The sequence below is a fragment of the Streptomyces wuyuanensis genome, from assembly GCF_900103455.1.
GTDB lineage: Bacteria > Actinomycetota > Actinomycetes > Streptomycetales > Streptomycetaceae > Streptomyces > Streptomyces wuyuanensis.
In genome coordinates this window covers 56,295-113,965 of record NZ_FNHI01000005.1, presented here as the reverse complement: position 1 = coordinate 113,965, position 57,671 = coordinate 56,295, and the positions used below count along the sequence as shown (strand labels likewise).

Sequence of the window (57,671 nt, the reverse complement as noted above, 5' to 3'; positions counted from 1 at the left end):
CAAGGCGGTCTCCTTCAAGGTCGCGGCCTCGGAGGAGTTCAAGGAGCGCCAGGAGCGCACCCTGGAGGGCGCGAAGATCATCGCCGAGCGCCTGGTGCAGGACGACGTCAAGCAGGCGGGCGTCTCCGTGCTGTCCGGCGGTACGGACGTGCACCTGGTGCTGGTGGACCTTCGGCACTCTGAGCTGGACGGCCAGCAGGCCGAGGACCGGCTCCACGAGGTCGGCATCACCGTCAACCGCAACGCGATCCCGAACGACCCCCGCCCGCCGATGGTCACCTCGGGTCTGCGGATCGGCACGCCGGCGCTCGCCACCCGCGGCTTCCGGGCCGAGGACTTCCGCGAGGTCGCCGACATCATCGCCGAGGTGCTCAAGCCCTCGTACGACGCCGAAGCCCTCGGGGGCCGCGTCTCGGCACTCGCCGCGAAGCACCCCCTTTACCCTGGTCTGTAAGCAGACCTGAGCACGACCGACGGGGCACCGCGCACACCGGACGGTGAGTGCGGTGCCCCGCACCGTGCACCCGGCGCACACCCGCGCCTTCCTGCCCCGGCCCGACGGCCGGGGGTCCGGCCCGCGGCACAGCCGCACAGGGACACCGCGTCCCCCGGGAAAGCACAGCCATCCCACAAGGAGTACCCCCGTGGCCATCTCGGTCTTCGACCTGTTCTCGATCGGCATCGGGCCGTCCAGCTCCCACACGGTCGGCCCCATGAGGGCGGCCGCCATGTTCGCCCGCCGGCTGAAGAACGAGGGCATGCTGGTCCACACCGACGCGATACGCGCGGAGCTGTACGGCTCGCTCGGCGCGACCGGCCACGGTCACGGCACCCCCAAGGCCGTCCTGCTGGGGCTGGAGGGCAGCTCGCCCCGGACGGTCGACGTCGAGACCGCCGACGACGAGGTCGAGCGGATCAAGAGCGACAAGCGGATCAGGCTCCTCGGGGTGCACGAGATCGGCTTCGACTTCGACGAGGACCTCGTCCTGCACCGCCGCAAGGCGCTCCCCTACCACGCGAACGGCATGACCCTGTGGGCGTACGACGCCGAGGGCGGGACGCTGCTGGAGAAGACGTACTACTCGGTGGGCGGCGGCTTCGTCGTCGACGAGGACGCGGTGGCCGGCGAGAACCCGATCGTGCCGGACGACACCGTGCTGAAGTACCCCTTCCGCACCGGTGACGAGCTGCTGCGGCTCTCCCGCGAGACGGGACTGTCGATCTCCTCGCTGATGCTGGAGAACGAGAAGGCCTGGCGCACCGAGGACGAGATCCGCGAGGGGCTGCTGGACATCTGGCGGGTCATGCAGGCCTGCGTCTCGCGCGGCATGTCCCGCGAGGGCATCCTCCCGGGCGGGCTGAAGGTCCGCCGCCGCGCCGCCACCACCGCGCGCAAGCTGCGCTCCGAGGGCGACCCGCAGGCGCTGGCGATGGAGTGGATCACGCTCTACGCGATGGCCGTGAACGAGGAGAACGCGGCGGGCGGCCGTGTCGTGACGGCCCCGACGAACGGCGCGGCGGGGATCATCCCGGCGGTCCTGCACTACTACATGAACTTCGTGCCGGGAGCCGACGAGGAGGGTGTGGTCCGCTTCCTGCTCGCGGCCGGTGCGATCGGCATGCTCTTCAAGGAGAACGCCTCGATCTCCGGCGCCGAGGTCGGCTGCCAGGGCGAGGTCGGCTCGGCCTGCTCGATGGCGGCGGGCGCGCTCGCCGAGGTGATGGGCGGCTCCCCGGAACAGGTGGAGAACGCCGCGGAGATCGGTATGGAGCACAACCTGGGCCTCACCTGCGACCCGGTCGGCGGTCTCGTCCAGATCCCGTGCATCGAGCGCAACGGCATGGCCGCGGTGAAGGCCGTCACCGCCGCCCGGATGGCCCTGCGCGGCGACGGCAGCCACAAGGTCTCCCTCGACAAGGTCATCAAGACCATGAAGGACACCGGTGCGGACATGTCGGTCAAGTACAAGGAGACGGCGCGCGGCGGTCTCGCGGTGAACATCATCGAGTGCTGAGCACGCCGCGACCGCGCGCCGCCGGCACCTGTCGGCTCCGGGCCCGGGGGGAGCCGCCGTCGGCTCCGTCGCGCCGGTCGAAGCCCGCGCCCCGGGACCTCCCCGGACACGGGGACGGCCCCCGGCTCGTGCCGGGGGCCGTCGCCGTCCCGGTGCGCCGTCGGCGCTCCGCGGACCGCCGCTGTCAGGCCTGGTTCAGCGCGGCCCAGAACTCGTCGAAGGTCAGCAGACCGTCGCCATTGCCGTCCTTGGTCTTGATGACGGCCTCGGCGACCGTCTCGGTCACGTGGAAGTCGCCCAGCTGCGCCATGGCGCTCTTGTACTCGGCGGCCGAGATCAGCCCGTCGCCGTTCAGGTCGAATCGATCGAAGGCCTTGCGTGCCGACTCGATGTCCGCCACAGGTCCACCCCTTCTTGGTGCATTACTGACGCAGGCCAGATTATCGGCGGGGGTGGCGATCCGGGTGCCGGGGGCCGTCGGGGACGATGGGGGGATGAGCGACGCGGTGGCACGGATCCTGGAGGCGGCGGCGCGGGGCGAGTTCCCGCCGCCGGACGGCGGCACCACGGTGGTTCCCCAGCCCAGCGCCCGGGACGCGGGGGTACTGGCCTTCACCGCGCACTCGGTGGTGTTCACGGACGAGGACCCGGCGTGGGTGCGCGAGGCGCTGACCGCGGCCGCGAGCGACCCGCTCGCCGCGAGCATGAACCCCGGCTTCCTCCACACGCTGATGACGAGGACCGGCCGCTCGATGAACACCGTCGACCTGCTCACGGTCGCCGCCGCCCGGCCCGGCGAACCCGAACTGGAGCTGCGGGAGATCGCCGATCCGGACCATCCCCGGGTGGCACGGGCGCTGAAGTTCCGTGACGACGTGCGGGTGTGGGCCGCGGAGGGCGGTGTGCTGGTCCTGGGCCGGGGCGTGGCCGGGCGTTGGGAGGCCGCGATCGAGGTCGACCTGGAGGCGCGCGGTGCCGGACTGGGGGTGCGGCTCGCCGTCGCGGCACGCCATCTGGTGCCCGGCACGCACGTCTGGGCCCAGCAGTCGCCCGGGAACGCCCGCAGCGTACGGACGTTCCAGCAGGCGGGCTACCGGCCGGTGGGCTCGGAGGCCCTGCTCGTGGCCGGGTGACCGCGGCGCACCGGGTCAGCGGAAGACGCCCGTGTGCCCCAGGGAGTAGCGACCGGGCTGGGGGTAGACGGCGAGGCCGTGCGGGCCGCTGCCGACGGGGATGCGGGCCAGCTGTTCACCGGTCACGGTGTCGATCGCGTACACCTCGGAGTGGTAGCGCCCCGACAGCCACAGCACCCTGCCGTCCGCGGAGACACCGCCCATGTCCGGGGAACCGCCGTTCGGCAGCCGCCACTTCTTCGTCAGCCGGTCCTGTGCGAAGTCGAAGACGGAGACCGAACCCTCGCCGCGGTTGGTCACGTACATCTCCCGGGAGTCGCGGCTGACGTACAGGCCGTGGCAGCCCTTGCCGGTGGGCAGCAGGTTCGGCGTGGTGAACCGGTCGCCGTCGAGCACCCACATGCCGTCGGCGACCATGTCGGCGATGTAGAAGGTCCTGCCGTCCGGCGAGAGCTTCACGTCCTGGGGCATGGCTCCGCCCAGCGGCAGTTTCTGCCGTCCGATCACCTCCATGCTCTCGGTGTCGACCTTGAGCAGTTCGCCGGAGAACTCGCAGGAGACGATGAAGTACCGGCCGTCCGCGGAGAAGTCCGCGTGGTTGACGCCGTAGCAGGTGACCGGCGTGGTCTTGAGCGTGCGCATGGTGTGCGGGTCGCGGAAGACCAGTTCCCGGTCCATGGAGGCCATGACGACGGCGTAGCGGCCGTTGGGCGTGAAGTAGAGGTTGTACGGGTCGTGGACGTCCACCGGCCGGCCGGCGACCCCGGTGGCCGGGTCGATGGGGGTGAGGGTGTGCCCCCGGTTGTTGTTCACCCACAGGGTCTTGAGGTCCCAGGAGGGGACCACGTGCTGCGGCTGGACGCCCACCGGGATCGTCTCGACGACCTTGTAGGTGGCCGGGTCGATGACGGACACGGTGTTGGAGTTGGTGTTGGGCACGTAGACCCGGGACGGGAAGTCCCGTACGACGGGCGAGAGCCGACCGGGGCGGTCGGCTGCGTAGACGTCCCTGGGGTCGAGGAGCGGCGGCATCCCGGGCAGCCCCACCGGTGCGACGGCTTCCCGCGTCCGGACCGGCGGCGAGGTCCGTGCCCCCTCCTTCTCGGCGGGCGCCCCACAGGCGGCGCCGAGGGCCGCGAACAGGGCGGCCGCGAGGAGCGGCATGGATCGCTTGGTGAGACGCGGCATCAGTCGGCAGCTCCGTGGTCGGCACCGCGGCAGTCCGTGCCCGCGGTGGGTGCGATGCCGACGAAAAATAACGACGGGCCTGCTTCACGCCCACTGTCCGACACACACCAGGCCATTCCCAGTCCGAAGATTCACTCGGTCGGGTCTATATTTATTCATTGTTTACCAGGCTTGCAATTCGATTCACCTTTGATTCAATATCGAATTGCTGAAGTATGAACGAGTTCGCCCGAATTGCCTCTTTGGCGGATGGCCGGATCTCTGCCATAGTCGGTCGTACGACCCCCTTGACCCGGGCCAGGTCGTCCAGAAGAGCGGCAGCGTGGATACACCCCACCCCGTCCACGCCCGCACCCACACGAAGCCCCCTCGGCGCCGCGAAGGCGAAGGGGGCTTTCGTGCACCCCGACCCTGTGAGGCCGCACGCGCACCCCGGCGCGGCCGGCAGGAAGCGAGGCGTCAGCGGTCGGCGATCCGCATCTCGAACCAGGTGGTCTTGCCGCGCGGCAGCAGATCCACTCCCCACCGGTCGGAGAGCTTGTCGACCAGGAAGAGCCCGCGGCCGCTGGTGTCGAGTTCGTGGACCGGCAGCAGACAGGGCAGCCCGCGCGAGGGGTCGCGCACCTCGATGCGGATCCAGCCGCGCCGGCGCAGCATCCGGAGCCCGAACACGCGCGCTCCGGTGTGCCGCACCGCGTTGCCCACGAGCTCGGACACCAGCAGGATCGCGTGCTCGGCGGTCTGCGGCGAGAGTGCCCACTGACGCAGCACCACACACTGCGTCAGTCTGCGCGCGGTGGCCGCGGACTCGGGGCGCGAGGGCAGTTCGACCTCGCCCTCCGTCGGATTGCCGAACAGCTCGACCGCCTCGAGCGCACGCTCGTCGTCGACGGCCGGCGTCCACCGCGCGGCGGTCGCGCCGCCGCGCGCCCGCGGTTGCTCCACACCTTCCAGCCCCGCCATGCCCCCATCATGGCCGCCCGACGGGCGTCCCGTGACCGTTCCGGAGGAATCGGCACCCCGGGGAGCAGCGCCCCGGGGTGCCAATTTGGCATATGCCTACGGCATTCAGAGGGTCTTCGTAGCCCAACTGACCAGCGATGACGCACCGCTTACGAATGATCGCCAACAGCAGCGGCGGACCACGCCTTAAGGTTCCTTTAAGGTTCGATTAAGGCGGTCGCCAAGTTGACGCAAGGGGTACCGGTGCCCAGCCCCGGGTCCCGCTGGGCGGTTCAGACGAACTTGGCCTTGCCCGGGCCCTCCTCGACGAAGCTGCGCATGCCCCGCTCGCGGTCCTCGGTCGCGAACAGGCCCGCGAACCAGTTCCGTTCGATCGAGAGACCGGTGTCGATGTCCGTCTCGAGTCCGGCGTCGACGGACTCCTTGGCGGCCCGCAGGGCCAGCGCCGGCCCCTGGGCCAGCTTCGCGGCCCAGGCGTGCGCCTGCTCGTAGACCTCGGCGGCCGGTACGACGCGGTCGACCAGACCGATGGCCAGCGCCTCCTCCGCCTTCACATGGCGGCCGGTGAAGATGAGGTCCTTGGCCTTGGACGGACCCACCAGCCGGGCCAGCCGCTGGGTGCCGCCCGCTCCCGGGATCAGGCCGAGCAGGATCTCCGGCTGGCCCAGCCTGGCGTTGTCCGCCGCGATCCGGTAGTCGGCGCACAGCGCCAGCTCACAGCCGCCGCCCAGGGCGTAGCCGGTCACGGCCGCGACGACGGGCTTGGGAATCCGGGCGACGGCGGTGAACGAGTCCTGCAGGGCCTTCGACCGCTTCACCATCGCGGTGTGGTCCATCACCTGCATCTCCTTGATGTCCGCGCCCGCCGCGAACACCTTCTCCCCGCCGTAGAGGATCACGGCCCGCACGTCGTCGCGGTCGGTCGCCTCGGCGGCGAGTTCGCGCAGCCGGTCCTGGGTGGCGATGTCCAGGGCGTTCATCGGGGGGCGGTCCAGGCGGATGGTGCCGACGCCTTCGGAGACTTCGAGAGTGACTGTCATACGGGGAGGTTAGCCCCCGTTAACGCCGAGGGGCCCGGTGCTGTCCGTCACAGCGCCGGGCCCTCTTCGTGTCGTCGCGTGACTACTTGGTCCACTCCGCCCAGGACATGTTCCAGCCGTTCAGGCCGTTGTCCGGGGCGATCTGCTTGTCCTTGGAGTTCTTCACGACCACCACGTCGCCGATGATCGAGTTGTTGAACATCCAGGCCGCGGGCGTACCGCTGTCGTAGGCGCCGCGCACGTCACGCAGGCCGACGCAGCCGTGGCTGACGTTCGCCGAGCCGAAGGTGCCGCGGGAGGCCCAGTAGTTGCCGTGCATGAACGTGCCGGACGTCGACAGGCGCATCGCGTGCGGCACGTCCTTGATGTCGTACTCGCCGCCGAAGCCCACGGTGGCGCCGTTCATCCGCGTCACCTTGTACTTCTCGCTGATGACCATCTGACCGTTGTACGTCGTGGTCGACGGGGCGCCCGCGGTGATCGGGATCGTCTTCACGAGCTTGCCGTCGCGCACGACCTTCATGGTGTGGGCCTTGGCGTCGACCGTGGAGACCTGGCTGCGGCCGATGGTGAAGGAGACCGTCTTCGCCTGCTTGCCGTACACACCGGGCCGGCCCTCGACGCCGTCCAGGTTGAGCCGGACCGTCACCTTGGTGCCCGCCGCCCAGTACTTCTCGGGGCGGAAGTCCAGGCGGTCGTTGCCGAACCAGTGGCCCTCGATCGGCACCGACGGCTCGGCGGTCACCTTGATGGCCTTCTCGACGGCCTCGGGGTTGGTGATACCGCGGGTGAAGTTGATGGAGACGGGCATGCCGACGCCGACCGTGGAGCCGTTCTCGGGGGTGTAGTGGCCCACGAAGGTGTTCTTGGGGACGAGCGTGGTGAAGGTCGTGTCCTTCGCGGACTCACGGCCCTCGGAGTCCTTGGCGACCGCGTGCACCTTGTACTTGGTCGCCGAGGCGAGGTGCTGCACCGGCTCCCAGCTCGCGCCGCCGGCGGCGATCTTCCCCTCGACGGCGTTGCCCTTGTCGTCCTTGACGGCGACCTCGGTCAGCTTGCCCTTGTCGGCCGTCACCTTGAGCGCACCGCTCGTGGCGACCGATTTCGCCCCGTCCTTGGGCGCGATGGTCACGACCGCCTGCGATGCGGCCGTGCCGACCTTGCCGCCGTCCTTGGCGCCCTTGTCGCCACCGCTCGCACCGTCGGAGTCGCCGCCACCGCAGGCGGACACCAGCAGCAGCAGCGCGCCCATGGCGAGGGCCGGCAGCGCGGTGCGCCCGCGTCGCCGGCCCGTCCGGACCGATGCCCCCGATATCGGCTGCCCGTTCACGATCAGTTGTCTCCCCTCGCACGGCCTGGCCCCGCCAAGGCCCGCACCCCCACGCGCTCGAACGGCGCGCACTGCGATAGATAATCACACCGCAGGTCGCTGGGGCTTCTCGCAAATGTCACCGTTCAGTCGCAAATCTGCCCGGTGGACGTGCAGGTCATGCGGGAGGGGCTGCTCAGTGGAGTGCGGAACCGGCCTTCCACTCCTTCCAGCCCATGTTCCAGCCGCTCAGCCCGTTCCACGGGTCGACCGTCCGGTCCGGGGAGTTGACCACTTCCACCACGTCCCCGACGAGCGTCCGGTCGAAGAACCAGCCCGCCGGGGAGTCCTGGCTGCCGCCCTTCTCGTCGCGCAGCCCGATGCAGCCGTGGCTGACGTTGCGCATGCCGAAGACCGCCGGATCGGCCCAGTAGTTGCCGTGCAGGAAGGTTCCCGACGTGGTGAGCCGCATGGCGTGCGGCACGTCCTTGATGTCGTACTCGCTCTTGCCGTCGTCGTCGGTGAAGCCGACCGTGGCGCCGTTCATGCGGGTGACGTCGAGCATCTCGCTGACGACCATCCTGCCGTTGTACGTCCGGGTCTTCCTGCCTCCCGTGGTGACCGGAAGCGTCGTCAGCAGCCGGCCGTCGCGGCGCACCTCCATCGTCCGCTCCCGGGCGTCGACCAGGGAGATCTGGGACCTGCCCACCGTGAAGCGGACGGTCTTGCTCTGGATGCCGTACACCCCGGCCGCGCCCTCGACGTCGCGCAACCGCATGTCGACGGTGACCTTGGTACCCGGCTTCCAGTACTCGCGGGGGCGGAAGTCGAGCCGCTCGGCGTCGAACCAGTGGCCCACGACCTCCACGGGCGGAACGGAGGTGATGCGGATGGCCCGCTCGACGGCCGCACGGTTCCTGATGCCGCGGTTGAAGTCGAATGACACGATCATCCCGATGCCCACCGTGGAGCGGTTCTCCGGGGTGAAGTAGCCGATGAACCGGTGGTCGGGCACGACGGTGGTGAAGGTCGTGTGCCGCGCCGAACGGCGGCCGTGGGCGTCGAGCGCCACCGCGTCGACGCTGTACTTGGCCGCCAGCGCGAGGCGGGTGCCCGGCTTCGGACGCCAGGTCAGACCGTCCGGGGTGACCGTGCCCGGGACGTCGGCGGGCTGCGCGTTCTCGATCCGGGTGACCTTGACCCGCTCCAGCCGCCCGCTCGCCACCGCCACTTCGAGCCTGCCGTCCGCGGGCACGGCCCCGGCCCCGTCCGCGGGCGTGATCCGGATGGTGTCGCCGGGCGCCGCCCGGGGTTTGTCGTCGCCGGCGACCGGATCGCCGCCGGTGCTCCCGGTTCCGCCGGTGCAGCCGGTCAGCCCGGCCAGCAGTCCCGTCCACAGCACGGCGACGGCCAGCGTGGCCCTCGTCCGCCTCACCGCGTTGCTCACAGAGTCCACCTCGTGGGGTCGCAGAGACACAGCACGTCCCGCCCAACGACGGCCACCCTCCTGGGGAAACGTCGGCGCGGGTCATGTTGGGAGCAGCGCGGCGTCGGGCAGAAATGGTGGGAGGACCACGCGCGGGAAGCCACGGCCGGGACGCCGTGAGCGGGAGCCGTGCGGGCCCGACGAGCCGCGGGAGGCCGACAGGTGTCGAGCGCAGCCGAGCAGGAGGCGGTACGGGAAGGGGAGCGGCCTCTTCCCGCCGCGGGGCCGCGCCCGGCCCTGAACGGACGGCCGAGGACAGCGGACGGCTCGGGGCCCCCGGTCTGGCCGGGGGCCCCGACCCCGCTGGGCGCCCGCTACCGGGTGGGTCCCGACGGCGTCGCGGGCACCAACTTCGCCCTGTGGGCGGGCGGCGCCGAGGCCGTGGACCTCTGCCTCTTCGACGAGTCGGGAGCGGAGGTCCGCCTGCCGCTGACCGAGCTCACCCACGAGATCCGGCACGGCTTCGTGCCCGGCGTCGGCCCGGGGCAGCGCTACGGCTTCCGGGTGCACGGCCGCTGGGACCCGTGGACGGGCGCACGCTGGAACCCGGCGAAGCTGCTGCTCGACCCGTACGCCCGGGCGGTCGACGGGGAGTACGCGCTGCCGCCCGAGGTCTACGGGCACGTCCGCGACTGGCCGCAGCAGCACGTCGCGGACACCGTGCGCGACGACCGCGACTCGGCCCCGTACGTCCCGAAGGGCGTCGTCGTCCACGACGACGCCCCGGACGACGAGTGGGCCGACGACCGGCGGCCGAAGACGCCGTGGGCGGACTCCGTCATCTACGAGCTGCACGTGCGCGGCTTCACCAAGCTGCACCCCGGGATCCCGCCGGAACTGCGCGGCACCTACGCGGGCCTCGCGCACCCGGCGGCGATCGGCCACCTCGTACGGCTCGGGGTGACGGCCGTCGAACTGCTGCCGGTGCACCAGTTCGCGCACGAGGACCATCTGCTGCGGCGGGGCCTGCGCAACCACTGGGGCTACAACTCGATCGGCTACTTCGCGCCCCACGCCGGCTACAGCGCCTCCGGCACGGGAGGGCAGCAGGTCGGCGAGTTCAAACGGATGGTGCGCGCCCTGCACGAGGCCGGCATCGAGGTCATCCTCGACGTGGTCTACAACCACACCGCGGAGGCGGGCGAGCTGGGCCCGACGCTCAGCCTCAAGGGCGTCGACAACCGCGGCTACTACCGGCTCCAGCCCGACGCACGCCGGTACGCCGACTACACCGGCTGCGGCAACACGCTGCACGTGGTCCAGCCGCAGGTGCTGCGGCTGATCACCGACTCGCTGCGTTACTGGGTCACGGAGATGGGCGTCGACGGCTTCCGCTTCGATCTGGCGGCGGCCCTCGCCCGCTCGATGCACGACGTCGACATGCTGTCCCCGTTCCTCGCCGTGATCGCCCAGGACCCGGTGCTGCGCCGGGTGAAGCTGATCGCCGAACCGTGGGACGTCGGGAACGGCGGCTACCAGGTCGGCGCGTTCCCACCCCTGTGGACGGAGTGGAACGACCGCTACCGGGACGCGGTGCGGGACTTCTGGCGCGGTGCGCTGCCCGATCTGCGGGACCTGGGCTACCGGGTGTCCGGCTCCAGCGACCTGTACGCCTGGGGCGGCCGGAGGCCGTACGCCTCGGTCAATTTCGTCACCGCCCACGACGGCTTCACGCTGCGCGACCTGGTCAGTTACGAGCGCAAGCACAACGAGGCGAACGGCGAGGGCAACCGGGACGGCACGAACGACAACCGCGCCTGGAACTGCGGCGTCGAGGGCGAGACGGACGACCCCGCGGTCAACGCGCTGCGCCGCCGGCAGATCCGCAATCTGCTCACCACCCTGCTGCTCTCCACGGGCGTCCCGATGCTGGTGGCCGGCGACGAGATGGGCCGGACGCAGGGCGGCAACAACAACGCCTACTGCCAGGACAACGAGATCGGCTGGCTCGACTGGTCGCTGCCGGACCGCCCGGGGCCGCGCGGGCTGCTGGCCCTCACCTCCCGGCTGCTCGCGCTGCGCGGCGCGCACCCGGTGCTGCGGCGCCGGGCGTTCTTCTCCGGCCGGCCGCAGACCGCCGACGGGCTGCGCGACCTGGCCTGGTTCACGACGCGGGGCACGGAGATGACCGAGCAGGACTGGTACGCCCCTTCCTCCACGCTGGCGCTCTTCCTGTCCGGCCGGGACATCCCGGGCCGGGACGCCCGGGGCGCGCAGGTCACCGACGACAGCTTCCTGACGATCCTGCACGCGGCCGGCCGCCCGACGTCCTTCCAGCTACCGGGGCCGCCGTGGGCAGAGGAGTACGAACTGGTCGTCGACACCTCGCTGGAGGACCAGTCGGCGGCGCCGGGGACGGTGTACCGGGGCGGGGAGCGGGTGACGGTGCCGGAGCGGTCGGTGCTGCTGCTGCGGGTGCGCGACGGGGACTGACGCCACCGGGCGGGCACGTCACCGCCCGCCGGGCGCCCGCGCGCCCCGGCGATCCGCGTTCCGTCGCCGGGCGGGCGGCGGTGGCACTCGTCCGGGAGGTCGTACGCCGCGCCTGCGCGGTCAGCCGAGGATGCCGCGGTCGTACGCCGCCGCCACCGCCGACGCCCGGTCCCTGACCGCGAGCTTGCCGTAGATGTGGGTGAGGTGGGTCTTCACCGTGGCCTCGCTGACGAACAGCTCGGCGGCGATCTCCCGGTTCGAGGTGCCCCGGGCGACCAGGACCAGCACCTCGCGCTCACGGGCGCTGAGCGGTTCGTCGCGCGGCGCCGGGTTGCGGACCCGGGAGACCAGCCGGGACGCGACCGCCGGGGACAGCACGGTACGGCCCTCGGCGGCGGCCCGGACCGCCGTGAACAGCTCCTCGCGCGGGGCGTCCTTGAGGAGGTAGCCGGTCGCCCCCGCCTCGATCGCGGGCAGCGTGTCCGCGTCGGTGTCGTAGGTGGTGAGGACGAGGACCTTGGTGCGGGAGCCGCGCCTGGCCAGTTCGGCGATGGCCTCCACCCCGCCGCCGCCCGGCATGCGCAGGTCCATCAGCACGACGTCGGGATCCAGCCGCTCGGCCAGCGCGACCCCCTCGACGCCGTCGGCCGCCTCGCCGAGCACCGAGAAGCCGGCGGCCGACTCGAACATGCCGCGCAGCCCGTCCCGTACGACGGGATGGTCGTCGACGATCAGCACGGAGATGGTGGGCTCAGCCATGGCGCACCAACGGTACGCGAGCCGACACCGCCGTGCCGCCGCCCGGTTCGGACTCGACGGACACCGTGCCGGCGATCCGGGCCGCCCGGTGGCGCATGCCGTCCAGGCCGAAGCCGTTGGTGCGGGTGCGGGCGGACAGGGCCTGGGGGTCGAAGCCCCGCCCGTCGTCGCGGACGTCGAGCGTCACTTCGTCGCCCATGTAGGACAGGGTCACCCCGGCACGTCCGGCGGCGGCGTGCCGGGCGGTGTTGGCGAGGGCCTCCTGGGCTATCCGCAGCAGGGTGGCCGCGACCTCGTCGTGCAGCGGCTCCACGGTCCCGGTGACGGTGAACAGGGCCGTCACGCCGCTGCGCCCGGACCACTCGTCGACGGTCTTCTCCAGCGCCCGGGGCAGCTCGTCGTGGGCGAGGGCGGACGGCGCGAGGTTCTGCACCGATCGCCGCGCCTCGCCCAGGCTGTGGCGCGCGAGAGCGGCTGCCCGCCCCGCGTGGGTGCGTGCCACCTGCGGGTCGTCGGTGCCGGTGACCACCTGGAGCTGGGCGATGATGCCGGTCAGGCCCTGGGCGATGGTGTCGTGGATCTCCGCGGCGAGCCGGCGGCGCTCGTCGGCCACACCGGCCTCCCGCGCCTGGACGACGAGCTGGGCGTGCAGACCCGCGTTCTCCTCCAGGGCCTGTTCCAGACGGGCGTTGGCCCGCTCCAGTTCGGCGATCGTGGCGGCCTTCCGCCTCGCGGCCTCGGCCTCCTCGACGGCGATCCGGGCGAAGACGAGGGCGAGGAACGCGTTGAGGAGGAACAGCGCGCCGAACGCGACCCAGTTCGTGGCCGACGCCGGCGGCAGCCCGCCGGACTGGGAACCGGCCATCGTCACGGCGGTGGCGACCAGCCCGGCGTAGACCCAGCGGCGCGGCAGCAGGACTCCGGCGTCGAAGTAGCCGAGGACGGCGTAGACGGCGAAGAAGGGGTTGAACCAGGTGAGGACCGCGGCGAGGACGGTACGGACCGCGTAGTGGATCCGGCCGGCCGGGGCGAACTCCGGCAGCCCGTCCCGGGTGCGGCTCCACCACACCTCGTGGAGGAGCGCCACCGGCAGCACGGCCGCCGCCGCGTACAGCTCGGTCCGCGTCATCAACGGCCGTGCGGTGGCGGCCGCGAGGGAGGAGGAGAGGCCGAGCAGGATGTAGGGGCCGTACCGGAAGAACTGCTCCCAGCGCTGTTCGGCGGCGGTCATGCGCCCAGTGTGCCCCGCGGGCCGCCGCGGGGTCACTCCCAGCGGAACCAGCGGACCGCGGCGGCGGTCAGCAGAGCCGTCCACAGCGCGGTGACCCCGACGGCGGCCCAGCCCGGCCAGCCGCCCGCCGCGGCACGGTCCAGCGCCTCGGACGCGGCCCCGAAGGGGGTGAGTTCGACGATGCGCCGCAGTGCTTCCGGCATCGCCTGCACCGGCACCCACACCCCGGCGGTGAACATCGCCGGGAAGAACACGGCCGAGCCGATCGCCGTCGCGATCTTCTGGGTACGGGACACCGCGCACACCGTGGCGCCGAGCGCGAGCGCCGCGGCCGTGGTGAGGAGGAGGGCGAGGAGGTAGCCGGCGGGCTGCTCCGGCAGTTCGACCCCGTAGGCGATCCGGCCGACGGCGACGGCGAGCAGCGCCGACACCAGGGCGGCGGCTCCGTGCAGGACGAGCTGGGCGGTGAGCAGCGCGGCGGGGCGTACCGGTGTGGTCGCCATCCGGCGCAGGACGCCCCGTTCCCGGTAGCCGGTGAGGACGGGCGGCATGGCCTGGAGCCCCGCCATGATCAGGCCGAGCAGTACGGCGACGGGCACGTAGAGGTCGACGACGCGGCGGCCGCCGAGCTCGTCGGACACCACGCGGAAGGACGGCACGAGGCCGATGATCAGCAGCAGGACGGAGGGGAAGACGAGGATCCAGAAGAGGCTGCCGGGCTCGCGGGCGAACAGGCGCGACTCGGTCCTCAGAACGGCGGCTGCGGGGGACGGCATGTCAGACCTGCTCTTCCGTGAGGTCGAGGAAGGCGTCGTCGAGGGTGGCCTCGGTGACGCGGAGCTGGTGGGCGGTGATCCGGTGGCGCGCGAGGAGCGTGATGACGGCGTTGACGGTGTCGTCGGTGCCGTGGATGACGACCCGGCCGTCCCGGTCCTCGGCGAGCACGGCTCCGGGAAGCCCGGCCAGTTCGCCCTCGGCGAGCGGCTGTGACGGGGTGAAGGTGATGACGGTGGCACCGCCGGCCCGGCGGATCAGCCCCGAGGGAGTGTCGAGCGCGGCGATCCTGCCCTTGTCGACGACGGCGATGCGGTCGCAGAGCCGCTGGGCCTCCTCCATGAAGTGGGTGACGAGGAGAACGGTCACACCGCGGGCCCGGACGTCCTCGATCAGGCTCCAGGTGTCGCGGCGGGCGCGTGGGTCGAGACCGGTGGTGAGCTCGTCGAGCACGACGACACGGGGGTTGCCGACGAGGGCCAGGGCGATGAAGAGCCGCTGCTTCTGGCCGCCGGACAGCCCGGCGAAGCGGGTGCCGAGCTTCCCGGTGAGACCGAGCCGTTCGGCGAGGGGCCGCCAGTCGGCAGGCCGCGGGTAGAAGGCGGCGTACAGTTCCAGTGCCTCGCGGACCGTCAGCTTCGCCTGGAGCTCGCTCTCCTGGAGCTGGGCCCCGAGGATGCGCGTCACTCCGTCGTGGTCGGCCACCGGGTCGAGCCCGGCGACGCGGACGGTGCCCTCGTCGGGGGTCCGGAGTCCTTCGACGCATTCGACGGCCGTGGTCTTGCCGGCGCCGTTGGGCCCGAGGATCCCGAAGATCTCGCCCTCCTCGACCCGGAAGGTCAGCCCGTCCACGGCCGGCCGGCCGCCGTAGGACTTGCGCAGTCCGTCCACTTCCACGATCGCCATGGGTACGAGGGTGCCGGGCGGCGTCCGGGTGCGGCATCGCCCGACGGGCTCGAAGGCGCATCCGCCGATCGGTTGACGGCCGGCTACGACTTCGCGCGCGGCGGGGGCGGACGGGGAGGGGTGGGCGGCGGGGCGGGAGGGCGGGAAAACTCGGTGGGCCTTGTCAGTGGTGAACCGTAGGCTCGCTCCTGATGTCCACCACAGCTGAAGCCACCCAGCCCGACCGGTCCGCCGTCCGCTCACTGCTGCGGCTGTGGCCGTACGTACGACCGGTCAGGACTCGTCTGTTCACGGCCGCGTTCGTCGCGATCGTCGCCTCCTGTCTGAGCCTCGTGATCCCGCTCGTCCTGAAGTGGATGGTGGACGGCCCGGTCGCCGACCGGGACGTGGGCGGGGTGTGGCTCGGGGCTCTCTACCTGCTGCTGCTCGGGGTCGCGGAGGCGGTGCTGTTCGGCTTCCGGCGCTGGCTGGTGGCCCGTCCGCTGGCCGGGGTGGAGGCGGCGATGCGAGCGGATCTCTTCCGGCACCTCCAGCGGCTGCCCGTGGCCTTCCACGACCGGTGGGCGTCGGGGCAACTGCTGTCCCGCGGGACGACGGACCTGATGCTGGTGCGGATGTTCCTCGCGTTCCCCCTGACGTTCCTGCTCGTCAACGGCGTGACCATCCTCGTCGGCGCGGGCATCCTGCTGGCCCAGCAGTGGACGCTGGGTCTGGTGCTGCTGGCCCCGGTCGTCCCGCTGGTGTTCCTCATCGCCCGGTTCGAGGCGCGGTACTCGTCGGTGGCGCGGACGGCGCAGGACCAGGTGGGCGATCTGACGACCGTCGTCGAGGAGAGCGTCCTCGGCATCCGCATCATCAAGGGCTTCGGACGCCACCGCAGCCAGGCGGCGACCTTCCGGGCACTGTCCGAGCGGCTGCGCGGGACCGAGCTGGTCAAGGCCCGGCTGCTGGCGGGCATCTTCGGCGTCATCATGACCGTCCCGGAGCTGGCCATCGGCGCCGCGCTGGTGCTCGGCACGATGCAGGTCGCCGACGGCACCCTGTCGGCGGGCACGCTCGTCGCCTTCCTCTCCACGGCGCTCGCGCTGCGCTGGCCGGTGGACGCGATGGGCTTCCTGCTCGCCATGAGCCAGGAGGCGGCGACGGCGACGGACCGCTACTTCGAGGTCCTGGACGCCGAGGACGAGCGGGACGTGAGGCGGGAGACCGTGCGCGGGACCGAGCGCCACGAGGGCGGCCCCGTCCCGGCCGCACCCCCGCCGACCACCATCGCCGCGGCCGCGGAGGGGTCGGAACGGGCCGGTGAGCGGCACGGGCTGCGGTTCGAGGCCGTCCGCTTCCGCTACCCCGACGCGTCCGAGGACACGGAACCGGTTCTGAAGGACATCGATCTGCACATCCGGCCCGGGGAGACGATGGCCCTCGTCGGCGGCACGGGCAGCGGCAAGACGACGCTCACCGCGCTCGTACCGCGGCTGTACGAACTGACCGCCGGGCGCATCACGCTGGACGGGCGGGACATCGCCGCCATGCCGCGCGAGGAGCTGCGCACCCTGGTGTCGATGGCGTTCGAGGAGCCGACGCTGTTCTCGGCGAGCGTCGGCGAGAACGTGCGGATGGGCGCGGAGCACGCCGATGACGAGCAGGTACGGCGGGCGCTGGACGTGGCCCAGGCGGGCTTCGTCGACACGCTGCCGCAGGGCTTCGGCACCCAGGTCGGCGAGCAGGGCCTCAGCCTCTCCGGAGGTCAGCGGCAGCGGCTCGCCCTCGCCCGTGCGGTGGTCGGGAAGCCGCGCTTCCTGGTGCTCGACGACCCGCTGTCGGCGCTCGACGTGCACACGGAGGCCCTCGTGGAGGCCGCACTGCGCCGGGTCCTCCAGGACACCACCGCCCTGGTCGTGGCGCATCGGCCGTCCACCGTGCTGCTCGCGGACCGGGTGGCGCTGCTGTCGGACGGCCGGGTCGCGGCCGTCGGCACGCACCACGAACTGCTGCGGGACAACGCCGAGTACGCCTGGCTGATGTCGGGCGCTCATGCCGAGGAGCGACACCGATGACGTCATCGACGGCCACGACGCCACAGCCCGACGCCGGGGACGCCACGTCCGGCGCCGTCCCCGGCGGCCCCGGGGCGCCGGGACCGGACGCGGAAGGCACGGGCCCCGGAGGCAGGGATACCGGCGGCACGGACTCCCGGGGCGCGGACCCGGACGGGCCCGCGCCGTCGGGCGCGGAGCCGAAGGGCACGGACGCGGGCGGCGATCCCTTCGACCGGGACGCCCTGCCCGCGCCCGACGGTGCCACCGGCGCCCTGCTGCGTTCACTGCTGGCGCCTCTGCGGGCACGGGTCGTCGTCGCCGCGGTGCTGCTGCTCCTTCAGCAGGCCGCGGCACAGGCCGGCCCGCTGCTCGTCGCGTTCGCCATCGACAGCGGCGTGCCCGCGCTGCGTGACGGCGACCACGGGCCGCTGGTCGTGGTCGGCGCCGGGTACGCCGTGTGCGCGCTCGGGTCCGGCGCGTTCCAGTACGCCTTCATCCGCGCGTCGGCCCAGGTCAACCAGGCGGCCCTGCTCGATCTGCGGGGCCGGATCTTCCGGCATGCCCAGTCGCTGAGTCTGGACTTCCACGAGCGCTACACCTCGGGCCGGCTGATCTCCCGCTCCACCACCGACGTCGAGTCGCTGCGGGAACTCCTCAGCGAGGGACTCCAGGAGCTCCTCGCGGTGGTCCTGTCGTTCGTCTACATCTCGGCGATGCTGCTCTGGCTGGACCTCGGCATCGGTGGTCTCGCCGTGCTCAGCTTCGTCCCGCTGTACCTGCTCGTACGGCTCTACCGGCGGCGCGCCGCGGTGGTGTTCGCCGAGCGGTCCACCGCGATCGCCTCCGTCATCGTGAAGTTCGCGGAGACGATGAACGGCATCCGGCCGGTACGCGCCTTCCGCCGGGAGCGGGCGAACGACGAGCGCTTCGGCGCCCTGAACGACCGGCACGCCCGCAGCAACGGGGACTCTCTGCTGGAGATGGCCCGCTATGTCGTGGGGTCCCGGCTCGTGGCCAACACCGCGGTGGCGGGAATCGTGCTGTGGGGCGCTTACCGGGTGACGGAGGGGACGCTGGCCCTCGGTGTGCTGGCGGCCGCTGTGCTCTACCTGCGGCGGCTGTACGACCCGATCGACCGGCTCGGCATGTTCCTCAACTCGTACGAGTCGGCGGCCGCGTCGCTGCAGAAGATCGCGGGGCTGCTCGCCCAGACGCCCTCCGTGCCGGAACCCGCACGTCCCGTGGGGCTGCCGGAGCGCTCCGGTGCCTCGGGTCCCGGCCGGGAGGTGGTCTTCGAGGAGGTCCGCTTCGCCTACCGCACGGGCGGCGAGGTCCTTCCGCGCTTCGACCTGACGATCCCCGCAGGCCAGACGGTGGCCGTCGTCGGCTCGACCGGAGCGGGCAAGTCCACGCTCGCGAAGCTGCTGGCCCGGTTCTACGACCCGACGGAGGGGCGGGTCCTGCTCGACGGGACCGACCTGCGCGATCTGCCGGTGCCCGAACTGCGGCGCGGGGTGGTGATGGTGACCCAGGAGGCGTTCCTGTTCTCCGGCACGGTCGCGGAGAACATCGCCATCGGCCGGCCGGACGCGACGCGTGAGGAGATCGAGCGCGCCGCGAAGGCCATCGGTGCGCACGACTTCATCAGCGGTCTGCCGGAGGGCTACGACACGGACGTGCGCAAGCGCGGTGGCCGGATCTCGGCGGGCCAGCGCCAGCTCGTCGCCTTCGCCCGCGCGCTGCTGGCCGACCCTGCGGTGCTGATCCTCGACGAGGCGACCAGCTCGCTGGACATCCCCGGTGAGCGTGCGGTGCAGCGGGCCATGGACACGGTGCTGCGCGGGCGTACGGCGATCGTCATCGCCCACCGCCTGTCGACGGTGGAGATCGCCGACCGGGTCCTGGTGATGGAACACGGCCGGATCGTCGAGGACGGCACGCCGGCCGCCCTCATCGACGGCACGGGCCGCTTCGCGGGGCTGCACCGGGCCTGGCGCGAGAGCCTGGTCTGACGCCGGGGCCGCCGACCGGACGGGCGGCTCCCGTCCGGTCCGCCGGAGCAGCCCCGGCCGCAGGTCGGGCGGAGGACCCGCGACCGCGGGTGCGGTGACGGCAACCTCCGGCCACCGGTCCGGCCGGGCTGCCCCGCGGGACGCGATGGCCTGTTCGGCGGACTCCGCCCGCACCGCGGGGCCGGACGTACGGGTGGAGGACGCGGGACACCGCTTCGCGCCCGGGGTGACCGGGCACTGCCGGCCGCCGCGCCCCGACCGCGGAGGCGACGGCCGGGCGCACCCCTCACCCTGCCCGGAAGGGCACCGTCGAAGCGGGCGCGCAGCCGGTTCGCCGAGGGGTGGAGCGATCGCGTCTCGCGCGCCGGCTCCCGGACGGCGGTCCGCCGGTGCCCGGCCTATGCCGTCCACCGGGCCCCGGAGCCCTGGTCCGCCGGGGCCTCCCGGTCGTCCGCGCCGAGCCGTGTGGTGGACTGGCATCATGACGACGGGTGACACGATCGTGGTGCCGCCGCTGTACACGGGGTATCCCGGGGTGGCCTTCGGCGGCTATGTGGCGGGCGTGCTCGCGGAGCACACCGGAGCCGGGACGGTTCGGGTGGACTTCCGCGGACCGGTGCCACCGGGCGTCCCCGTGCGTATGGCCGGGACCGCGGACGGCGGTGCCGAACTGGGCGAACGGGAGCGGCCGCTGGCCACGGCACGGCCCGCCGAACTGCTGCTCGACGCACCTGCCGCGCCCGGCTGGGACGAGTCCTCGGCCGCGGCCGACGCCGTGCGGGCGGCCCCGCCGTCGGGACTGGTCGACTGCTTCGGCTGCGGGATGGACCGTACGCCGGAGCGCGGGCTGCGTCTGCACTGCGGGCCGGTGCCGGGCCGTGCGCTCGTCGCCGCGGGATGGGTCCCCTCGCCCGCGCTCGCCGGTCCGGACGGCCTGCTCCCGCCCGAGTTGGTGTGGGGCGCCCTGGACTGCCCGGGCAACTGGGCGGGCCGGACGCTCGGGACCCAGCGGGCCGGCGCCGTCACGGCATCCCTCACCGGCAGCCTGCTGCGTCCAGTGCGCACGGGCGAACCGTACGTCTCCTACGCCTGGCTGCTGTCCGAGTCCGGGCGCAAGCACACGATGGGCGTGGCGGTGGCCACGGCGGACGGTGAACTGTGCGCGCTCGCCGAGGCGCTGTGGCTCGACCCCCGGAGTGCCGACTGACCTCCCGGACGGCCGGGGCGGAGCACCCTCCGCCCCCTGGCGCTCGGGCCCGCCGACCGGCGGCTCCCCCTCGCCGCCTCCCGCTCGGCCGTTCAGCTGACGCCTTTTCAGACAATCCCCGAACGGTTCACGCCCCGACCTCGGGGCCCGGGCACGGCCGGAGGCAGTCGTACCGGTTGCCGGCGCGGACGGGCCCCGGATCGCCGCGCGGCGGCCGCACGGTAGGGAACGAGCCATGCCCGGGCGTCCGCGCTACGGGTGGCGCGTACCCTCTGCCCTCCGCCGTCCCCGAACCGGATGTCTTCAGTCCGCATCCCCGCCGTGCCGTCGCATTCCGCCTGGCACGGCCGCCGGACGACGCAGGCGGAACGCCCGGCGAAACGTCCGCTTAACGAACACGGCATTTCACTCAACGAACGCAATCCGGCCATTCTCTTGACGCGCTCCTGACAGGAGCCGTCCACTCCTGCGACTCTTCCACCGATCCACGCACTACATGCTCCTCAGCTCTGCCGGGCGGCCCACCCAGCCGTCTTCGACCCCCCTCGCAGAAGGAGTTCGCGTGAGACCCACGCCCAGCCGTCGCGCGTCCGCGACCGGCGCTCTGCTCGCAGTCGCAGCCCTCCTGGCCGTCGGAGTCCAGTCCGGCTCCGCCGCCGCGGCCCCCGACGCCGCACCGATCGCCCCCAAGCAGCAGTCCGCCTCCGGGGCCGACCCCGGCGCGCTGCCCGCGCAGCTCTCCCCCGCCCAGCGGGCGGAGCTGCTCCGCGAGGCCAACGCCACCAAGGCGGCGACCGCGGCCGAACTCGGCCTCGGCGCCCAGGAGAAGCTCGTCGTGCGCGATGTCGTCCAGGACCGGGACGGCACCACGCACACCCGCTACGAGCGCACCTACGCGGGCCTGCCCGTGCTCGGTGGCGACCTGGTCGTCGCCGAGACGAAGGCCGGACGGACCGAGTCCGTCAGCAAGGCGTCGACGGCCGCGCTGAAGAACATCGACACCAGCGCCGACATCGCCCCGGCCGCCGCCGAGCGGCAGGCGGTGGCCGCCGCACGCTCCGAGGGTTCGAAGGACACCGCCGCCGACCGCGCCCCGCGCAAGGTGGTCTGGATGGCCGAGGGCAAGCCGACGCTCGCGTACGAGACCGTCGTCGGCGGTCTCCAGCACGACGGCACGCCCAACGAGCTGCACGTCGTCACCGACGCCGCCACCGGCGAGAAGCTGTACGAGTGGCAGGCGGTCCACGAGGGCACGGGCAACACGATGTACAGCGGCCAGGTGACGCTGGGCACCGCGCCGTCGTACACCCTGACGGACACCACCCGCGGCAACCACAAGACCAACAACCTCAACCGCGGCACGTCCGGCTCCGGCACCCTCTTCTCCGGACCCGACGACACATGGGGCGACGGCACGCCGCAGAACGCCGAGACCGCCGGCGCCGACGCGCACTACGGCGCGGCGCTGACCTGGGACTACTACAAGAACGTGCACGGCCGCTCGGGCATCAGGGGCGACGGCGTCGGCGCGTACTCCCGGGTCCACTACGGCAACAACTACATCAACGCGTTCTGGCAGGACAGCTGCTTCTGCATGACGTACGGCGACGGCGCCGGCAACGCCAAGCCGCTGACGTCGATCGACGTCGCCGCGCACGAGATGACGCACGGCGTCACCTCCAACACCGCCAAGCTCGTCTACAGCGGCGAGTCCGGCGGCCTCAACGAGGCGACGTCCGACATCTTCGCCGCCGCCGTCGAGTTCCACGCCAACAACGCCCAGGACAAGGGCGACTACCTCGTCGGCGAGAAGATCGACATCAACGGCGACGGCACCCCGCTGCGCTACATGGACAAGCCGAGCAAGGACGGCGCGTCCAAGGACGCCTGGTACTCGGGCATCGGCGGCATCGACGTGCACTACTCGTCCGGCCCGGCGAACCACTGGTACTACCTGCTCTCCGAGGGCAGCGGCGCGAAGACCATCAACGGCGTGAACTACGACTCGCCGACCTCGGACGGCCTCCCGGTCACCGGCATCGGCCGCGACAAGGCGTCGCTGATCTGGTTCAAGGCACTGACCACGAAGTTCAACTCGACGACCAACTACGCGGGCGCCCGTACGGGTACGCTCGCGGTCGCGACGGAGCTGTACGGCGCGAACAGCGCCGAGGTCAAGGCCGTGACCGACGCCTGGGCCGGCATCAACGTCGGCTCCCGGCCCGGCGGCGGCGAGCCCGGCCCCGGCAAGGTCTTCGAGAACACCGGCGACGTGAACATCCCGGACCTCGGCACCGTCAACTCCCCCGTCGCGGTCACCGGCATCGCCGGCAACGCCCCGTCGAACCTCAAGGTCGACGTGGACATCAAGCACACCTGGCGCGGTGACCTGGTCATCGACCTGGTGGCCCCGGACGGCACGGCCTACCGCCTGAAGAACTCGAGCGGCAGCGACTCCGCCGACAACGTCATCGCCACGTACACCGTGAACGCCTCCAGCGAGGTGGCCAACGGCACCTGGAACCTGCGGGTCCAGGACGTCGCCCGCTACGACACCGGTCACATCAGCAACTTCAAGCTGACGTTCCCGTAGGCACCGCGGGCCCGCCGGGCCCGTGGTCGTCACCGCCCGGACCGCCCGGGGGAGCTCCCGCTCCCCCGGGCGGTCCCGCGTACGGTGGCCGCACGACCGGGCACAACCGGCCGCGGGCGGCCACCGGGGACGAAACCCCGCCCGACTGCCGGGAGTTCAGCGCATCAGCACCCCCGCCCCCTCGCCCGTCACCTCGGTCGGCCACGCCACCAGACCGGGATCCGCACCGTGCGGCAGCAGCGGGTGCGCGGGCAGCACCCGGACCGTGTAGCCGAACGGGCCGGTGCGGTCGAGGGCGAGGGGGCCCTCGTAGATCCACCGGCTGGACGTGTCGGGGCCACCGACGGCCGGCTTCAGCGGGAAGGTCTGGGCATCGGCGATCGCGTCGTCCGAGTCGACCCGGCCCGCGACGGCCTGCACCTCCACGTCCTCGGGCCGCAGTGCGCCGAGGGTGACGCAGACGCGCAGGGCCAGCGTCGAGCCCAGCTCCGCCGCGCCCAGGTCCGCGCCCGCCGCGCCCGGTTCCGCCCCCGCCTCGACATGACCGACCGAGACACCGGGCCAGGCGCCGCGCACCCGGGCCTTCCAGGCGGCCAGTTCACCGGCCGCGCCGGGCTCCAGGGCGAGCACCCGGTGGGCTCGGGCGGCCGGGGCGTAGAGCCGGTCCACGTACTCGCGCACCATCCGGTCCGCCAGCACCTTCGGGCCCAGCGCGGTGAGCGTGCGCCGGACCATCTCGGTCCAGCGTGCGGGGATCCCGTCCGCGCCCCGGTCGTAGAAGAGCGGCGCGATGCGCTCCTCGACCAGCCCGTAGAGCGCGGCGGCCTCCAGGTCGTCGCGGCGGTCCTGGTCGTGCGCGGCGGTGCCGTCGGCCGTGGGCACGGCCCATCCGAAGTCCGGCTCGTACCACTCGTCCCACCAGCCGTCGAGCACCGACAGGTTGAGGCCCCCGTTGAGCGCGGCCTTCATCCCGCTGGTGCCGCAGGCCTCCAGCGGCCGGAGCGGATTGTTCAGCCAGACGTCGCAGCCCGGCAGGACCTTGCGCGCCATCGCCATGCCGTAGTCGGGCAGGAAGACGATCCGGTGCCGGACCCGCGGGTCGTCCGCGAACCGCACCAGTTCCTGGACCAGCCGCTTCCCGCCGTCGTCGGCGGGGTGCGCCTTGCCGGCGACGACGATCTGCACCGGCCGCCGCGGGTGCAGCAGCAGTTCCGTCAGGCGTTCCCGGTCGCGCAGCATCAGGGTGAGCCGCTTGTAGGCGGGGACGCGGCGGGCGAAACCGATGGTCAGCACGTCCGGGTCCAGCACCCCGTCGATCCAGCCCAGCTCCGCCGTCCCCGCGCCGCGCTGCCGCCAGGAGGCGTACAGCCGCTCCCGCACCTCGTGCACCAACTGCTCGCGCAGCGCGCGGCGCAGCTCCCAGAGGTCGGCGTCCGGGGCCGCCGCGACGTCGTCGCCGAGGGCGAGCACCTCGGGGGCCACCCAGGTCGGTGCGTGCACCCCGTTGGTCACCGAGGTGATCGGGACCTCCGCCGTGTCGAAACCCGGCCACAGACCGCGGAACATCTCGCGGCTCACGGCGCCGTGCAGCGTGGAGACGCCGTTGGCGCGCTGGGCGAGGCGCAGCCCCATGACGGCCATGTTGAAGACGTCGGGGTCACCGCCGGGGTAGCTCTCCACGCCCAGCCGCAGCACCCGTCCCGCGTCGACCCCGGACAGCTCGCCGCCCTCGCCGAAGTGACGGGCGACCAGCTCGCGGTCGAACCGGTCGATACCGGCCGCGACGGGGGTGTGCGTCGTGAACACGGTCCCGGCCCTGACGGCCTCCAGCGCGGCGTCGAAGTCGAGACCGTACGGCAGGAGTTCCCGGATCCGTTCCAGCCCCTGGAAGCCGGCGTGTCCCTCGTTCGTGTGGAAGACCTCGGGCTCCGGATGGCCGGTGAGCCGGCAGTACACGCGGACCGCGCGGACTCCGCCGATGCCGAGGAGCACCTCCTGGAGCAGCCGGTGCTCGCTGCCTCCGCCGTACAGCCGGTCGGTGACGTCGCGCTCCCCCGGTGCGTTCTCCTCCACGTCCGAGTCCAGCAGCAGCAGCGGTACGCGGCCGACCTGCGCCTGCCAGACGCGGGCCCGCAGCGAGCGGCCGCCCGGCAGGTCGAGGGAGACCTGCGCGGGGCTGCCGCCGGGCTCGCGGAGCAGGGTCAGCGGAAGCTCGTCGGGGTCGAGGACGGGATAGTGCTCCTGCTGCCAGCCGTCGCGGGAGAGCGACTGGCGGAAGTAGCCGTGCCGGTAGAGCAGTCCGACGCCGATCAGCGGGACTCCCAGGTCGCTGGCGGCCTTCAGATGGTCGCCGGCGAGTATGCCCAGCCCGCCCGAGTACTGCGGCAGCGCGGCGGTGATGCCGAACTCCGGCGAGAAGTACGCGACGGCGGCGGGCAGCGGCGCCCCGTCGGCGGACTGCTCCTGGTACCAGCGCCGTCCGCGCAGATACCCGTCCAGATCGCGGGCGGTCTCCGAGACGCGGAACAGGAACTCCGGGTCGGTGGCGAGTTCGGCGAGCCGGCCCGCGGTCACCGATCCGAGCAGCCGTACCGGGTCGCCGCCGGCCGCCCGCCAGCCGGCGGGATCGGCGCTGCGGAACAGCTCCCGTGTCGGGGCATGCCACGACCAGCGCAGATTGCGGGCCAGCTCGCTGAGCGGGGCGAGGGGTTCGGGGAGGACGGGGCGGACGGTGAATCGACGAATGGCCTTCACAGGTCCCACCTTCGAAACGGAGGTTCATCCGGGGACGCACGACGCTGTGCGCCCGTCCGACTTCTCGACCGTAGTCGCGCACCGCCCGGCTCAACCACGGCGCGAGGAGGGCGCATCGAGCCGTGCCACCATCGGCCGATCCGGGGCCGTGCCGCGCCCCGCGCCACGAACAGGAGTTCGCAGGATGAGTACGCGGCGGACGCCGCCGCCCGGACCCGGACCGGCCCGGACGCCGGTCTACCGCGCACGGGCTCCGCCCGCCGACCCTCCGACGGCCGCCGGGAGCGCGTGCAGGGTGCCGTGGGAGGCGGCCGCGTAGACGGTGCGTGCGTCGGGGGCGTGGGCGGTGGCGAGGATCTGGCCGCCAAGGTCGAAGCTCTGCAGCGAGGAGCCGTCCGCCGCGTCCAGCAGATGCAGCCGGCCGTGCCAGCCGCCCGCGTAGACGACCGACCCGTCGGCGCACAGCGAGAAGAACTCCTCGCCGTCGGCGTACTGGGCACGCCAGATCTCCTCGCCGGTCTTGGCGCTGTGGCAGTGCACGGTGCCCGCCGTGTCCCCGACGATCACCGTGTCGGCGACGCGGACGGGCGCGGCGACCACCGGCGCGCCGAGCCGGGCCTCCCACAGCGTGCCGCCGTCGGCCGCGGCCAGACAGCGCAGACCGCCGTCGCCGTCGGCGACCACGACCCCGTCGTCCAGTGCCAGCGGGGCCGCCGGCGCGGGCGCGGGGAGCCGCACGGCGCGGTCCCAGCAGACCCGGCCCTCCTCGTCGTCGACCGCGAGGAGTTCCCGTCCCTGACCGGCCGACAGATAGAGGTGCCGGGGACCGGCCGCGACCGGCTCCGCCGGGTCGCCCGCGGAGTCCGTGAGCGGTTCGGTACGCCACCAGACCCGGCGGGTGACGGCGTCGAAGTGGTGGATCCGGCCCGTGCCGTCGCCGAGGAACACGCTCTGCCCGCGCAGCAGCACCCGCGCGTGCGGAAGGCTGCCGGCGGCGACGGACCACCAGAGGGTGCGGGCGCGCGTGTCCCAGGACTCCAGCCGGCCGGCGGAGTCGCACACCAGCAGCAGAGCGCCCTCCGCGCACAACCGGACGGGGGCCGCGAAGTCGCGGTGCCTGACCTGCTCCCGGCCGGTGACCGCGTCGAGCCAGCGCACGTCGCCGCCGCCGTCCGCGGTCACGACGCTGCCGTGGCCGGTGGACACGACCTGGTGGGGCCACTCGCCGGCGCCGGCGCTCCAGCTGCGCCGCCCGGGGCAGAACGGGACGGTGAGGTCGGCTCCGTTGCCGGCTCCCGTGAGCAGCTCCCTCAGCTCGGAGCGGTAGTCGGCCAGGGTACGGGTGACGTCGCCCGGGAGCCGGAGGGTGCCCGGTTCGCCGAAGCCGTCCGCCACCTCCGCGAGGGTCGGGCGGTCGGCCGGATCCTCCGCCAGACAGGCCCTGACCAGCCGGCCCGTCCGGTCGTCCGGCAGGCCCGACAGGTCGGGCGCGGCACCCGAGACCCGGCGCAGCAGCATGGCGCGGGCGTCCCGTTCCCCGGTGTAGGGCGGATGCCCGGTCAGTCCGTACAGCACGATCGCGCCGATCCCGAAGACGTCGGTGGCGTTCACCGTCTTCGCCAGGCCCATGATCTGTTCCGGGGCGCAGAAGTGCGGATGGCCGATGACGGTGTCCAGGCTCACCGTCACCCGCTGGCCCCGGATGCGGGTCAGCCCGAAGTCGATGATCCAGGGCCCGTCCTGGGTCATCAGCACATTGCCGGGGTGGAGGTCCCGGTGGAGAAGTCCCTTGCTGTGGGCGGTGCTCAGGGTGTCGACGAGCTCGGCGGCCACGGAGTGCACCGTGTCGCGGGGCAGTGCGCCCCCGTGCGACTCCAGGATCCGGTAGAGGGACAGGCCGGGGATGAAGCGCGTCGCCAGGGTGGGCTGCCGGCCCGCACCGAAGTCGAAGACGAGCAGTTCGGGGATGCGGGCGCCCTTGCAGCGGTCGAGCGCCTTGCTCTCCTGGTGGAAACGCTGCAGATGCTGGGCGTCCTCGGTGAACTCGGACTTGAGCAGCTTCACCGCCCCGAGGGTGTCGAGGCCGCGCTCCTCGCCCGAGGGTCTGCCGAGGTAGACGGTGCCGAACCCGCCCGTGCCCAGTCTGCCGAGCAGCCGGAATCCCGCGGCCTCGGGCGGGTCGACGGCCGGGTCCAGCGGCTTCACCATGACGGGGTCCTCTCCTCGGGCGGCTGGGGCGGGAATGCGGCGGGATGCGACGGGCTCACTGCAGGACGACGGCCTGGTTCGCGGTCTCGTGGGAGAAGCCGATCCCGCACAGCACCGTGGACTTGCCGAGTTCGCACGTACCGGTGTCGCGCAGCGGCTCACCGCCCGGGCGCGGTGCCTCGCGGTCGCACTTCAGGACGAGCACGAGCCGGCCGGCCTCGTGGCGGCCGCGCACGGTGATCCGGGCCCGGACGTCGCCCGCGTCCGTGTCCTTGCTGACCTCCCGGCCGCGCAGCACCACGGTCTGGCGGCTCCCGGTCCGCAGATCGGTGACGGTCAGCACCCCCGAGAGCGCCGGGTTGCGGCGCTTGTGGGAACGCCACGCCGCCGCCCCGCCCAGCAGGAGGACGAGGAGCACCAAGGGGTAGAACCAGCCGGGGGCCCGGCCGGGGACCGTCCCGACCAGGTCCACGTCGGTGACGGTCGGACCGCCCGTGGTGAACTTCGCGTATCCCAGAGAGCTTCGAACTGCGGGCGTCCACGGCGAGGAGACCTCGGCCCGCAGGTCCAGCCCCGCGTGGAAGTCACGGGCCCCCGGGATCAGGGCGAACTCGGGGTCCTGGTTCCACGCCAGCCTCAGTCCGACCGTGCGGCTCTCCCCCGGTGCCAGCTGCACGGGGCGTCCGGCGCCTTCGACGTCCACGGCCGGTCCTCCCGGCCGGGCGGCCGCCCGCAGGGTCACCCGCAGCGGAACGTGCCGGGTCTTCGACGTCAGCGTGACCCGAACGGTCCTGGAACGGGCGCCCGTGGCGTCCCCCGTCGCGAGGGTGACGGCGCCGGATCCGGGTGTACGCACCCCCTCGCCGTCGACGGTGACCGCCACCCCCTTGCCCTCGTCCGTCCGGAGGACGTTCACGGCCTTCTCCGCGCTCACCTGGTCCTTGGCGTCGGCGAGCTGTGTGCCGAGTGCCGCCGGGTCCACGGGCAGGATGCGCGGGTTGCCGAACGCGCCACCGAGGACCTCGCCGACGCGGGTGCCCTCGGCGAGCGGCAGCCCGTATCCGATGATCTTCCGGTTGGTCCCCATCGCGGAGTAGCGCTCCTTGAGGCGCTTCCAGGCGGGGGTGCCCTGGCGTTCGTACGGGCTGCCCGGCGCGTTGACGGCGCCGTCGGTGAGCAGCAGCACCGCGCCGACCGGGGCGGTGCTGCGGTTGAGCTGCTCGGCGGCCGCCTCCAGCGCGGAGCCGTGGTCGCTGGCCGATTCCGTCGCGGTGGCCGGGAGCCCCTTGGCGAAGAGGCTGCCGCCGCCCTTCTCCCGGACGGGGGACATCGGGTGGACGACGCTCGTGGCCCGGCCGAAGGTGACGACCGCGACCTCGTCGGCGGGGGTGAGGGTCCTGAGGAAGGCGTCCAGCCGGCGCTTGACGGTGGCGTAGAGCGGTGCGCCGTCGGGGCCGCGGTCCTGCATGGAGCTGGAGGTGTCGATGAGGACCACATAGGCGGCCGGGAGCTCGTCGACCTTCAGCGAGCGGTAGATGCCGTCGCGCGGGAGCGGGGTGTCGGCGGCCGGCGCGGCAGCGGCGGGTGCCGTGCCGGACGCCGCCAGCGCGCCGCCGAGGGCGAGCAGCAGGGCGCGGTGCGCCCTTGCGGGGATGATGTGCATGAAGGGTCCCCCCTGTGACGTGCGTGAACGGGCCCGGGTCCCGGCGTGGCGCCGGGATGGGAGAGGCCGGTGGGGCGGGTGTTGGGGCACTGCGGGCACTGCTGGTGTTGCGGGTGTTGCGGGCCGGTGGTGCGGGCACTGCGAGTGCTGCTGGTGTTGCGGGTGCTGCGGGCACTGCTGGTGTTGCGGCACTGCGGGCCGGTGGTGCGGGTGCTGCGGGTCGGTGCCGCGGGTACTGCGTGCGCGCCGGCCGGGGCTACGAACGGCTGGGGAAGGAGCCCGCGCCGAGGTTCCGCAGCCGGGCGATCTCCTCGTCCGCCGTCTGCTGCTTGCGCCGCAGGTCACGGATGTCCTGCTCGAATCCGGTGCGCTCCGCGGTCAGTTGCCGGATCGCGTGGTCGCGGTAGAGCTGCCAGACCCCGGAGTCACGTCCGCCGCGGGCGAGGGCGAGTTCCAGGTCCAGGCGCTCCTCCCGCGCCTGGTCCGCTCCGGCGTAGGCCTCCCAGGTCTTGCGGTAGGCGGTGAGCAACGCGAGGACCCGGTGGCCGGTGCGCTCCCGTGCGGCCCAGGACTCCAGCGGCACGGAGAGACTCTCGCTGTCGGCACCGGCCCGGCGGGCCGTGTACAGGTGCGCGGCGAGGTCGCGCACGTCCTGCGCACCGCCGTCCGCGGCCCGGGCCGCGCGGTGGACGGCGCGGAGCGCCAGGGCCGGCCGCAACTGCGGCAGCCGGCCGGCGATCAGCTTCAGCCATCGCTCGTCGTGCTCGGTCTCGTGCCAGTGGGGCTCCTCGGTCAGCCGCCGTACGGCGTCGGCGACCACCTGGATGTGGGGACCGGGCCGCTCCAGCAGACGCACCGTCAGCTCGCGGCCGGCCCGGTCGGGCCCCTCCCCGGTCTTCGGGTCGACGTTGAGGACGCCCTCCAGCAGCATCTGGACGACGAGCGTGGCGTGCGTGCGCACGGGGTGGCAGTCCAGTTCCGAGCAGAGCGTCGTGATGTAGCCGTCGAGGCGGGTGCCGAACCCGGCGGAGCCGTGCCGCTCCGGCGCCTCGGCGAGGGTGAAGAGGGCGAGCGGCGGCAGGCCGGTGAGGGCGCACAGCACGTCCCACCGTGCCGCGCTCTCGGGCCGCACTCCGTGCGGCCGCACCTCCAGAACCCCTTTGAGCAGCATGCCGGGAGGGGTCTCGAGGGCGTCGGACGGGGTCGTGCGGAAGGCACAGTTGATCAGGCCCTGGAAGAAGTCGCCGTGCAGGACGTGCTCGGCGAGTCCGCAGGCGGCGGCCGCCCCGAGCAGCCGCACGGCGGCCTCGGGGTGCGCGGTGGTCCACTTCCGGGTGGGCGTGCCGTGCCCGGATTCCAGGAGTTCGTACAGCGGGGCCAGTTCGGCGCTGCCCGCCGCCTTGGGCGCGGAGCCGTCGCCGAGCCACCGGAGCCAGGCAAGGACGTCCGCCGCCGGCTCGGGCCCGGCGCAGAGGGCGTGGACGAGGCGGCCGGCGAGGCCTCGGGTGGCCAGCAGCAGGGACTGGGTGAAGGCCATGGTGCCCACGGGGAACGGCACCACGGCGGGGAGCAGTTGCTCCACCACCGGGTCCGGGGCCTCGGACCCCGTCCAGCCGCGCACGGCGTCGATGACGAGAGCCAGGACCTGGTCGAGCGGTTCCAGGCCCTCCCGCGTACCCGACGTGGCGTCCCGCGCGCTCTCGAAGCGTCTCAGGGCGCCGTCCGGGCGGTCGTTCAGCAGATCGTCCACGATCTGGTTCCGGAACGCCTGCGAGACCTCCGGCTGGACCAGATGGCGGGCCAGCGCGGCCATGTCCGTGGAGTGCCCGGCGAGCTTCCGCTCGGAGAGCAGGCTCACGGAACGGGGGTCGGCGAGCGGGTGGCTCAGGGCCGCGTCCAGGCGTTCGCTCTCCACCTCGCGCCCTTCGCGGACCTCCTGGGCGACGGCCAGCGCCGGGTCGAGGCGGCCGAGTACCCGGAGGGCGTCGTCGTGGGCGTCCGGGCCGTCGATGTCCATCGGCTCGCGGGCGTCCGCCAGATGCTCCAGGACCACGTCGCTCCCGTGCCGGGTCCACGCCTCGATCAGCAGATCGTGGTAGGAGCGCGCCTCGGGGGACAGCCGGCCGAGGTCCGGGAGTCCCGCGCCCCAGGCGAGACTGGTCAGGCCCTGGTCCTCGTCGGCGACGCCCCAGTAGAGGCGCATGCGCACCTCCTGGCCGGAAGAGGTCCAGGTGGCGGCGGACAGCGTGCTGCGCATGCCGTACGGCAGCAGGGCGGCCACGCAGTCGAGCACGAGCAGCAGGTCGAGCGCCGAGTACTCCCGGCCTCCGGTGACCACCACCGTGCCGTCCAGCAGATAGGCCGCCGCCGCCGCGAGCCAGCGGCTGCCCTCGGTGACCCGTGCGGTGATCAGGCCGCTCACCCGATCGAGCAGCCGGCCGTCGTCCGTGACGGCCAGTTCCGCCGGCACGGCACCCGGAGCGCCGGACCGGGGCGCGGTGTCGAGCGCCGCCTCGGCCAGGGCGTGCCAGCCCAGGCCGAGCGCGCCGACGTCGGCGACGGGCACGGCGAAGTGGTTGATCCGGCAGATGGGACGGCTGGTGCGGTCGACGGCGTCCGTGGCCTCGAGGACGAAGACGCCCACCCGGCCGGTGCCGTCGGGGCCCGTGCAGGGCCCGATCGTGATCCACGGCAGCCGGTCGCCCGGCGCGGGGGTGCCGGGGGACCAGTGGTGGATGTCGCCGTTGAAGTCGGCGCTCCGGTCCGGCGGGAAGGCGTCCAGCACCTTGTAACCGCTGTTTGTCTGGGGCGGTTTGCCCCAGACGGCCCAGTCGGCCGTGAGTCGCGGTGCCACGGCGGTCTCCTCTCGTGCGGTTCTCGGCTGCCGGGTCAGGAAGCCTGCGGGCCGACGCCGCGCAGGAAGAGGAAGGGTTCGAGGATGTTGACGGGCTGGGGCGGGGCGACGAACCGGACGGCGTCGTCCACGGGGTTCACCAGGGAGGGGTTCTCGAAGTCGAAGCCCCGCTCGGGGTCGACCCAGAAGCCGACGGCCGAGCACACGAAGTACCCGACGCGCTCGGGGGCGAAGAACAGTTCGATCTGCTGCTTGATCTCGCGCAGGCTCCCGTGCGGGAACGCCTGGCAGAGCCCGTCGAACAGCCGCTTGGCGTCCATCACCTCGGGCTGTCCGGTACGCGGGTTGAGCCGGACGTTGCCCTGCTCGCAGGCGAAGCGGAAGACGCGGTCGTCGTCGAACTTCGCCAGGCAGACGGCGATGCTGTGCGGCAGCAGATTGCCCTGGCGTTCGCCGCGCATGTTGACCTCGGTCGCCACCCCGGCGAGGACGTCCGTGAAGAAGTCCGCGTTCTGCCGGGCGTCGTCGCCGACCGGGCCGTCGTCGCCGTTGACCTGCCACTCGCGTACGGGGTCGACGACGTAGACCATGGCGCGGGAGGCCCCGAGGTCCTTGATGAGCTTGCCGCCCAGTGCGGTACCCGTCTGCGAGTGCAGGTCGAACGCCTCGCCGGGCAGGTCGCGGAGAGTGACCTTGAACTCCATCAGGTCGCGGCCGCGGTCGGCGCCGCGCCGCCAGCGCCTGCGGCCGGCGCGGGAGAACCGCGTCCCGGTGAGGTCCCCGGCGAGCGTGAAGCGCACGGGGCGCTGCTCGGTCAGCGTCGCCATCGGGAACGTGCGGTCGCGGTAGAGGATGTGCGCGAGATCGCTGAGGAACTTCTTGGAGGCGTGGTCCTCCGGCCACATGCTCCACTTGCCGTACATGGGGTCCTGCACCGCGCGGGACAGCGCGGCGAGCAGCGTGGACTTGCCGCTGCCCATGCCGCCCCAGAGGGTGATGGTCGACTCCGGGGCCGACGCCGGGGCCTCGGGTTCCTGGCGCTCTTCGTCCTTGGGGGCCGCCTTGTCGGCGACCGCGGCCTTCCGGGCGGGCTTCGCGGGCTTGTCCGGCTTCTCCGTCCTGTCGGGCTTGGCGGGCCTGGCGGACTTGTCGAGCACTTCGGGGCCGCCGAACCTGTCCGCGAAGCTGCCGGGCGCGGGCTCGGCGGGCCGGCCGGCGTCCACGGGCGCCGCGCCGGGCGTCCGTGCCTTCTCCTCACGCGGCCCCGGAGGCGCGGGCGCGGCCGGGGCCGCGGGTGCTGTGCCGTTCGACGGTGCCGGCCGGGCCGGTGGCGGTACCGGCGGCAGTGCGGCCCGGCCCCCGACCAGTGTGGACGGGTCCCAGACGGCGAACGGCCCCTCCGCGGCCCGGTCGTCCCTCCTGCGGTCCTGCTTGCCGTCCTTCGGCGTGCTCTCGGGGCGCTTTTCGTCCTCGGGCATGGTGGGGCTCCCCAGTAGTGGCGGCGGATGGACGTCCGCCGACGGTCGTTGTCCGGTCCGCACGCCCGACGGGCGCACGGTTCGCGTGCCGTGTCCTCAGCCGGCCGCCTCGTGCAGCCACTCCGCGCTCGCGCCGTCGGGGACGACCAGCCGGATGGGGGCGCCGTCCTCGGGGAGGCAGAGCGCCGGCGCCGTCACGGCGGAGGCGATCCGGCGCGGATCGTGGCCGGCGGTGAACCGGCCGTCGGCGCCGAAGAGGTCCCACGCCCGGTCCGCCCAGCGCGCGAGATGGGGTTCGCCCTCGAGGTGGTCCATCCACGCGGGCTCGTCCACGACCGCGACACAGGAGACGCCGTCGTAGTGCCGCACGTCGTCCAGCACGGTCTCCCACTCGATGCGGTCGGGACAGATGCGCACCGCCGCGCTGCGCCGCAGCACCTTGGGCGGTGCGGCGCGCGGATGCGGCGGCCGGGAGCCGATCACGAGGAGCACCCGGTGGCTGTCGGGCCGCCACAGATGCCGGCGGGAGGCGAGTTCGTGCGGCACGTGTTCCAGTCCGGTGGCGAAGTCGTGCCGCAGCGCGCTGTGGTGCCAGCCCGCCAGCGCGCGCTCCGCGGTCTGCGCGGCCGCCATGCCGAGCCGGTGCACGATCGGGTCGCTGTCGTGCGGGCGGTCGAGCGGGGCGTGGTCGCGGTAGCCGATGAGGCCGACGCGGAGCGTGTCGCCGCCGCCGACGGCCTGCCGTACGGCGGCCACGACGGCCGCCGCCTCCTGCAGGCGCTCCTCGACGGCCGCGCCTCCGCCGGCCTGCGGGCCGGCGACCTCCACGGCGAGCACGAGGTCGACGGTGCGGGGGCGGGAGAGCCGCCGGGGCGTGGTCTGCGCCAGGACGGTCCAGGGCGCGGTCTCCGGTTCGTGGTGTCCCTCGAAGGCGAGGTCCACCCGGTCCGGTCCGCACAGCCGGTAGTGGAGTGCGGCGCGGGAGCCGGGCGGGAGTTCGAGGCGGTCGGCCCGTACCGGGCGCCACCGCGCGGGCGGTTCACCGGGGCGGGCGGAGACGACGACGGCGGCGCTCTCCCCCGTGGTCGCTCCGTCCGGCGGCGCGGCGACGGGGACCCGTACGACGTTCCCCGGTTCACCGCCGGCCTGGTCGCCGGTGCGGCTGCCGGCCGGGAAGAGCGGGCGCCGTACGAGTCCGACCGTGCCCGAGGTGCCGTCGATGTCGGCCGCGGCCAGCCAGATGGCGTGGCGCAGCGGGAGCGCGCCGATCAGGTCGCCGGGGCCTTCGGGCCAGTGCGCCGGCAACCGCAGCCGCAGCACCGGGACGGTCTCCGGGCACAGGGTTCCGGCCGCCTGCTCGACGGGCCGCCAGCCCGCGGCACGGACGACGACCAGGAGCGGGGCCGCGCCGAACGGGGTTCCGCGCACGAAGGTGTGCAGCGCCCGGCCGAGCGGATCCGTGACGTCCGCGTCGGCGGGTCCGGTTCCTCCGGCGAGGAGGAAGAGCCGGCGCAGCGGCTCGGCGGGGAGCTCCGGGGAGCCGGTGTGCCGACCGCCGTCCGTGAACTCGCCCCAGGCGGAGTCGGCGAGCGGCCGGGTCGCGGGGCCCCGGCCGTCGCCGTCGTAGGCCACCCGGCTCAGCCGCAGCCGTTCGCAGCCGATCTCCAGGACGTCCAGTGCGGGGAACCGCCCGCCGGCGAGGGAGGTGAGCGCCCAGCCCAGGCCCGACCGGGTGGTGCGGGCGCTCTCCCGGGTCAGGACGTCGCGCCAGGCCCGTTTCCATGCGTGGGGTCCGGGTGCGGTGCCGGGTATCAGATGGGCCAGTCGGCGGTGGTCCGGTGCCGCGGCAGGGTGTGCCGCGGCGGCCTGCCGGCCGGCGCGCGCGGCGGGTCCGCCCTCCAGGAAGTCGGCGGCCCGGAGCGCGGCCCGAAGATCGTCGTCGAAGCCGATTCCCGCGTTGTCCGGGTGCACTGCCCCCCACCCCCCGATGCGATCGCCTGCGTGCACCGGTCACGGCAGGCCATCGCGGTATTTCGAACGTGATTCAGGCATGGATGTGCCCAGGTGAGGGTGCACGCATGACTGATCGTCGGAACCCGGAGTCCCCACTCCGGATGAGGCTTCACAGTAATCATCCCGTGGAGGGGAACGCAGCTTTTTTCGCAACCTTTCAACAAAAGTCGGCCGGTGGGTTCCGCGATCATTCCGGCGACCGTGTCGATTGGCCAAAAAGGACCGTAGACGATCGATTCTCTATTAGTAATCAGGAATTACCGAACTCAACACGGTAAGAAGATGACCGAAGTTGACTTCGAATGTTCACAGCGAGGGCTGCCGCACGGCCGGAACGCCTCCGGAAGCGGCCGGGCACCGGCCTTGGGACGGCCGCGGCCTTGTGCCGCGACCTACGCCCTAGTAGTTAACGGACCACCGGATTGCCGACCCGAAGCGCGTGGGAAGGCTCCCCCGGTACGCACCGGAGCGCACTCGCGACCCTTCCATTCGAGTGAACGCGGACAGGAGCGGCCATGCCCGCAGCCCGCCAGTCGTCAACGGAGCAGCTACAAAGAACACCCGCCCCCCGTGAAGAGGGACCGCCCGTTCGACCCGCCAAGCCCGCACAGCCCCCAGGTGATGCCGTGAACCCGCTGATTGGCCGCATTCCCGTGCTGGACGTACGCCCCCTCGTCGACTGCGGCCGAAGGCCCGCGAAATCGGCGGTCGGCGAAACGTTCCAGATCACTGCCACCGTGTTCCGCGAAGGGCACGACGCGGTGGCCGCCAACGTCGTCCTTCGGGATCCCGGGGGCCGGCCCGGCCCCTGGACCCCGATGCGCGAACTCGCGCCCGGCACCGACCGCTGGGGCGCCGATGTCACCGCCGACAGCGAGGGGCGGTGGACCTACAGCGTCGAGGCCTGGAGCGATCCGCTGGCCACCTGGCGCCACCACGCCGGCATCAAGATTCCGGCCGGGATCGACACCGCCCTGGTCTTCGCCGAGGGCGCCGAGCTCTACGAACGCGCCGCCGCCGGCGTTCCCAAGAAGGCGGGACGGGAGGCCGTGCTCGCCGCCGCCGACGGCCTGCGCGACAAGGACCGGCCGGACCGCGAACGGCTGGAGGCCGCGCTCGCCCCGGACGCCCTCGCCGCGCTCGCCCGCCATCCGCTGCGCGAACTGGTCACCGCCTCGCCCCCGTTGCCGCTCCAGGTGGAGCGCACCCGCGCGCTGTTCGGCTCCTGGTACGAGTTCTTCCCACGCTCCGAGGGCGCCCGGGTCAAGCGCGGCAGAGTCGTCTCCGGCACCTTCCGGACGGCCGCGCAGCGGCTGCCCGCCGTCGCCGCGATGGGCTTCGACGTGGTGTACCTGCCGCCCGTCCACCCCATCGGCACCACCTTCCGGAAGGGCCCGAACAACACGCTCGACGCCGGCCGCCACGACGTCGGGGTGCCCTGGGCGATCGGCTCGGCCGAGGGCGGCCACGACGCGATCCACCCGGACCTCGGCACGCTGGAGGACTTCGACGAGTTCGTGCGCTGCGCCCGCGACCTGCGGATGGAGGTCGCGCTGGACTTCGCCCTGCAGTGCTCCCCCGACCACCCGTGGGTGACCGAGCACCCCGAGTGGTTCCACCACCGGGCGGACGGCACCATCGCCTACGCGGAGAACCCGCCGAAGAAGTACCAGGACATCTACCCCATCGCCTTCGACCGCGACATGAAGGGGCTGGTCGAGGAGACCCTGCGGGTGCTGCGCCACTGGATGGCGCACGGGGTGCGGATCTTCCGCGTCGACAATCCGCACACCAAACCGGTGGTCTTCTGGGAGAAGGTCATCGGCGAGATCAACCGGACCGACCCGGACGTCGTCTTCCTGGCGGAGGCGTTCACCCGCCCGGCGATGATGCACACGCTCGCCGCGATCGGCTTCCAGCAGTCGTACACGTACTTCACCTGGCGCAACACCAAGCAGGAGCTGACCGAGTACCTGACGGAGCTGTCCGGCGAGGCGGCCGCCTGCATGCGGCCCAACTTCTTCGTGAACACCCCGGACATCCTGCACGCGTACCTCCAGGAGGGCGGCCGGCCCGCGTTCGAGGCGCGGGCGGTGCTCGCCGCGACCCTCTCCCCCACCTGGGGGATGTACGCCGGGTACGAGCTGTGCGAGAACACGCCCCTGCGGCCGGGCAGCGAGGAGTACCTGGACTCGGAGAAGTACCAACTGCGGCCCCGTGACTGGGAGTCGGCGGAGCGCGAGGGGCGCAGCATCGCCCCGCTGGTGACGACCCTCAACCGGATCAGGCGGCGCAACCCGGCAATGCAGCAGCTCCGGAACCTCCGCTTCCATCATGCCGACAACGACTCCGTGATCGTGTACAGCAAGCGAACGGGTTCGAACACCGTTCTGGTGGTCGTCAATCTCGACCCCCACCACACCCAGGAGGCGACGGTCTCGTTTGACATGCCGGAGCTCGGCCTCGACTGGCACGAGACCGTACCGGTGCGCGACGAGCTCACCGGCGAGACCTATCACTGGGGCAGGGCCAACTATGTGCGCCTCGAGCCGGGCGTCACGCCTGCGCACATCGTCGTCCTGCGACCGTCCCCGCCGACCGGAGGGTCACCCACATCATGATCGTCAATGAGCCCGTCCACGACACCTTCGAGGACACCCCCGCCAAGGACCGGGACCCCGACTGGTTCAAACGCGCCGTGTTCTACGAGGTGCTCGTCCGCACCTTCCAGGACAGCAACGGCGACGGCATCGGCGACCTCAAGGGCCTCACCGCCAAGCTGGACTATCTGCAGTGGCTGGGCGTCGACTGTCTGTGGCTGCCGCCGTTCTTCAAGTCCCCGCTCCGCGACGGGGGTTACGACGTCGCCGACTACACCTCGGTGCTGCCGGAGTTCGGCGACCTCGCCGACTTCGTCGAGTTCGTCGACGCCGCGCACCAGCGCGGGATGCGCGTCATCATCGACTTCGTCATGAACCACACGAGCGACCAGCACCCGTGGTTCCAGGAGTCCCGCAGCAACCCGGACGGGCCCTACGGCGACTACTACGTCTGGGCCGACGACGACAAGCAGTTCCAGGACGCCCGGATCATCTTCGTTGACACGGAGACCTCCAACTGGACCTTCGACCCGGTCCGCAAGCAGTACTACTGGCACCGCTTCTTCTCCCACCAGCCGGACCTCAACTACGAGAACCCGGCGGTGCAGGAGGAGATCATCTCCGCGCTGCGCTTCTGGCTGGACCTCGGCATCGACGGCTTCCGGCTGGACGCCGTGCCGTACCTGTACCAGGAGGAGGGCACCAACTGCGAGAACCTCCCGGCGACGCACCACTTCCTCAAGCGGGTCCGCAAGGAGATCGACGCCCAGTACCCGGACACGGTGCTGCTGGCCGAGGCCAACCAGTGGCCCGAGGACGTTGTCGACTACTTCGGGGACTACGGGGTGGGCGGCGACGAGTGCCACATGGCCTTCCACTTCCCGGTGATGCCGCGCATCTTCATGGCCGTGCGGAGGGAGTCTCGCTACCCGGTCTCCGAGATCCTGGCCAAGACGCCCGAGATCCCCAAGAACTGCCAGTGGGGCATCTTCCTGCGCAACCACGACGAGCTGACCCTGGAGATGGTCACCGACGAGGAGCGCGACTACATGTACGCGGAGTACGCCAAGGACCCGCGGATGCGGGCGAACATCGGCATCCGTCGCCGACTGGCCCCGCTGCTCGACAACGACCGGAACCAGATCGAGCTGTTCACCGCGCTGCTGCTGTCCCTGCCCGGCTCCCCGATCCTCTACTACGGCGACGAGATCGGGATGGGCGACAACATCTGGCTCGGCGACCGCGACGCGGTGCGCACCCCGATGCAGTGGACCCCGGACCGCAACGCCGGTTTCTCGTCCTGCGATCCCGGCCGGCTCTATCTGCCGACCATCATGGACCCGGTCTACGGCTACCAGGTCACCAATGTCGAGGCGTCCATGGCGTCGCCCTCGTCGCTGCTGCACTGGACCCGGCGCATGATCGAGATCCGCAAGCAGAACCGCGCCTTCGGCCTCGGCACCTTCACCGAACTCCCTTCGTCGAACCCGGCCGTGCTGGCGTACCTGCGCGAGGCGCCCGCGACCGAGGACGGCTCGGACGACCTGGTCCTGTGCGTGAACAACTTCTCCCGGTTCGCCCAGCCGACGGAGCTGGACCTGCGCCGGTACAACGGCCGCCATCCGGTGGAGCTGATCGGCGGGGTCCGCTTCCCGGCGATCGGCGAGTGGCCGTACCTGCTGACCCTGGCCGGACACGGCTTCTACTGGTTCCGGCTGCGCAAGGAGCAGGTGGCCGCGGAGGCCGCCGTGAACGGGTCCGCGCGCAAGGCCCGTGCGCCCAAGGGCGTGTGATTCCGGCACATGCCATGTCGTGTGCGGGGCGGTTGGGCCGCCCCGCACGGGGCACGATTCCCGTCATATCGAGACCTGGTCCGAGTCCGTACGGACCATCCTCCGCCGACACTCCCCCTGCCTGCGGCGGGGGGACCCCCACGCACAGCCCGGACAGCTATTATTTGCCGCAATCCGGGACACTCTTCGCAACCTGTGGTGTGCCCGGGGAAAGGACGCGATGCCATGTCGGAGGCTGCATCCACCCGGACCCCCGTCGCCCTGCTGCCTTCGCTCTCGCCCCTGCTGCGCGAGTGGCTCCCCAGGCAGCGGTGGTTCGCGGGAAAGGGACGCCCGGTCACCGGCTTCGCGCTGGTGGCGGCCGTCGAACTGCTGCCGGTCGACTCGACCGGCCCCGGACTGCTGCATCTGCTGCTGCGCGTCAAGCAGCCCGGCCAGTCCCTGGGCTCCAGGACCGCCGGCGGCCGGACCCCGGCCGGGAACCGCGACCCCGGAACCGGCGGCGACTGCTACCAGCTGCTGCTGGGCGTCCGGGCCGCGCTGCCGCCGTACCTCGCCTCGGCGCTGATCGGCCGCGTGGACGAGGGGCCGCTCGCGGGCCGCACCGTCTACGAGGGGCTGCACGACCCCAGGCTCGCGGGGCTGTTGCTGGAACGGCTCCGCACTCCGGGCCGGTTCGGCCCGCTACGTTTCGACCGGGCGGTTCCCGTCCCGGGCGGACTGCCCGCCCGCGTGCTCGACGCCGAGCAGTCCAACTCCTCACTGGTGTACGGGGATTCGTACATCCTCAAGATCTTCCGCCGGGTGTACCCGGGCATCAACCCCGATCTGGAGCTGCCGCTCGCGCTCGCCCGCGCGGGCTGCGACCGGGTACCCGCGCCCGTCGCCTGGTTCGAGTCGGATACTCCCGAGCCGTGCACCCTCGGTGTCCTCCAGCCCTTCCTGCGCGGCTCCCAGGACGGCTGGCAACTGGCGCTCAAGGCGCTCGCCGACGGCGACGACTTCACCGACGAGGCGCAGGCCCTGGGCCGGGCCACCGCGGAGGTGCACACGGCGCTCGCCGCCGCCCTGCCCACCGTCTCGCTCAGCGGGCCCCAGACCGAGCACCTGGCGACGGCGATGAACGAGCGGCTCGACGCGGCGCTCCGGGCCGTGCCCGCACTGCTGCCCTACGTGCGGGGGCTGCGCGCCGCCTTCGACGCGATCGCCGGGGCGACCTTCGACGGCGACGGCAGGGCCCAGCGCATCCACGGCGATCTGCACCTCGGCCAGGCCCTGCGCACCCCCGACGGAGGCTGGTCCGTCATCGACTTCGAAGGTGAGCCGGCCCGCCCGCTCGACGAGCGCCGGCGGGTGCAGCCCCCCGTCCGCGACATCGCCGGGATACTGCGCTCCTTCGACTACGCCGCCCGCTCGCACCGCCCCTGGAACCCGGCATGGGCGGCTCGCTGCCGTGCCGCGTACTGCGAGGGCTACGCCGACGCCTCGGGCTCCGACCCGCGGGCCGAGGCGGAACTGCTGCGCGCCTACGAGACCGACAAGGCCGTGTACGAGGTCGTGTACGAGGCCCGCCACCGGCCGGACTGGCTGCCGGTTCCCATGTCCGCCATCCAGCGACTGGCCGGGCCGGCGGGCTGACCGCCCTCGGCGCCCGTCCCTCCCCGATCTTCCCCCTCAGCTCAAGGAGGCCGTCCCCGTGACTCCCCGCAATGGCGTACGCCCCGCCAAACCGCTCGACGAATCCGACCGGGAACGGCTGCTCGGCGGCACGCACCACGATCCGCACTCCCTGCTGGGGGCGCACCTGGTACGCGGCGGAGTGGTCTTCCGGGTGCTGAGGCCGTACGCGGAGTCGGTGACGGTCCTGGCCAAGGGCCTGCGTGCCGAACTGCACGACGACGGCGACGGCTTCTTCTCGGCGCTGCTGCCGCTGCGGAAGGTCCCCGAGTACGCGCTCCAGGTCGGGTACGAGGACACCACCATGGAGTTCGCCGACCCGTACCGGTTCCTGCCCGCGCTCGGGGAGCTCGATCTGCATCTGATCGGCGAGGGCCGGCACGAGGAGCTGTGGCACGCGCTCGGCGCCCGGCCGATGACGCACCAGGGCGTCACGGGCACCCGGTTCACTGTCTGGGCTCCGAACGCCCGCGGGGTCAGGGTCGTCGGGGACTTCAACCACTGGGACGGCACGGCGTGCGCCATGCGCTCGCTCGGCGGCTGCGGGGTGTGGGAGCTGTTCCTGCCCGGCGTCGGCGAAGGCGCGCTGTACAAGTTCGAGATCACCCGCCCCGACGGCTCCCGCACGCTCCGCGCCGATCCCATGGCGCGCCGCACGGAGGTGCCGCCCGCGAACGCCTCGGTCGTCACCGATTCCCACCACGTGTGGCACGACGAGGAGTGGATGGCGAACCGCGGCGCCCGCCCGGTCCACGAGGCCCCGTTCTCCGTGTACGAGGTGCATCTGCCGTCCTGGCGCCCGGGCCTCACCTACCGCCAGCTGGCCGACCAGCTCCCCGCCTACGTCAAGGACCTGGGCTTCACCCATGTCGAGCTCATGCCGGTGGCGGAGCACCCCTTCGGCGGCTCGTGGGGCTACCAGGTCACCGGCTTCTACGCGCCGACTGCGCGGATGGGGACTCCGGACGACTTCCGCCACCTCGTCGACGCGCTGCACCGCGCCGGCATCGGGGTGATCATGGACTGGGTTCCCGCGCACTTCCCCCGGGACGACTGGGCGCTGGCAGAGTTCGACGGGCGCCCGTTGTACGAGCACTCCGACCCGGCCCGTGCCGCGCACCCCGACTGGGGCACCCTCGAGTTCGACTACGGGCGCAAGGAGGTCCGCAACTTCCTCGTCGCCAACGCCGTGTACTGGTGCGAGGAGTTCCACATCGACGGACTGCGGGTCGACGCGGTCGCCTCGATGCTCTACCTGGACTACTCCCGCGAGCACGGCGAATGGAGTCCGAACGAGCACGGCGGCCGGGAGAACCTCGACGCCGTCGCCTTCCTCCAGGAGATGAACGCCACCGTCTACCGGCGCTGCCCCGGTGTCGTGACGATCGCCGAGGAGTCCACCGCGTGGGACGGCGTGACCCGCGCCACCCACCACGTCGGGCCCGCCGGCTTCGGCGGGCTCGGCTTCGGGCTGAAGTGGAACATGGGCTGGATGCACGACTCGCTCGGCTACGTCGAGCACGAGCCGGTGCACCGCAGGTTCCACCACAACGAGATGACGTTCTCGATGGTGTACGCGTACAGCGAGAACTACGTGCTGCCGATCTCGCACGACGAGGTCGTGCACGGCAAGCGCGCGCTGGTGTCGAAGATGCCCGGCGACTGGTGGCAGCAGCGCGCCAACCACCGGGCGTACCTCGGCTTCATGTGGGCCCATCCGGGCAAGCAACTGCTCTTCATGGGGCAGGAGTTCGCCCAGGGCGCGGAGTGGTCGGAAGGCCACGGCCCGGACTGGTGGCTGCTGGACCCCTCCTACTCGGCCGAGGCCGACCACCGCGGGGTACGGGACCTGGTGCGCGAGCTGAACACGGTCTACGCGGCCACTCCGGCGCTGTGGCAGCGCGACACCGTCCCCGACGGCTTCGCCTGGGTGGACGGCGGGGCCGCCGACGACAACGTCTTCGCCTTCCTCCGCTTCGACGCCGACGGGGCCCCGCTGCTGGCGGTCTCCAACTTCTCCCCCGTGGTGCGCCACGAGTACCGGCTCGGTGTGCCGCCGTCCGTGCCCGCGTGGGCGGAGGTGCTGAACACGGACGCGGCACGGTACGGCGGCGGGGACGTCCACAACGACGACCCGGTGAAGCCCGAGTCCGTGGCCGCCCACGGCCACCGCACGAGCGTGCAGCTCACCCTGCCGCCGCTGGCGACGGTGTGGCTGAAGCCGGTGTGACGACCCCGAGCCGCTGCGTGGCCCTCGTCAGCGCCACATAGAGGTCGTTGGGCAGCATCCGCTCGGGCGCCACCACCAGCACCGTGTCGAACTCCAGGCCCTTGGCCTGGCGCGGGTCGAGCAGGACGACGGGCCGTGAGAGGTCGAGCGGCCCGTCGTCGCCGAGGCCGGTGAGTTCGGCGTGCAGCTCGCGCGGGGCGATGACGGCGAGCCGGCCCTCCTCCGGCGCCTCGGCGGCGGCGAGGGCGGCCACGTCGGCGAGCTCCACGGTGCGCTCCCAGGGGGCGACACCGGTGGACCGGATGGAGCGCGGCGGGCTGAAGCCGGGGTCGGTGCCGCGGCGCCGCCCGGCCGCGTAGTCCATGATCTCCGCGGGCGTACGGTAGTTGACCTCGAGCCGCGCCAGCCGCCAGCGGTCCTCGACGTGCGGGGCGAGCATCCGCTCCCAGGAGTCGCATCCCCCCAGGTCACCGGTCTGGGCCGGGTCCCCGACGAGGGTCATCGAGCGGGTCGGGCAGCGGCGCATCAGCAGCCGCCACGCCATGGCCGACAGCTCCTGGGCCTCGTCGACGATGATGTGCCCGAACGCCCAGGTCCGGTCGGCGGCGGCGCGTTCGGCGGCGCTGCGGTGGTCGATCTCCTCCTGCCGTTCGGCCATGCGCTCGGCGTCGATGACGTCGTGCGCGGCCAGCACCTCGGAGGCGTCGGCGTCGACGTCCTCCTTGTCCTCGAACTCGTAGGTGCGGGAGGCGTACGACACGTCCAGCACGCCCTGGGCGTAGGCGATCTGGCGGGCCCGCTCGGCCTCCGCAGCGGCGCGGGCCGCGGAGTCGTCCTCGCCGAGGAGTTCCGCCGCCTCGTCGAGGAGGGGCACGTCGGCGGGGGTCCACGGTCCGCCGGAGCGTCTGATCAGGTCCGCGTCCTCCCCGTCCAGGTGCGTGGGGTCCGCGAGGTAGTCGGCGAGGAACTCCTCGGGGGTGAGCGGGGGCCACAGCGAGGCGATGGCGGCGTGCACCTCCGCACTGGCGGCGACGGCCTTGCCGAGCTGGGCGATGTCGTCGGGGCCGAGGAAGTTGGGTCCGCCGTAGGGGTCCTCGCCGATGCGGTCGGCGAGCTGGGTGGTGAGGTCGTCGATGATGCGGAAGGCGAAGTAGGGCCGGGCGAGGTTGTGCGGCAGCCCGGTCTCGCGGGCCTTGTGCCGCGCCTCGACGGCGATGTCCCAGTCGAGGACCAGCTCGCCGTCGTCGTGCGCGATGACGATCGGCTCGCCCTTCTCGGGGACCTGCTGCCGGTCCCGTACGGCCTCGGCGAGCACGCCGGCCATCTCCGCGCGGCCCTTCACCGCCGCGGCGGCGGGGCTGTCGGTGCCGGTGGCGTGGACCCCCGGGTAGAGCTCCCCGACGGTCGCCAGCAGTACGCCGGTCTCGCCGAGGGACGGCAGCACCTCTCCGATGTAGCCCAGGAACGCCGGGTTGGGCCCGACGATCAGCACGGCCCGCTTCGCGAGCTGCTCCCGGTGGGCGTACAGGAGGTAGGCGGCGCGGTGCAGCGCGACGGCGGTCTTGCCGGTGCCCGGACCGCCCTCGACGACGAGCACGCCGTGCTGCGGGGCGCGGATGATGTGGTCCTGCTCGGCCTGGATCGTGGAGACGATGTCCGCCATGCGCCCGGTGCGGGCGCCGTTCAGGGCGGCGAGCAGCACCTCGTCGGCGTCGTGCGACTCGTAGCCGGTGCGGGTCGGGTCGGCGAGGTCCATGATCTCGTCGTGCAGTGCGGTGACGGTGCGGCCCTCGGTGGTGATGTGCCTGCGCCTGCGCAGCCCGAGCGGTTCGTAGCCGGTCGCGAGATAGAACGGGCGCGCTACGGGTGCCCGCCAGTCGATCAGCAGCGGCGTTCGCTCGGCGTCGTCCCGGCGGATTCCCGTTCGCCCGATGTGGTACGTCACTCCGTCGCGCCGGTCGATGCGTCCGAAACAGAGTCCGGAGTCGGCGGCATTCAGCGCGGAGAGCGACGCGGACTGTTCCGCCACCTCGATGTCGCGCTCGACACGCGCCTGCCGACCGGTGCTGACCTGCGCCATCGTGGCACGCACGGCGGCCTCGGCCTCCCCCCGCAGCTGGTCGAGCCGCTCGTGGGCGAGGGAGACGAATTGCTGCTCCTGCCGCATTTCCTCGGTTGACAATTCAGCTCCTGACGCGCTACAGTACTTTTATTGAAGTTCTCCGCGTTCTTTGTCACGTCCGAACACGGAACTATTCAATATACGCGGAGAAATGCCCGGCCCGTCAAATTCGGACCGGGATTTTTTGTTGTCCGGGACACATCGACCCCGGGCGGCGACCGCCGCCGGCACTCTCGTCGCGCGGCCCTCCACGGAAGACGGATGCCGCCCGGCCCACGGCCGCCCCAAGGGCTGTCCCGTCATCACCGGGGGATCGGCGCGCGGCGTCGGATGCGGTGCATCCCAAGGCCGAGGGTCGTCCTCATACCGGGCGCATTCGGCGATCCGACAACGCAGCGAGGTGCCGCAGCTGTCGACGCGCGCCGGCTGGGGATGACGGGACAGCCCTTAGCGTTGCCGCATGACCGTGGAGACCACCACTGAAGGGCCCCTGCGGCGCGGGGCCGTACGAGGCGACGAGCGCGCACTCGCCCCCGACGTCGCACGGGGGCTGATGCTTCTGCTCATCGTGCTGTCCAACACCGCCTACCACCTGTGGGCCGCCCGTCGGGGGCCGTCCGGCTGGCACCCCGTCGACGGGTCGCCGCTCGACCAGGCGGTGCAGTTCACGATGATCGTGGTCCTGGACATGCGGATCTACCCGCTCTTCGCGTTCCTCTTCGGCTACGGGATGATGCAGCTCTTCCTGCGTCAGACCGCCGCCGGCACCACGGAGCGCGACGCCGCCGCGATACTGCGCCGGCGCAGCATGTGGCTGGTCGCGCTGGGCCTCGCCCACGCGATACTCCTGATGGCGGGTGACATCCTCGGCTACTACGGGATGTTGAGCCTCCTGCTCGGATGGCTGTTCCTCCGCCGCAGCGAACGCGCCCTGAAGTGGTGGGTCCTGATCGCCTCGGTGCAACTGGTGCTCGTCACCGCGGGTCCGGTCCTGTACGCCGTGCTCGACGGAGGGCTGGGCGCGATCGGCGACCCCGGGGCCGAGCCGGGGTACGTGCTGTACGCGAGCGGCGAGGAGAACTGGTTCGAGGCCGCCGGCACCCGGCTGTCCACCGGCCTGCTCCTCACCTTCGGCGCGGCACCCCTCAGCCTCGTCCTCGGCGGTTACGTCATCTTCCTGCTGGGCTTCTGGGCTGCCCGCCTGCGTGTCCTGGAGGAGCCGGACCGCCATCTGCCCCTGCTCCGCGGCACCGCCGTCCTCGGCATCGCCGTGGGCTGGCTCGGCGCACTGCCCGCCGCACTCGCCCACGTCGGTGTGCTGCACGTGCCCGACGCCGCGCAGAGCGAGTCGGGAGCGCTCACCGCGCTGCGGGACGTCACGGGAAACGCGGCCGGACTCGGCTATGTCGCCGCCGTCGCCCTCTTCGCCCGCTGGTGGGCCTCCCGCCCGCCGCGGTCGGGCCTGCCCGTCGTGCCGGCCCTCGCCGCCGCCGGGAAGCGGTCGCTGTCCTGCTACCTCACCCACTCCCTGCTCTTCGCACCGGTGCTCGCGGCCTGGGGTCTCGGCCTCGGCGAGCACCTGGGCAGTGCCTCGATGGCCCTCTTCGGCACCGGAGTCTGGCTGCTGACGGTCGCCGGTGCGTACGCGCTGGAACGGCGGGGCCGCCGCGGCCCGGCCGAGGCCGTGCTGCGGCGGCTGATGTACGGAAGGGCCGCGTAGCCGGTCGCCCCCGGCTCAAGGGCTGTCCCGCACCGCCTCCACCGTGCTCGACCAGTCGTGCCCACCGTGGCCCCGGGCCACCGCCCGCTCCACCACCGCACTGATCGCCTCGAGTTGGCCGACGTCGAGGCCGCGTGTGCGGGCGGCCCGGAGGACGTGGCCGACACCGGCCGCCATCATGGCGAGGTTGGCCTCCCCGCCCGGGTAGCTCCGGGCGTCGACGGCGGCCGCCGTGTGCGCGGCGATCGGCGGCAGGATCTCCACGATGGTGCCGAGGTGCGGCACGATGTCGGCCGCCTTCACACCGTCGGCCGTGACCAGGGCGAAGGCGTGCACGAGGGCCGCCATGCCGCCGTAGAAGAAGTCGAGCAGCGCGAGGTCGTAGAGCGCCGCGAGTCCGGGGTCCTCGCCGATGAAGACGGTCCTCCCGCCGAGGGCCCGGAGCGTGGACTCGTGGCGCTCGAACGCCTCGCGCGAACCGGAGTGGAACAGCAGTGCGTCGGGACTCCCGACGACCGGCGTCGGGACCATCACCGAGCCGTCCAGATACGGGACGGAGTGCGCGGCGGCCCAGGCCGCCGTCGCGCGGGACCGTTCCGGGGTGTCGGAGGTGAGGTTGACCAGGACCCGGCCGCGGAGCGCGGCCGCGAGCGGTTCGAGCACCGCGCGGGCGGCCGCGTCGTCGACGACGCACACCACGACGAGCCCGCTCGCGCGCACGGCCTCCTCGGGGGTGGCGGCGGGCACGGCTCCGCGCCCGGCCAGTTCGCCGCCCTTCCCGGGTGAGCGGTTCCAGACGGTGGTGGGGTGGCCGGCGTCCAGGAACGCGCCGGCGAGGGCACGGCCCATGGCGCCGAGCCCGAGCACGGTCACGGGGGCAGCGGGGACAGCGGGGGCGGTGTTCTCGAAGGACATGAGGATCATGCTGATCCGGCTCGCAGACCGTCACAAGTACCGACAAAGAAGTCGGATACCCACCTGAGGGTAATGATCGAGGTGAGCGATCTGCCCGAACTGGCGCCCGATCGCTGTGCCATACTCAGCGCGCTCATTGCCCGTACCGAAGCCCAGGGGATCGTCCGTCGTGAAGCCCGTGCTCGCCGTGGCCGGCGCCGGTGGCGCCTGCGGCGCCTCAGTCGCGCCGGCCGTGCCGTGGGCGGCCCGCTCGGCGCGGGCCCGTGAGATCCGCGCGGGCGTCGGCGCATGACCGGCATACCCCTCGCGACCCCCTATCTGGACACCGGAGCCGACCAGCTGTCCTTCACGCTGGGCCGGTCCGAGCACCCGGCGCTCGCCGTGCGCGACCTCACCGTCGCCGGGATCGACGTACAACTGCGGCTGCTCGGCGCCTCGCACCAGGTCCTCGCCGGTCCGGTCCGGGAGACGGTGGCCTGTCTGCCCGGCGTCGAGTGCGGGCTGCCGGAGTCCGCGACGCACGAGTTCGACGACTGGCGCTATCACTTCGGCGCCCGCGTGCTGCACTGCACCGCCGCGGAGTTCACCGAGCGTGTGGCCGCCGTACGCGCCCGCTGCGACGGTGACCCGAGGTCGCTCTGCGGGGTCTTCCCAGGTTCTCCGGACGCCGTCACCGCGCTGGCCGTCGAACCGCACGGCACCGGGCTGAGCTGGCGCACTTGGCACACCTATCCGCAGAGCCGCCAGATCGTGGCGACGCAGACCCGGCTGGAGGCCCGTTGAAGACCGTCCGACTCCTCACCGCGACGATGCTCGCCATGGCCGCGCTCACCGCGTGTTCCGACGAGCCGGACGACGACGGCAACGCCGTCCCGTCCTCCTGGATCCGGCAGCAGTACGGCGGCAGCGGCCCCGGCTACACCGACCCCTCGGACCGGATCTCCAAGGTCGGTGACGAGATACACGGGCACGCCGCGTCCACGGACCGGATCGACGGCGGGGACATGGTCTTCCTTCGCTACCGGGACGACATCGTCGCCATCAGCCCGTACCTCCAGGGCAGCCGGATCGAGATCGACGACTACCGCACCGGCCACAAGCGCTGGAAGTCCCGCATCGGCAACGTCTGGCCGGACCCCGAGACCGACGCCTTCCGCGGCGGTGGCCCCGGCTCCGGCAAGTAGCCCCCTCGATCCGCCCACCCGAATCCCGACGACGTCCCCGAAAGGCACCCCCGTGGCAGAGATCCTCGAGTCCGCAGGCACCGCCCTGCTCTACGGCCTCACCGGCTTCATCGTGATGGTCGTGGGCTTCGTCGCACTCGACCTGGTGACCCCCGGCAAGCTCGTCCACGTGGTGTGGACGGAGCGCAACCGCGGCGCCGCGGTCCTCCTCGCCGGGCAGACCATCGCCATCGGCCTCGTCATCGACCAGTCCATCCGGGCGAGCGAGTCCGAACAGGGCCTCGGCCTCGGACTGTTCAGCACCCTGCTGTACGGCCTCGCCGGAGTCGTCGTGATGACGCTCGTGTCCTGCATCGTCGGACTGCTGACGCCGGGCCGCCTCGGCGAGGCCGTGCTCGACGACAACGGCGACCGTCCGCACCCCGCCGCCTGGGTGCAGGCCGCGATGTACATCGGCACGGCCTTCATGGTCGGCGCCGCGGTCTCCTGACCACCCGGTGAGCACCACCGTGCAGGACCGCACAGCCGCGCAGGAACGCACAGCCACCGCACCCGAGTCCCCCGTCAGGTCCCGAGGGGCGCGGGTGCTGCTGCTGTTCTCCGTGTTCCTCTGCGCCGCCTGCGGGCTCGTGTACGAGCTCGCCCTGACGGCGCTGGGCAGTTACCTCATCGGCAACTCCGTGATGCAGACCTCGGTGGTCATCTCCGTCATGGTCTTCGCCATGGGCGTCGGCTCGCTGGCGGCCAAACCGCTGCAGCGCCGTGCCGTCGGCGCCTTCGCCGCCGTGGAGGCCGTGCTCGCGCTCGTCGGCGGTCTGTCGGTGCTCGTCCTCTACCTGTCGTTCGCCTGGCTGCGCGTCTACATGCCGGCCATGGTGGTCGTCTCGTTCGTCGTCGGCCTCCTCATCGGGGCGGAGATCCCGCTGCTGATGACGCTGCTGCAGCGCATCCGCCGCCAGGAGGCGGGCAGCGCCGTCGCCGACATGTTCGCCGTCGACTACATCGGCGCCCTCGTCGGCGGCCTGTGCTTCCCGCTGCTGCTCCTGCCGACCTTCGGCCAGCTCAAGGGCGCCCTGGTGGTGGGGGCGGTCAATGCCGTGGCCGGGGTCGTGGTCGTCCTGTGGATCTTCCGCCGGCAGACCCGCCGTTCGGTGCGCACCGGGCTGCTCATCGGGGTCACTGCGGTCCTGGCCGTGCTCGGTTCGGTGTACGTCCTGGCCGACGACATCGAGGTCACCGCGCGGCAGCAGCTCTACCGGGACCCGATCATCCACGCCGAGACGACGCCGTACCAGGACATCGTCGTCACCCGGTCCACGGCCTTCACCGGGGAGCCCGACACCCGGCTCTTCCTCAACGGCGACCTGCAGTTCTCCTCCGTCGACGAGTACCGCTACCACGAGGCCCTGGTGCACCCCGCCATGTCGGGGCGGCACGAGTCCGTGCTGATCCTCGGCGGCGGGGACGCGCTGGCCCTGCGGGAGGTGCTGCGGTACGACCGCGTCCGGAAGGTGACGCTGGTCGATCTGGACCCGGCGATGACCCGGCTGGCCCGCGGCTTCGAGCCGCTCAGCGAGCTCAACGGCCACGCACTCGCGGACCCGCGGGTCACGGCGGTCAACGCCGACGCCTTCAACTGGCTGCGGGACGCGAGGGAGCGGTTCGACACGGTCGTCGTCGACTTCCCCGACCCGGACACGGCGGCGCTGGCGAAGCTCTACTCGGTGGAGTTCTACCACCTGCTCAAGCAGGTGCTGAAGCCGGACAGCCGGGTCGTGGTGCAGGCCGGGTCGCCGTTCTTCGCCCCGAAGTCCTTCTGGTCCGTCGCCACGACGGTCGGCGCGGCCGGCTACCGCACGACCGAGTACCAGGTGGACGTGCCCAGCTTCGGCAACTGGGGCTACGTCCTGGCCGCGCCCGGCACGGACGGCGCGGCGCCGGCCCTGCGGCTGGCCGGGGACGCCCCGCGGCTGCGTTTCCTGGACGACGCGGTCCTGCGGGCCGCGACGGTCTTCCCACTGGACCGCCGCCCGCAGAAGGTGCGGGCGAGCACGCTGATGGATCCCGTGGTGCTGGAGTACACCCGGCACGAGTGGCAGAACTACTGAGCCACCGAACCGCTCCCGAAGTCGGGGTGGGAGTGAGTCCTGTTGCCGGGTCCCGCGCGGCGCCGGGGTGCGGCCCGGTCCCGGCAGCCGGGGCCGGGGGCTCTCGCCAAGTGGCTTGTGCATTCGGGAAATCAAGGCACCCAAGTCATTGACGACGGCACTGTCTCCATCTACAAAACTCTTTGAGAGCGCTCTCAATCACTTCCGGCACCACCCCCCTCCCGGAGGTCTTCCTTGAGCACGAGCCGCATCAGCAGACTCTCCCGCACCCCCGTCACAGCGTTGACGGCACTCGCCGTCACCCTCACCGGGCTCCTCGCCCTCGGCCCCGCCGGCCCGGCCAGCGCGGACGTACCCTCGGCGCCCGGCTGGAACCTGCAGTGGAGCGACGACTTCACCGGCCCGGACCGCTCCCTGCCGTCCTCCGCCAACTGGCAGATCGACACGGGGCACGGCTATCCGGGCGGCCCCGCCAACTGGGGCACCGGCGAGATCCAGAACTACACGAACAGCCCGGACAACGTCAGACTCGACGGCAGCGGCAATCTGCGCATCACCCCGCTGCGCGACGGCGCCGGCAACTGGACCTCGGCGCGGATCGAGACCCACCGCGCCGACTTCAAGGCCCCGGCCGGAGGCACCCTGCGCATCGAGGGCCGGATCCAGATGCCCAATGTGACCGGGGACGCGGCCCTGGGCTACTGGCCCGCGTTCTGGGCGCTCGGCGCACCGTACCGGGGCAACTACTGGAACTGGCCCGGCATCGGCGAGTTCGACATCATGGAGAACGTCAACGGCCTCAACTCCGTCTGGGGCGTGCTCCACTGCGGGGTGAACCCCGGCGGGCCGTGCAACGAGACCAGCGGCCTCGGCGCGAGCCGCACCTGCCCGGGGGCCAGCTGCCAGTCCGCGTTCCACACCTACCGTTTCGAGTGGGACCGCTCCGCCTCGCCCAACGCTCTGCGCTGGTACGTCGACGACCAGCTCTACCACAGCGTGAACCAGAACCAGTTGGACGCCGCCACCTGGGCCAACATGACCGAGCACGCCGGCTACTTCATCCTTCTCAACGTCGCGATCGGCGGCGCCTTCCCGGACGCGCTGGCCGGGAGGACCCCGACCGCCGCGACCGTCCCGGGCCGCCCGATGCTCGTCGACTACGTCGCCGTGTGGACCCGTGGCGGCGGCACGACCCCGCCGCCGACCGACCCGCCGCCGTCGGGCTCCTCGCAGCTGTACCTGCGCGGCGCCGGCGCCGCCGGGGACGCGACCGGATCGGGCGCCACCGTCACGCTCGCGTCGGCGGGCGGCGCGAACCACGACGGCACCCCGCACAGTCCACAGGTGTTCACCTCCGGCCCGGTCACCCGGGCGTACAACGGCGGTTCGACGCAGTTCGACCTCTTCGTGGACGCCGGCACGACCGTCGCCAACGGCCAGCAGGTGCGGGTGAGTTACGACCGCACGGGCGACGGGACCTGGGACCGTACCGAGACGTACAACTACTTCGCGACCGACCCCGTCCCGGGCTACGAGCACTACACCCAGGCACGCGGTCTGCGCTCCGCCACCGGCACGCACGGCGATCTGACGAACGGCAGGGTGCGGATCGAGGTGTGGAACGCCATCGGCAACGGCGGGAGCACCCTGGGCATCGGCAACCAGTCCTCCGTCCGCATCCCCTTCGGCTGAGCGGAGGAAGGCCATGCTGATCCGCAGAGCGCTCGCGAGCGCGGCGGCCCTGCTGTTCCTGGCCACCGCGGGCTGCGCGGCCGGCACCGAGGGGCACGGCGACGGCCACGCCCCGATGAACCACGAGGCGCACGCGTACACGTACACCAAGGCCCAGGCGGCGGCGATCGTCGCCCAGGCGGCGGCCCCGCTGCGCGGGAGCGAGTTCCGCGCGGACTGCTTCTCCAGCCACCGGCGGGGCGACGACCCGATCGTGTTCCCCGGTCAGGCGGGCCGCTCCCACATCCACGAGTTCTACGGGAACAGGACGGCGAACGCCTCGTCGACGCTCCGGTCCCTGAGCGCCGGCACCACCAACTGCACGCCGAGCACGGACCTTTCGTCCTACTGGACGCCGACCCTCTACCAGAACGGAGTGCCCGTGGCCCCGGAACGGGTCACCGTCTACTACCAGGGCATCACCGACCGCACCCGCGCCGTGGCCCATCCGCGCGGACTGCGGTACGTCGTCGGGAACGCCCTCGCCACGTCCCCGGACCAGAATCCGGCCGCGCGCTGGTCCTGCGTCGGACGGCCCGAGTCCAGCCGGGACTTCATGAACTGCCCGCCGGGCACGAAGCTGGAGAACTACCTGGACTTCCCCACCTGCTGGGACGGGAAGAATTTGGACAGCGCCAATCACCGCGACCACATGGCGTACGCGACCGGGCAGACGTGTCCGTCGAGTCATCCGGTGGTCGTGCCGCGACTGGAGCTGCTGATCACCTGGCCCGTGCACGGTGGCGGGCTCACCCTGGCCGGCACCCGGGGCGGGGTCAATGTGACCGATGCACCCGGCCACACCTTCCACGGCGACTTCTTCAACGCCTGGGACCAGGCGGAGCTGGAGCGCCGGGTGCGGGACTGCATCGTGGCGGGCTACATCTGCGGAACGGACGGACGCCCCATCGAGCAGTGAGCCACGGGCGGCGGCACGGTCCGGCGCGGTGCCGCCGCCGCAGTGGCGTACGGCCGGTGCCGCCGGGTCCCCCACCCCGGCGGCACTTCCGTGCGCTCCGCGTGTCAGGCGCCGGGTGCGCGGAAGTCGACCTGCTTCCGCGCCGCCGCGTCGATGTCCTCGGGGCTGAGCAGGGGCACGGCCCGGGACGTGATCGCGCCCGTGGCACGGACCTTCATGGAGGTGGCCACCATCGAGACGGCGTCGGGCATGTCCACCACGATGTACAGGTCGTCTTCGCCGAACGCGAAGTACATCCATTCGAGGGTGCCGCCGCAGGAACGGAGTACCTGCTCCACGGCCTGCCGGCGGCCCGAGCCGCCCTCGGTGAGCAGGCCCTTGGTGCCCTCGGCGCTGTAGCTCGCCTGGATCAGGTATTTGGGCATCCGTCTCTCCCGTCGATCGCCTTTGGGTCCACCCTTCGGCACCGGGCGAGCTCCGGCCAGCCGGAGGGGGCCGGGCGGGGTTGCGGGGCCCCGGCACGTGCCGCTTCCGCCGCCCGCTCGGGCCGGCCGGACGCGCGGGCCGCACGCCTCGTGGTCCTCGGGCGCGTGCCGCTTCCGCCGCCCGCCGCTCAGGCCCGTCCGCCGCCCGCTCCGCTCAGCCGCGTCCACGCAGGCCTCTCGCGGTGGTGCCCGCGCGGGTGGGGAAGCACGCGGGCCCGGGGGCGGTGTGCGCCCCGGGCCCGCGCGGTCACGGCGGCCGGCTCAGACCTTGACGGCCGGCTCCCTGCGGGTCTCGTCCCGCTGCTCCGGCACCTCCGCGGAGGCCGCGGCCGGGGCGTGGTCGTCGACGAAGGTCTCCTCGTCGAACGGGATGCGGCCGGCGAGGACCTCGGCGGCGCGCTCCTTGTCGATCTCCTTCGTCCAGGTGCCGACCAGGACCGTGGCGACGGCGTTGCCCGCGAAGTTGGTGAGGGCGCGCGCCTCGCTCATGAAGCGGTCGATGCCGACGATCAGACCCACGCCGTCGACCAGGGCGGGCTTGTGCGACTGGAGGCCGCCCGCGAGGGTCGCGAGACCGGCGCCGGTGACGCCCGCCGCGCCCTTCGAGGCGATGATCATGAAGACCAGCAGCGAGATCTGCTCACCGATCGAGAGCGGGGTCCCCATCGCCTCGGCGACGAAGAGCGAGCCCATGGTCAGGTAGATGGCCGTGCCGTCCAGGTTGAAGGAGTAACCGGTCGGGACGGTGATGCCCACGACGGGCTTCGAGACGCCCAGGTGCTCCATCTTCGCGATGAGCCGCGGCAGCGCGGACTCGGAGGACGAGGTGGACAGGATCAGCAGGAACTCCCGGCCCAGGTACTTCAGCAGCGAGAACAGGTTCACCCCGGTGACGGCCTTCAGCAGGGTGCCGAGGACGAGGACCACGAACAGCGCACAGGTGACATAGAAGCCGATCATGATGACCGCGAGCGACTTCAGGGCGTCGACGCCGGTCTCGCCGACGACGGCGGCGATCGCTCCGAAGGCGCCCACGGGGGCCGCCCACATGATCATCGCGAGGATGCGGAAGACGAGCTTCTGGATGTGGCCGATGCCTCGCAGGATCGGCTCACCGGCGGAGCCCATGGCCTGCAGCGCGAAGCCCGCGAGCAGGGCGACCAGCAGGGTCTGCAGCACCTCGCCCTCGGTGAAGGCGGAGACCAGGGTGGTCGGGATGACGCCGAGGAGGAAGTCCACGGTTCCCTCGCCGGCGCCCTCGGCCTGCTTCTCGCCCGCGGCCCTCGCCGCGTCCGTCAGCTGCAGTCCGTGGCCCGGGTCGAGGACGTTGCCCACGATCAGGCCGATGGCCAGCGCGACCGTGGACATCACCAGGAAGTAGCCGAGGGCCAGACCGCCGACGGCACCGACCTTGGCCGCCTTGCGGACCGAGCCGACGCCGAGCACGATCGTGCAGAAGATGATCGGGGAGATCATCATCTTGATCAGGTTCACGAACCCGGTGCCGATCGGCTTGAGTTCGACGGCGACGCCGGGGGCGGCGAAGCCCACGATGACGCCGAGGACGACGGCACCGATGACGGCGAGATACAGATAGTGGGTGCGGTCCCGCCTTGCGGCTGCTGGAGCGGTTGCCACGGGGATTCCTCCTCGGCCTGATGTTCATCCACGTCCCGGTGGATGCCCGTGACTATTCAGCACCCTGTGACACCGGTCACCGTTGCGTACGTTTCGTTCACACGAAATCGGCCAGGCAGACTTGAGCCATGCGCATCCCCCGCCCACGGAGCCTCGCCGGCCAGCTCTTCGCGATGCAGGTCGTGCTGGTCGCCGCCATCGTGGCCGGTTTCGCGCTCTTCTCCTACGTCACGGACCGCGCACAGGCCGAGGAGACCGCGCGCCGGCAGACGACGGCGACCGCGACGGCCGTGGCGGACTTCCCGTCGGTGGTGACGGCGCTGCGGTCCGCCGACCCTACGGCGCACCTGCAGCCGCACGCGGAGCGGCTGCGGAAGGACGCGGGAGTCGACTTCGTGGTGATCATGTCCCCGGATGGCAGGCGCTGGACCCACCCCGAACCGGGTGAAATAGGACACATCTATCTGGGTCACATCGACGAGGCGCGGCGG

40 protein-coding genes (2 of these 40 cut by a window edge) are annotated in these 57,671 nt (G+C 72.4%); 20 read left to right on the top strand and 20 right to left on the bottom strand.

The features are described from left to right. Nucleotides 1-454, top strand: partial view of a serine hydroxymethyltransferase gene (gene glyA / locus BLT82_RS09500; protein WP_093653448.1) — the final stretch only. It extends 806 nt beyond the left edge of the window; the window shows 454 of its 1,260 coding nt (coding positions 807-1,260); its start codon lies beyond the left edge, outside the window; its stop codon occupies nucleotides 452-454. A 190-nt stretch (nucleotides 455-644) separates the two neighbouring features. Then, nucleotides 645-2,015, top strand: coding sequence for an L-serine ammonia-lyase (locus tag BLT82_RS09495; RefSeq protein ID WP_093653447.1), 1,371 nt, complete (start codon nucleotides 645-647; stop codon nucleotides 2,013-2,015). 184 nt (nucleotides 2,016-2,199) lie between these two features. On the opposite strand, the gene BLT82_RS09490 is transcribed toward BLT82_RS09495, so the two are convergent. After that, on the bottom strand, nucleotides 2,200-2,415 hold the full coding sequence (locus BLT82_RS09490) for an EF-hand domain-containing protein (protein WP_093653446.1): 216 nt from the start codon (nucleotides 2,413-2,415) through the stop codon (nucleotides 2,200-2,202). Nucleotides 2,416-2,509: 94 nt separating this feature from the next. Between BLT82_RS09490 and BLT82_RS09485 the strand changes: the two genes are divergently transcribed. After that, nucleotides 2,510-3,148, top strand: a complete 639-nt coding sequence (locus tag BLT82_RS09485) for a GNAT family N-acetyltransferase (RefSeq protein ID WP_093653445.1) — start codon at nucleotides 2,510-2,512, stop codon at nucleotides 3,146-3,148. Between the two features lie 15 nt (nucleotides 3,149-3,163). Here the strand turns inward: BLT82_RS09485 and BLT82_RS09480 are convergent, their stop codons facing one another. From BLT82_RS09480 to BLT82_RS09460, 5 genes are all read right to left on the bottom strand, one after another. Beyond that, nucleotides 3,164-4,336 carry a YncE family protein gene (locus BLT82_RS09480; RefSeq protein ID WP_093653444.1) on the bottom strand — a complete coding sequence of 391 codons (1,173 nt, stop codon included), beginning with the start codon at nucleotides 4,334-4,336 and terminating at the stop codon, nucleotides 3,164-3,166. A gap of 459 nt (nucleotides 4,337-4,795) precedes the next feature. Continuing rightward, nucleotides 4,796-5,299: an ATP-binding protein gene (locus BLT82_RS09475; protein ID WP_093653443.1), complete on the bottom strand. Its 504-nt coding sequence runs from the start codon at nucleotides 5,297-5,299 to the stop codon at nucleotides 4,796-4,798. Nucleotides 5,300-5,571: 272 nt separating this feature from the next. After that, on the bottom strand, nucleotides 5,572-6,339 hold the full coding sequence (locus BLT82_RS09470; RefSeq protein ID WP_093653442.1) for an enoyl-CoA hydratase/isomerase family protein: 768 nt from the start codon (nucleotides 6,337-6,339) through the stop codon (nucleotides 5,572-5,574). 82 nt (nucleotides 6,340-6,421) lie between these two features. Beyond that, the gene (locus tag BLT82_RS09465; protein ID WP_093653441.1) at nucleotides 6,422-7,669 is read right to left on the bottom strand and encodes a L,D-transpeptidase; all 1,248 of its coding nucleotides are present in this window, start codon (nucleotides 7,667-7,669) and stop codon (nucleotides 6,422-6,424) included. A 175-nt stretch (nucleotides 7,670-7,844) separates the two neighbouring features. After that, nucleotides 7,845-9,095, bottom strand: a complete 1,251-nt coding sequence (locus BLT82_RS09460) for a L,D-transpeptidase (protein ID WP_093653440.1) — start codon at nucleotides 9,093-9,095, stop codon at nucleotides 7,845-7,847. A gap of 201 nt (nucleotides 9,096-9,296) precedes the next feature. On the opposite strand from BLT82_RS09460, the gene glgX reads away from it, so the two are divergent. Further along, the gene (gene glgX, locus BLT82_RS09455) at nucleotides 9,297-11,567 is read left to right on the top strand and encodes a glycogen debranching protein GlgX (RefSeq protein ID WP_093653439.1); all 2,271 of its coding nucleotides are present in this window, start codon (nucleotides 9,297-9,299) and stop codon (nucleotides 11,565-11,567) included. A gap of 120 nt (nucleotides 11,568-11,687) precedes the next feature. Here glgX and BLT82_RS09450 read toward each other — a convergent pair whose 3' ends face one another. The 4 genes from BLT82_RS09450 to BLT82_RS09435 are packed head-to-tail and all read right to left on the bottom strand — an operon-like array spanning nucleotide 11,688 to nucleotide 15,237. Then, nucleotides 11,688-12,326, bottom strand: coding sequence for a response regulator (locus BLT82_RS09450; protein WP_093653438.1), 639 nt, complete (start codon nucleotides 12,324-12,326; stop codon nucleotides 11,688-11,690). Continuing rightward, the gene (locus tag BLT82_RS09445) at nucleotides 12,319-13,557 is read right to left on the bottom strand and encodes a sensor histidine kinase (RefSeq protein WP_093653437.1); all 1,239 of its coding nucleotides are present in this window, start codon (nucleotides 13,555-13,557) and stop codon (nucleotides 12,319-12,321) included. The genes BLT82_RS09450 and BLT82_RS09445 overlap by 8 nt, the downstream gene beginning before the upstream one ends. Before the next feature lie 32 nt (nucleotides 13,558-13,589). Then, the gene (locus BLT82_RS09440) at nucleotides 13,590-14,333 is read right to left on the bottom strand and encodes an ABC transporter permease (protein ID WP_093653436.1); all 744 of its coding nucleotides are present in this window, start codon (nucleotides 14,331-14,333) and stop codon (nucleotides 13,590-13,592) included. A gap of 1 nt (nucleotide 14,334) precedes the next feature. After that, entirely contained in the window at nucleotides 14,335-15,237 is a 903-nt protein-coding gene (locus tag BLT82_RS09435; protein WP_093653435.1) for an ABC transporter ATP-binding protein, read from the bottom strand. A gap of 191 nt (nucleotides 15,238-15,428) precedes the next feature. On the opposite strand from BLT82_RS09435, the gene BLT82_RS09430 reads away from it, so the two are divergent. The 4 genes from BLT82_RS09430 (at nucleotide 15,429) to BLT82_RS09415 (ending at nucleotide 23,088) form a co-directional block, all read left to right on the top strand. Further along, nucleotides 15,429-17,294 carry an ABC transporter ATP-binding protein gene (locus BLT82_RS09430; protein WP_093653434.1) on the top strand — a complete coding sequence of 622 codons (1,866 nt, stop codon included), beginning with the start codon at nucleotides 15,429-15,431 and terminating at the stop codon, nucleotides 17,292-17,294. Then, nucleotides 17,291-19,288 carry an ABC transporter ATP-binding protein gene (locus BLT82_RS09425; RefSeq protein ID WP_093653433.1) on the top strand — a complete coding sequence of 666 codons (1,998 nt, stop codon included), beginning with the start codon at nucleotides 17,291-17,293 and terminating at the stop codon, nucleotides 19,286-19,288. The genes BLT82_RS09430 and BLT82_RS09425 overlap by 4 nt, the downstream gene beginning before the upstream one ends. 481 nt (nucleotides 19,289-19,769) lie before the next feature. Continuing rightward, nucleotides 19,770-20,495 carry a PaaI family thioesterase gene (locus BLT82_RS09420; RefSeq protein WP_093653432.1) on the top strand — a complete coding sequence of 242 codons (726 nt, stop codon included), beginning with the start codon at nucleotides 19,770-19,772 and terminating at the stop codon, nucleotides 20,493-20,495. Nucleotides 20,496-21,057: 562 nt separating this feature from the next. Beyond that, nucleotides 21,058-23,088, top strand: a complete 2,031-nt coding sequence (locus BLT82_RS09415; protein WP_093653431.1) for a M4 family metallopeptidase — start codon at nucleotides 21,058-21,060, stop codon at nucleotides 23,086-23,088. 156 nt (nucleotides 23,089-23,244) lie between these two features. Here BLT82_RS09415 and glgP read toward each other — a convergent pair whose 3' ends face one another. The 6 genes from glgP to BLT82_RS36275 all read right to left on the bottom strand — a co-directional run bounded on the left by glgP (nucleotide 23,245) and on the right by BLT82_RS36275 (nucleotide 36,016). Beyond that, the gene (gene glgP / locus BLT82_RS09410; RefSeq protein ID WP_093653430.1) at nucleotides 23,245-25,842 is read right to left on the bottom strand and encodes an alpha-glucan family phosphorylase; all 2,598 of its coding nucleotides are present in this window, start codon (nucleotides 25,840-25,842) and stop codon (nucleotides 23,245-23,247) included. Nucleotides 25,843-26,079: 237 nt separating this feature from the next. Further along, on the bottom strand, nucleotides 26,080-28,050 hold the full coding sequence (locus BLT82_RS09405) for a protein kinase domain-containing protein (protein ID WP_093653429.1): 1,971 nt from the start codon (nucleotides 28,048-28,050) through the stop codon (nucleotides 26,080-26,082). A gap of 55 nt (nucleotides 28,051-28,105) precedes the next feature. After that, on the bottom strand, nucleotides 28,106-29,713 hold the full coding sequence (locus BLT82_RS09400) for a VWA domain-containing protein (protein WP_093653428.1): 1,608 nt from the start codon (nucleotides 29,711-29,713) through the stop codon (nucleotides 28,106-28,108). A gap of 256 nt (nucleotides 29,714-29,969) precedes the next feature. Beyond that, nucleotides 29,970-32,567 (bottom strand): hypothetical protein, encoded by a 2,598-nt coding sequence (locus tag BLT82_RS09395; RefSeq protein WP_093653427.1) that lies wholly within the window; start codon nucleotides 32,565-32,567, stop codon nucleotides 29,970-29,972. A 35-nt stretch (nucleotides 32,568-32,602) separates the two neighbouring features. Then, entirely contained in the window at nucleotides 32,603-34,045 is a 1,443-nt protein-coding gene (locus BLT82_RS09390) for a hypothetical protein (protein ID WP_107490241.1), read from the bottom strand. A 96-nt stretch (nucleotides 34,046-34,141) separates the two neighbouring features. Continuing rightward, nucleotides 34,142-36,016: a hypothetical protein gene (locus tag BLT82_RS36275; protein ID WP_107490240.1), complete on the bottom strand. Its 1,875-nt coding sequence runs from the start codon at nucleotides 36,014-36,016 to the stop codon at nucleotides 34,142-34,144. A gap of 677 nt (nucleotides 36,017-36,693) precedes the next feature. On the opposite strand from BLT82_RS36275, the gene BLT82_RS09380 reads away from it, so the two are divergent. From BLT82_RS09380 to glgB, 4 genes are all read left to right on the top strand, one after another. Beyond that, nucleotides 36,694-38,679, top strand: coding sequence for an alpha-1,4-glucan--maltose-1-phosphate maltosyltransferase (locus BLT82_RS09380; protein ID WP_208867815.1), 1,986 nt, complete (start codon nucleotides 36,694-36,696; stop codon nucleotides 38,677-38,679). After that, the gene (treS, locus tag BLT82_RS09375; protein ID WP_093653424.1) at nucleotides 38,676-40,451 is read left to right on the top strand and encodes a maltose alpha-D-glucosyltransferase; all 1,776 of its coding nucleotides are present in this window, start codon (nucleotides 38,676-38,678) and stop codon (nucleotides 40,449-40,451) included. Before BLT82_RS09380 ends, treS begins: the two co-directional genes overlap by 4 nt. A 225-nt stretch (nucleotides 40,452-40,676) precedes the next feature. Further along, nucleotides 40,677-42,089: a maltokinase N-terminal cap-like domain-containing protein gene (locus tag BLT82_RS09370; protein ID WP_093653423.1), complete on the top strand. Its 1,413-nt coding sequence runs from the start codon at nucleotides 40,677-40,679 to the stop codon at nucleotides 42,087-42,089. Between the two features lie 58 nt (nucleotides 42,090-42,147). After that, nucleotides 42,148-44,358, top strand: coding sequence for a 1,4-alpha-glucan branching enzyme (gene glgB, locus BLT82_RS09365; RefSeq protein WP_093653422.1), 2,211 nt, complete (start codon nucleotides 42,148-42,150; stop codon nucleotides 44,356-44,358). Here the strand turns inward: glgB and BLT82_RS09360 are convergent. Next, nucleotides 44,315-46,525: a HelD family protein gene (locus tag BLT82_RS09360; RefSeq protein ID WP_093653421.1), complete on the bottom strand. Its 2,211-nt coding sequence runs from the start codon at nucleotides 46,523-46,525 to the stop codon at nucleotides 44,315-44,317. The two genes, glgB and BLT82_RS09360, sit on opposite strands and share 44 nt — an antisense overlap. A 415-nt stretch (nucleotides 46,526-46,940) precedes the next feature. Here BLT82_RS09360 and BLT82_RS09355 point away from each other — a divergent pair, with 415 nt between their 5' ends. Beyond that, on the top strand, nucleotides 46,941-48,200 hold the full coding sequence (locus BLT82_RS09355) for a DUF418 domain-containing protein (RefSeq protein WP_093653420.1): 1,260 nt from the start codon (nucleotides 46,941-46,943) through the stop codon (nucleotides 48,198-48,200). Between the two features lie 15 nt (nucleotides 48,201-48,215). Here BLT82_RS09355 and BLT82_RS09350 read toward each other — a convergent pair whose 3' ends face one another. Continuing rightward, entirely contained in the window at nucleotides 48,216-49,115 is a 900-nt protein-coding gene (locus BLT82_RS09350; protein ID WP_093653645.1) for an NAD(P)-dependent oxidoreductase, read from the bottom strand. 288 nt (nucleotides 49,116-49,403) lie between these two features. Here BLT82_RS09350 and BLT82_RS09345 point away from each other — a divergent pair, with 288 nt between their 5' ends. The 6 genes from BLT82_RS09345 (at nucleotide 49,404) to BLT82_RS09320 (ending at nucleotide 55,057) form a co-directional block, all read left to right on the top strand. Beyond that, complete coding sequence (locus tag BLT82_RS09345; RefSeq protein WP_093653419.1) at nucleotides 49,404-49,898, top strand: DUF2617 family protein; 495 nt, start codon at nucleotides 49,404-49,406, stop codon at nucleotides 49,896-49,898. Beyond that, nucleotides 49,895-50,299 (top strand): DUF4247 domain-containing protein, encoded by a 405-nt coding sequence (locus tag BLT82_RS09340; protein ID WP_244291896.1) that lies wholly within the window; start codon nucleotides 49,895-49,897, stop codon nucleotides 50,297-50,299. Before BLT82_RS09345 ends, BLT82_RS09340 begins: the two co-directional genes overlap by 4 nt. 52 nt (nucleotides 50,300-50,351) lie before the next feature. Next, on the top strand, nucleotides 50,352-50,789 hold the full coding sequence (locus BLT82_RS09335; RefSeq protein ID WP_093653418.1) for a DUF350 domain-containing protein: 438 nt from the start codon (nucleotides 50,352-50,354) through the stop codon (nucleotides 50,787-50,789). 19 nt (nucleotides 50,790-50,808) lie between these two features. Further along, nucleotides 50,809-52,407, top strand: a complete 1,599-nt coding sequence (locus BLT82_RS09330; RefSeq protein ID WP_093653643.1) for a polyamine aminopropyltransferase — start codon at nucleotides 50,809-50,811, stop codon at nucleotides 52,405-52,407. 234 nt (nucleotides 52,408-52,641) lie between these two features. Beyond that, on the top strand, nucleotides 52,642-54,099 hold the full coding sequence (locus BLT82_RS09325; RefSeq protein ID WP_093653417.1) for a glycoside hydrolase family 16 protein: 1,458 nt from the start codon (nucleotides 52,642-52,644) through the stop codon (nucleotides 54,097-54,099). Between the two features lie 13 nt (nucleotides 54,100-54,112). Further along, nucleotides 54,113-55,057 carry a DUF1996 domain-containing protein gene (locus BLT82_RS09320; RefSeq protein WP_093653416.1) on the top strand — a complete coding sequence of 315 codons (945 nt, stop codon included), beginning with the start codon at nucleotides 54,113-54,115 and terminating at the stop codon, nucleotides 55,055-55,057. A 104-nt stretch (nucleotides 55,058-55,161) separates the two neighbouring features. Here BLT82_RS09320 and BLT82_RS09315 read toward each other — a convergent pair whose 3' ends face one another. Next, the gene (locus tag BLT82_RS09315) at nucleotides 55,162-55,482 is read right to left on the bottom strand and encodes a GYD domain-containing protein (protein ID WP_093653415.1); all 321 of its coding nucleotides are present in this window, start codon (nucleotides 55,480-55,482) and stop codon (nucleotides 55,162-55,164) included. Nucleotides 55,483-55,803: 321 nt separating this feature from the next. Beyond that, on the bottom strand, nucleotides 55,804-57,180 hold the full coding sequence (locus BLT82_RS09310) for a cation:dicarboxylate symporter family transporter (protein ID WP_093653414.1): 1,377 nt from the start codon (nucleotides 57,178-57,180) through the stop codon (nucleotides 55,804-55,806). Nucleotides 57,181-57,308: 128 nt separating this feature from the next. Here BLT82_RS09310 and BLT82_RS37825 point away from each other — a divergent pair, with 128 nt between their 5' ends. Then, on the top strand, nucleotides 57,309-57,671 hold the 5' end (the start) of the coding sequence (locus BLT82_RS37825) for an ATP-binding protein (protein ID WP_244291895.1). The gene runs 1,776 nt beyond the window's last position; only the first 363 of its 2,139 coding nucleotides appear in the window; it begins with the start codon at nucleotides 57,309-57,311; its stop codon lies off the right edge, out of view.

What these genes read in the sequence shown, in the direction of transcription:
- BLT82_RS09480 (WP_093653444.1), bottom strand. Translation starts at nt 4,336, where the DNA reads ATGCCGCGTCTCACCAAGCGATCCATGCCGCTCCTCGCGGCCGCCCTG.
- BLT82_RS09350 (WP_093653645.1), bottom strand. Translation starts at nt 49,115, where the DNA reads ATGTCCTTCGAGAACACCGCCCCCGCTGTCCCCGCTGCCCCCGTGACC.
- treS (WP_093653424.1), top strand. Translation starts at nt 38,676, where the DNA reads ATGATCGTCAATGAGCCCGTCCACGACACCTTCGAGGACACCCCCGCC.
- BLT82_RS09475 (WP_093653443.1), bottom strand. Translation starts at nt 5,299, where the DNA reads ATGGCGGGGCTGGAAGGTGTGGAGCAACCGCGGGCGCGCGGCGGCGCG.
- BLT82_RS09355 (WP_093653420.1), top strand. Translation starts at nt 46,941, where the DNA reads ATGACCGTGGAGACCACCACTGAAGGGCCCCTGCGGCGCGGGGCCGTA.
- BLT82_RS09390 (WP_107490241.1), bottom strand. Translation starts at nt 34,045, where the DNA reads ATGCCCGAGGACGAAAAGCGCCCCGAGAGCACGCCGAAGGACGGCAAG.
- BLT82_RS09445 (WP_093653437.1), bottom strand. Translation starts at nt 13,557, where the DNA reads ATGACCGCCGCCGAACAGCGCTGGGAGCAGTTCTTCCGGTACGGCCCC.
- BLT82_RS09320 (WP_093653416.1), top strand. Translation starts at nt 54,113, where the DNA reads ATGCTGATCCGCAGAGCGCTCGCGAGCGCGGCGGCCCTGCTGTTCCTG.
- BLT82_RS09430 (WP_093653434.1), top strand. Translation starts at nt 15,429, where the DNA reads ATGTCCACCACAGCTGAAGCCACCCAGCCCGACCGGTCCGCCGTCCGC.
- BLT82_RS09450 (WP_093653438.1), bottom strand. Translation starts at nt 12,326, where the DNA reads ATGGCTGAGCCCACCATCTCCGTGCTGATCGTCGACGACCATCCCGTC.
- BLT82_RS09425 (WP_093653433.1), top strand. Translation starts at nt 17,291, where the DNA reads ATGACGTCATCGACGGCCACGACGCCACAGCCCGACGCCGGGGACGCC.
- BLT82_RS09360 (WP_093653421.1), bottom strand. Translation starts at nt 46,525, where the DNA reads ATGCGGCAGGAGCAGCAATTCGTCTCCCTCGCCCACGAGCGGCTCGAC.
- BLT82_RS09345 (WP_093653419.1), top strand. Translation starts at nt 49,404, where the DNA reads ATGACCGGCATACCCCTCGCGACCCCCTATCTGGACACCGGAGCCGAC.
- BLT82_RS09420 (WP_093653432.1), top strand. Translation starts at nt 19,770, where the DNA reads ATGACGACGGGTGACACGATCGTGGTGCCGCCGCTGTACACGGGGTAT.
- BLT82_RS09400 (WP_093653428.1), bottom strand. Translation starts at nt 29,713, where the DNA reads ATGCACATCATCCCCGCAAGGGCGCACCGCGCCCTGCTGCTCGCCCTC.
- BLT82_RS09485 (WP_093653445.1), top strand. Translation starts at nt 2,510, where the DNA reads ATGAGCGACGCGGTGGCACGGATCCTGGAGGCGGCGGCGCGGGGCGAG.
- BLT82_RS09440 (WP_093653436.1), bottom strand. Translation starts at nt 14,333, where the DNA reads ATGCCGTCCCCCGCAGCCGCCGTTCTGAGGACCGAGTCGCGCCTGTTC.
- BLT82_RS09405 (WP_093653429.1), bottom strand. Translation starts at nt 28,050, where the DNA reads ATGGTGAAGCCGCTGGACCCGGCCGTCGACCCGCCCGAGGCCGCGGGA.
- BLT82_RS09315 (WP_093653415.1), bottom strand. Translation starts at nt 55,482, where the DNA reads ATGCCCAAATACCTGATCCAGGCGAGCTACAGCGCCGAGGGCACCAAG.
- BLT82_RS09435 (WP_093653435.1), bottom strand. Translation starts at nt 15,237, where the DNA reads ATGGCGATCGTGGAAGTGGACGGACTGCGCAAGTCCTACGGCGGCCGG.
- BLT82_RS09470 (WP_093653442.1), bottom strand. Translation starts at nt 6,339, where the DNA reads ATGACAGTCACTCTCGAAGTCTCCGAAGGCGTCGGCACCATCCGCCTG.
- BLT82_RS09370 (WP_093653423.1), top strand. Translation starts at nt 40,677, where the DNA reads ATGTCGGAGGCTGCATCCACCCGGACCCCCGTCGCCCTGCTGCCTTCG.